Here is a 57,302-nt window from a genome sequence, read left to right as displayed (position 1 = left end):
ACCTGCCATCCATGTGGCTTTTTCGGCAGCGTATAAAATGGCACTGGCTGCATCTTTACGTAAACTACGGCTGTGTTCAGCTTTGTCACATTCTGCGCCAACGGCATAGACCAGTGCTTTACATGCCAACCAAGTCGAATACATATCGGCAATTTTGCCTTGCATAAGCTGGAATTCACCCAATGCCTGACCAAACTGTTTACGCTCATGAATATAAGGAATCACGGTATCCATGCAGGCATCCATAATGCCTAGCGGCCCTGCACTTAAAACTGCACGTTCATAGTCCAGTCCACTCATTAGTACTTTTGTACCATTGCCCACACCGCCCAAGACGTTTTCTTTTGGTACTTCAACATTGTCAAAGAACAATGGATAGGTATTTGAGCCGCGCATCCCGAGTTTGTCTAAATGGCTGCCGTGGCTAAAACCTGACATGGTTTTTTCAATTAAGAAAGCAGTCATACCTTTGGCGCCTGCCTGTAAGTCAGTTTTGGCATACACCACCAAAACATTGGCATCACCGCCATTGGTAATCCACATTTTTGAGCCGTTGAGCAAGTAATGATCGCCTTTATCTTCAGCTTTCAGTTTCATGCTAACCACGTCTGAGCCTGCATTTGGTTCAGACATTGCCAAAGCGCCGACGTAATCGCCTGAAATCAGTTTTGGTAAATAGCGTTGCTTCTGTTCTTCTGTCCCATTTCGCTTAATTTGGTTCACACATAGGTTAGAATGAGCACCGTAAGACAAACCAATGGATGCTGATGCACGAGAAATTTCTTGCATGGCAATGATGTGAGCTAAATAGCCTAAGTTAGTGCCGCCGTATTCTTCACTCACGGTTAAGCCAAGTAAGCCCATATCGCCAAATTTTTTCCAAAGCTGGGCAGGGAATTCGTTATCACGATCAACCTGTTGAGCAATGGGTGCAATTTCCTTTGCACAAAAAGCAGCGATTGAATCGCGCAGGGCGATTAAGGTTTCATCTAAGCCGAAGTCTAAGCTTTGTAAAATCATGTGTTCATCCATCCTGTGGTTATATTTGTTGTCCCTAAAACAAGCATTGTTGTTGTGCTTAGGTTCTAACATACATCGAAAATTTAAAAAAGTGAACTAAAATTCACAAAATGATTTACAATTCATTTTATCTGGTTGAGAATAAGATATGAGTTATAAAAGATCATCATTGATGCAGGAACGTATGGAACAAAATCGCATGGCGATTTTAGATTCTGCTCGTGAACTTATTGCTCATGGGGGCTTTAAAGAAGCGTCTATCCAAGCCATTGCAGAACGCGCAGGCGTATCTACAGGTTTGGTGTATCGCTACTTTGAAAATAAAAGTCAGATTTTGATTGAAGTTTTATCGGATGCGATTCGTCGTGAGGTCGAAATTTTGGACCACATTGCGAAGTCAGATTTAAGTGCAAAACAAAAATTGCAAAAATCTGTCACCACTTTTGTGAAGCGTGCGATGAACAGCCCTCAATTGGCGTATTCGTTAATGTTCGAGCCTGTAGACCCAGAAATGGAACATGAGCGTTTTCGCAGTAAACAACTGATCAAACAGAGCATCAAGGAAATTTTGGCTGAAGGAAAAGTCAATGGTGAGTTTGATTTTGAAGATTTGAACACTGCTGCTTTAGGTGTGGTTGGCTCCATGACCTTTGTAGTGATTGAACCTTTAAACCCGTCTCGCAATGTGATGTTTGATCAAAATTATAAAGATTACTTTGTCAAACAAATTGCCGACTTTTGTGTAAATGCAGTGCGAAAACAGCAGGGAGGGTAGTAAAAACAACGCACAAAACAGGCAAAAAGTAATCGTCGTCATAATGGAAAACAGAATTACAAAGAATCAAGGAGATCGATTCAATGACACAAGTACGGTTAAGTTATGCCTATGGCACCAGTAATCAGCCTTTGTTAGGCATGACCATTGGTGAAAAGTTTGATCAGGCTTGCCAGCAATATGCAGATCAGGATGCTTTGGTAAGCGTGCATCAAAATGTGCGTCTGACCTATAAGCAACTACAGCAACAGGTCAATGCCTTTGCCTGTAGTTTGTTAAAACTCGGTTTTAAAAAAGGTGACCGCCTTGCCATTTGGTCTCCGAATTGTGTGGAATGGACGATCACTCAATTCGCAGCCTTTAAGGCAGGGGTGATTTTGGTGAATTTAAACCCAGCCTATAAAAGCAATGAACTGGAATTTGTGCTCAACAAAGTTTCCTGTAAAGGTTTGGTAATTGCATCGCAGTTTAAAAGTACCAACTATCAGGACATCTTAACGAAAATTGCCCCAGAGCTGTGTCAGGCAGACAATAAAGTCCTCAACGCCAAGCGTTTACCGCATTTAAAGCATGTGATTAAAATTGATGATCAAGCACATACAGGAATGCATCGTTTTCAGGATTTATTGACAGCTCCAACCACACACATGCTGAAAAAACTGCAACACATTGCTAGTGAGTTGCAGTTCGATGAAACCATTAATATTCAATTTACCTCAGGCACGACGGGCAATCCGAAAGGCACTATGCTGACCCACAACAACATTTTAAATAATGGTTACTTTGTAGGAGAAGCAATTCATTTAAGTCCACAAGACCGTGTTTGTATTTCCGTGCCCCTGTTTCACTGCTTTGGTATGGTGATGGGTAATTTAGCTTGTATCACACATGGTTCAACCATGGTCTATCCATCGGCAGTGTTTAACCCGCTCGATACCTTAAAAGCCATTCAGCAAGAAAAATGTACAGCTGCTTACGGCGTACCGACCATGTTTATTGCCATTTTAGAGCATGAACAGTTTGATGAATTTGATTTATCTAGCTTGCGTACAGGCATCATGGCAGGCAGTCCGTGTCCGCAAGAAATTATGCAACGCGTCATCGACCGTATGCACATGGCGCAAATCACCATTTGTTATGGCATGACCGAAACAGCGCCTGTGAGCGCACAAAGTTCGACTGAAGATTCGGTGGAGCGTCGAGTCAGTACGGTGGGGCGTGTACATCCACATCTGGAAGTAAAAATTGTCGATGAAGAAGGCAAAGTCGTGCCGCGCGGACAGTTAGGAGAATTGTGTGTGCGTGGTTATTCAGTCATGCTGGGTTACTGGGATGAACATGACAAAACCCAAGAAGTCATTGATGTTGCACGTTGGATGCACACAGGCGACATTGCAGAAATGGATGATGAAGGCTTTGTAAAAATCAAAGGTCGCATTAAAGATGTGGTGATTCGTGGCGGTGAAAACCTGTTCCCGAAAGAAATTGAAGATTTCTTATATACTCACGATGCGGTCTGCGATGTGCAAGTAATTGGCGTGCCAGATCATCGTTATGGTGAAGAACTATGTGCCTGTATTATTTTGCATGAACACCATGAATGTACCGAAGAGGCAATTCGCCAATACTGTGCAGAACACATTTCACACAATAAAGTCCCACGTTATGTGCGCTTCTTTAGTGAATTTCCAATGACCGCTTCAGGCAAGGCACAGAAATTTAAATTACGTGAATTTATGCGTGAAGAATTAAATTTAAAGGAAATTGCTTAAGGCATTATTTCAGCTATTTACTGCTGCAAGATCGACCTTTTAATTTTGTCAGCACACACCCTTTATTTCTCACGCAGAGATAAAGGGATACTCTATACAGGAATAATCACACTAAAAATATATCGCATGCTCGGCTTAATAAAAGATGGCACAAGTTTAAGCATGATGCGTGATAATCAAGGATGAAAATAATGACCGTACGCAATGATTGGACTCGAGAAGAAATTCAGCAGTTATATGAACAACCTTTTCTGGATTTAGTCTTTGAAGCACAGCGTGTGCATCGCCAACATTTTGCTGCCAATACCGTACAAGTCAGTACCTTATTGTCTATTAAAACAGGCAAATGCCCTGAAGACTGTAAATATTGCTCGCAATCTGCGCATTATGATTCACAGCTTGAAGCTGAAAAACGTATTGCAGTTGATAAAGTCATTCAGGAAGCCAAAGAAGCATTAGCCTCAGGCTCTTCACGTTTTTGTATGGGCGCTGCTTGGCGTAATCCGCATGAACGCGATATGCCCTATGTTCTGGAAATGGTGCGTGAAGTCAAAGCTCTGGGCTTAGAAACTTGCATGACTTTAGGGATGTTAAACCAATCGCAGGCAGAACGCTTAAAAGATGCAGGCTTAGATTATTACAACCATAACCTAGACACATCGCGTGAGTATTATCCTAATGTGATTAGTACCCGCTGTTTTGATGATCGCTTAAACACTTTGGATATTGTGCGTCAAACAGGTATGAAAGTATGTAGTGGCGGTATTGTCGGTTTAGGTGAAGATACCCAAGACCGTATTGGTTTATTACATGAATTAGCGACTTTACCGTTACATCCTGAATCTGTGCCGATCAATATGTTAGTTCCGATTGAAGGTACACCATTGGCTGAAGTAGAAAAACTGGATGTGATTGAGTGGATTCGTACCATTGCAGTTGCACGTATTATCATGCCAAACAGCTATATTCGTTTATCTGCAGGGCGTGAATCATTATCTGATTCAGATCAGGCGTTGGCATTTATGGCAGGTGCGAACTCGTTATTCTCAGGTGAAAAGCTTTTGACCACACCAAACGCAGGCGAAAGCAAAGACAAACAATTGTTCCAAAAATTAGGCTTAGTGCCTGAACGTGCCAAGCCAACCGTTTCGGAATTGTCGGTAGATGCAATGGCTGTGGCTTAAGCAGATCTTGAAAAAGACTCAGATATTTAATGTCAGTAAATTAAAGAAGAATCATGTGATATGGCAAAAGATTTTCACAGTGCAACTGTGGTTGCAGGCTATGACAGTCATATTCGGAAACTCATTCCCGGATATGAATTGGTACATCAACACATCAATGCAATTTTAAGTAGTCATTTGCCCGAAACAGCACAAGTTTTAGTGGTGGGGTGTGGCACAGGCTATGAGTTGCAGTATTTACTGCAGCAACATCCACAGTGGCAATTTACGGCCATCGACCCATCTTTAAGCATGTTACAGCAGGCAGAAAAAAACATTCAGTCTGTGGCAGGGCATGAGCGAGTACGTTTTATACAGGCAGATACCCACCAATTTGCCCAACAAGCGCAGGTTGAAAATTTGCAGTTTGATGCGGCATTGGCGATTTTGGTGGCGCATTTTGTGCCAGTCGCAGAAAAAACATTATTTTTTCAAGATATTTACCAAACATTAAAACCTACAGCGATTTTATTAAGCTATGATCTGATGCAGCAGACTGAAAATATAGAACTGCGCTGGATGCAGAATTTGGCTTTGGATTGTGGTTTAACTACGACTCAAGCGGAAAAAATGCTTGCACGACTGGCCGATGATTTTCATTTAATTATGGCAGATGCGCAGGCAGCATTGCTTACTCAAGTGGGTTTTCGTCAGTGTAAAACATATTGTCAACTTATGAATTATTATGGTTTTTTTGCAGAGAAATAGTTGATAAATAACATTATTTAGTCAGTAATCTTTGTAGTAAAAGTATCCGCACAAGAAAAGTTAGATCAGGGAAAGAGAAAAAATGTCAGCATATTACACTTTACTCAAACGTGAACAACATGCCGATGGTGGCTGTACTGCGCACTATCATTGCAACATTCATGCACAAGGCGCGTGGAATCCGCATGAACAACACATGGCACCTGCAACGGGTATTTTGTGTGCAGAACTTGAGCAATTTATGCCGCGTGATGATATGCGAATTGGTCGGGTCGGTTTAGATATTTTTGGCTTAATTGCCTTTGGTGAATTTAGTATCACCACCCGTATGATTCGACCGGGTAAAACCATTGAGCTGATTGAAGCGGAAATGTGTGCTGAAGGAAAAACCTGTATTGTGGCGCGTGCATGGAAAATGAAAACCTCAGATACACGCGCAATTGCAGGATTGGAAGATTTACCGATAGAAAACCCTGAATATTTGCCCGATTGGGATGGCATGCGTTGTTGGCCGGGCGGCTATATTCAAAGCATTGAAACCCGTGCGCATTTAGATCGTCGTGCAGGTAAGGGCATCGTTTGGTTAAGAAACCAATTGGATATGGTTGAAAATCAAAGCACATCTAGTTTTGTGCGTTTATTGGGGATGGTGGATACCGCCAATGGCGTAGTGCCACGTTTAGACCCGAATGCGGGTTGGGGTTTTCCAAATTTAGATTTGCAAATGCATTTACACCGTTTACCGCAAGGCGAATGGCTAGGCTTGGAAGTAACACAACAATATGGTGAAGATGGTATTGGCTTAACGAGTGCAGTTTTGCATGATACTCAAGGGCCATTTGGACGTAGTGAGCAGATTTTAACTTTGCGTCAATTCTAAATCTATTCGATATCAAACAAAAAACATCAGGACGAATTGCTTCGTCCTTTTTTTATTGGCATGCTGTGTGCAGATTATTTCATCTTATTTTATCTGAAAATATTATGCGAATTAGTTTGATTGGTGCAGGGCGCGTTGCACATCATTTGGCTCATGTTTTAAACGCACAGCATCAAATTGTGCAAATTTATAGCCGTAGTCTGGACAAGGCGCAGCATTTGGCTGCGCAGGTTGGCGCAGAAGCGATTGCTGAAGTAGAAAAACTTCATTCAGATCTAGATTTAGTGATTATTGCAGTGAGTGATCAGGGCATTGCACAGGTGATTCAGGAAGTTCATCGTGATTTAAATCATGTGTTGATTGTGCATACCTCAGGCAGTACTAAATTAGATGTATTGCAACAGCATCATGTACGTTCAGGGGTATTTTATCCCTTGCAAACCTTTAGTTTAGAGCGTGAAATTGATTGGTCAGAAACGCCTTTATTTATAGAAGCTGCATTTGCTGAAGATCAGCAGCTTTTAATGACTTTGGCAAATAGCCTAAGCAAAAGGGTTTATGCCTATACTTCAGCACAGCGTTTGAGTTTGCATTTGGCTGCGGTATTTGCCTGTAATTTTAGTAATTATTGTTATGACATGGCTAAGCAAGTGGTCGATGCTCAGCAAGTAGATTTTAGTTTGCTGTATCCTCTTATTTTGGAAACTGCGCATAAAGCAACCCAAAATGATCCGCGTCAAATGCAAACAGGGCCTGCCATGCGGGGCGATCACAATATTTTAAAAATGCATCAGGACTTATTGGCAGTAGGGCAGCAACATGAACTTGCCGAAGTTTATGCGCTAATGAGCCAACAGATTTTAACGCGGCATCAATCTTAGTCATTTGATACGATAACACGAGTTCAAATAAAAAATGCTTCCTTGTGGAAGCATTTTTTCTAGCAGAAATTAGTTAATTTTCTTGAAGATAAAATCATTAATCTTATGACCTGCTTCAATTCCGCGGCGTTCAAACTTGGTTTGTGGACGCCATTCAGGGCGAGGGTAGCTATTGCCTTTACCCGCCAAGTTTTCTAAACGTGGACGGTTGTCCAATACATCCAGCATCCATTCTGCATACGGTTCCCAGTCGGTTGCTGCATGGAACGTACCGCCTAACACTAATTTTTGCTCTACCAACTCCATGCGTTCATGAGCAACAAAACGGCGTTTGAAGTGACGTTTTTTCTGCCATGGGTCTGGGAAATATAACTGTACCGTATCAATGCTATTGTCTGGCATTTCACGTAGCACTTGAATTGCATCGGCATCTAAGACACGTAAGTTGCTTAAACCTGCTGTACCTGCTTCATAAACGCACTGTGCAATCCCTGGAATATGGACTTCAATCCCGACAAAGTTACGTTCAGGATTGGCCTGCGCCATAAGTACCAAAGAACGCCCCATCCCAAAACCAATTTCTACTGTAAGCGGGTGTTCAGGGTGTTCAAAATGTTGACGTAAATCGCCAACAGGATATTCCAAAATTAAGTCGCCGTATTGTTCCAAGGCGCTACGTTGTGACGTATTCAATGGTGAAGAACGGCGCATGAACGTTACAATTTCACGATGCTCGTTGAGGTTGTCCAGCTCGACAACGTGCTGGTCTAATTGATCGTTCGACATAATTTTGGCAAATCTAATAAATTCGAATGCGGTATTTTAAGTCCTGAGCCATTGAAGTCAAACTTTTTCGCTGTTTTTCGCAGCGCCGTGCAAGATTGCGATACATCTGCATCTTTTGAGCATAAAAAATGCCGAATCATTAAGATTCAGCATTTAACATCATCAACGGTATTTTAATACAATAATTACGAATGGGTACTGTATTGATCAATTAAGGTATGACTGGCCTCATTCAATCCAATAATATGCACTTTAATTTGTTGGGCTTTAAATTTGTTCACCACGCTATTCAGCATATTTACAGAGGTAATATCCCAAATATGCGCATGCGTTAAGTCGATGGTGACATTGCTAATGTCTTCTGAAAAATCAAAAAACTGATAAAACTTTTCCGAACTGCTAAAGAAAATTTGCCCAGAAATCACATATTGGCGAGTATGTTCGCCCAATAAAAACGAACTGACTTTAACTTCACTTTCCAGTTTATTCACCAAAAATAAAGCAGAAAGCAGTACCCCGACAAAAACACCTAAAGCAAGGTTATGGGTAGCTAACACCACAATGACCACGGTTAACATGACAATATTGCTTTGTTTAGGATGCTTTTTAAAATTACGGATGGAATCCCAGTTAAAAGTCGTGAATGACACCATAATCATAATTGCGACCAGTGCTGCCATAGGAATATATACCAACCAATCTTTGAGAAAAACCACCAAGCACAGTAAAAACACGCCTGCAGTAAGTGTAGATAGACGGGTGCGCGCGCCAGAGCTGACGTTGATAACAGATTGCCCAATCATGGCACAGCCTGCCATACCACCCATAAAGCCACTGACAATATTGGCATAGCCTTGACCACGACATTCCTGATGCCGATCTGCTTCTGTGCCTGTAGCTTCATTGACAATCGTAGTGGTCATCATGGTTTCGAGTAAACCGACTGTGGCTAAGGTCATGGCATAAGGAAAAATAATAAATAAAGTTTCAAAATTCAGTGGAATGTCAGGCACTAGAAAAATAGGCAGCGTGTCGGGAAATTGTCCCAAATCGCTTACGGTACGCATATCTGCACCAAGTAATAAAGCAACCACACTCAGCACAATAATGCAGACCAAAGGCGAGGGAATGCTTTTACCAATTTTAGGAATGTATGGAAACAGATAGACTACCGCTAAACCTAATCCTACAAATAAATAGCCTAAGCCATCCATTTTCGATAATTCAGGCAGTTGCGCCACAAAAATTAAAATCGCCAAGGCATTTACAAAGCCATAAACTACCGATTGCGAAACAAAACGCATCAGTTTGGCAACTTTAAAATAGCCTGCTATAACCTGAATCAGCCCTGTGAGTACTGTTGCAGCCAATAAATATTGCAAACCATGTTCTTTGACGAGGGTAATCATCAGTAATGCCATAGCGCCTGTCGCGGCAGAAATCATGGCAGTACGCCCACCAAAAAAAGCAATCGTGACCGCAATACAGAACGATGCATATAAGCCGACTTGCGGATCGACGCCTGCTATAGCCGAAAAGGCAATTGATTCAGGAATTAATGCCAAACCTACCACTAAACCTGCCAAAACATCGGTGCGGATATTGGAAAACCATTCTTCTTTTTTCAGGCTAATCACAATCTCAATTTCATGAAACTTTAAAGGGCTGTATGTTAAAACATCTAGAGATAAAAAAGCAGGCAAAACAGACTTGAAAAAGCCTGTCTTTTGCAGGATAGTCAAAGCGTAAGGGCTTTTTAAGACATTTTCGCTTTTTTGCAATTTATAGGTTCAATCACTTGCAAGTTTGTGACAAGCGATTTACAACAGAGATAGTTATATAACAAGGATCAAATATGAAGCTTTATTATTCACCTGGCGCATGCTCTTTGGCAGCACATATTATTTTAAATGAAGTGAATGTCGATTTTGATATTGAGCGTGTAGATTTAAAAACCCATAAAACAGAAAAGGGTGCCGATTATTATGAAATTAACCCTAAAGGTTATGTACCTGCTTTAGAAATTAACCCAGGTTTAATTTTGACGGAAAACGTAGCGCTATTGCCATTTTTAGCGCAGCAAGACCCTAAACAGGATTTAATTCCGCCATCTGGTTTAGGTCGTGCTAAAGTTTTGGAATGGTTGGGTTATTTAAACTCTGAATTACATGACGCTTACGCAGTATTTTTTGGCGCGCCTTTAGATGCAGAAGCCAAAGAAAAAGCCTATGCAGAAATTGATCGCTTGTTGACTTATATTGATCAAGCGATTGCATCATCAGACCATGAATATTTGGTGGATGATAACTTTGGTCCAGCCGATGCGTATTTGTTTGTTATCACTAATTGGTCAAACTATATTGAGCATGATTTAACTCCGTATAGCCATGTGGTTGAAATCCGTAATAAAGTTGCTGCGCGTCAGTCGGTACAAATTGCTATGCGTGATGAAGGCTTGATTCCTTAATCGGCTTTTACTTGCCAGAATCAGATAATAAAAAAGACGTTGAGTTAACACTTAACGTCTTTTTATTTGAGTTGTCGGACTTGGAAAAGACCCTAATGATTATTTAAAGAAATAACCCGTTTCAGGTGAGCTGGCATTCGCCATACGCTTACGTGGCATACGTCCTGCCAAATAAGCTTCACGTCCTGCTTCTACTGCTTTACGCATCGCAGATGCCATTAGCACTGGGTTTTGTGCTGCTGCAATTGCAGTATTCATCAGCACACCATCGCAACCTAATTCCATTGCAATCGCAGCATCACTGGCAGTACCCACACCTGCATCTACCAATACAGGTACTTTGGCATTTTCTTTAATAATCGAAATGGTATGCGGGTTAAGAATACCTAAGCCTGAACCAATTAAACTACCTAATGGCATAATTGCCACGCAGCCCATACTTTCCAATTCTTGCGCCACAATCGGGTCATCGGAAGTGTAGACCATGATCTCAAAACCATCGTCAATTAGCGTGCGTGCAGCTTTTAAAGTTTCGGTGATATTTGGGTAAAGGGTTTTTTCATCGCCCAAAACTTCCAGTTTGACAAGGTTGTGACCATCTAGCAATTCACGCGCCAGCATGCAGGTGCGCACGGCACTGTTGGCATCAAAACATCCTGCTGTATTTGGCAAAATGGTGTATTTTTCTGGTGGAATTACGGAAAGTAAGTTTGGCTGATCTGGATGTTGCCCAATGTTTACACGACGAATGGCAACCGTGACAATTTCTGCGCCACTGGCTTGAATCGCCAAATCTGTTTCGGTTAAATCTTTATATTTGCCCGTACCCACCAATAAACGTGAATTAAAGGTACGTGAACCAATTTTAAAGGTATCTTGCATGGGTGCTCCGAGTTTAGCCGCCACCAACGGCATGAATAATTTCAATGCGGTCTTGATCGCAAATAGGGGTTTCGGCAAGTTTACTTTTGGCAATAATTTTTTCGTTTTGCTCCACAGCAAAACGTTTGCCTTCTAAATCTAATGCCTGAATCAGTTGTAACAGGGTCGTGTGAGAGGTCTGTTGTGTTTCGCCATTCAGATAAATTTGCATGACCGTGAATCCATCTTCAAAATTACAAAATACAATTGAGCTTTATTTAGCATATTTCATGGCTTGCCATGCTAAGGTCAGCCAGCCCGCAATCATGAGCACACCACCAATTGGGGTAATCATGCCCAAGCCGCGTACAATGTCCAATGCCATGATATAAAGTGAACCGCAGAAAAATAAAATACCCAGTTGGATTAGAATAAAACTGGCTTTAATGGGAAGTTGTGGAATCACTTTAGCTAAGATGCCTAATGCCAAAAGTCCAAGAGCATGATAGAAAAAATAATCTGTTGCAGTTTGCCACCAACCCAATTGAACCTCAGTTGCACGGGCTTTTAAACCATGTGCACCAAATGCACCAAGTAATACCGCAACCGCTAAATTCAAGGCAGAAATTGCAATCCACATACGCAAATTGACCTATTTAATTTTGCGCTTAACCTTAGCACATTTTTAAGCTTGGGAAAATCTGAGAATTGCCTGCCCGTATGTGGGTTGTACAAATCCAAGACAATAAAAAAGGGCAGTTTGCCCAATTTTATTTTTCGATGTGTTTGTATTCATCTTGAGAGTGTCAGTTTAGTTTGATGACATTGCCACTTTAATTTTTTCCATGGCATTTTTTTCGAGCTGACGAATACGTTCTGCTGAAACATTATATTCTGCTGCCAATTCATGCAGGGTCGATTTATCATCATCTAACCAGCGACGCTGCAAAATGTTACGTGAACGATCATCCAACTGCTCCATGGCTTCATGTAGGGCAGAAGTGCTTTGTTCTTCGTAGTCTTCGTTTTCGACCAAACGTGCAGGGTCGTAACGGTTATCTTCCAAATACAATGCAGGTGCAACATAAGTTGAACCTTCATCGTCATCATCGCCCTGTGCTTCAAAAGCTGCGTCATAAGCGGTTAAACGACCTTCCATTTCCAAGACTTGTTCTGCAGTTACATTTAAGTCATTGGCAATAGATTGTGCTTCTTCAAGCGTCAGTTTTTTGCTAGATTTTTTGAGACTACGCAAATTAAAGAACAATTTACGCTGTGCTTTGGTGGTGGCAATTTTAACAATACGCCAGTTACGAATAACATATTCGTGAATTTCAGCTTTAATCCAATGCACGGCAAATGACACCAAACGCACGCCCATATTCGGGTCAAAGCGTTTCACGGCTTTCATTAAGCCCAAGTTGCCTTCCTGAATTAAATCGCCCTGCGGTAAACCATAGCCCGCATAACTTCGTGCAATATGCACCACAAAACGTAAATGCGACATGACCAACATTTTGGCCGCGTCTAAATCTTGATCGTAATAATAACGCTCGGCTAACTCTTTTTCTTGTTCAGCCGTTAAAATAGGAATTTGGTTAACAGTACTAATATAAGCCCCGAGGTTTACCCCTGGTGCAGATAATGACAGGGGCATCAACTGATTGCTGCTGTCACTCATGAGATCTCCTTATAGGATTGGGTAGGTAAAATAACCGATGTCTTTATCTTAATGCCAATATTCTACTTAAATAAGTAAAATTGGTGTAGATATGTAAATCTTTATAGCAATAAGCGGCGAATATTAAGTCATTAAAACAAATGAACAATCAAATAGATGCACTTATTGCGATGATTTTGGCTTGGCAACATCAATCACATAATGAAACTCTGTTGCCGAAATCTGGCTTGCTTCACAGCCGTATTGATGTAACTGACAATAACGCGCCACATCTTGCTGGCTGTGCGGATCAGATGACTTCAATAAAAACCGTGCAGAATCTGAATGTTTAAGGGCACGTTTCAGCATCAATAAAGGCATAGGACAAGGTTGTCCCATAGCATCAATCACTATGATAGGTTGTTCAGCATCACACAGCATTGAAGTAAAATTTCGCCTTAAAAAACAGAATGATCATATTAGCAAATTCGTTCACAAATCCCAAATAAATTTCATCTGAAGCATCGGGGCTATTCATTGCGCGGCTTACTGCGCATAAGGGCAAGAGAATTGGCTTATTTTGTGAGATATTTGCAATAAAATTTATAGATCAAAATTGTGCTAAGTCACTTAACAGAAATAAAAATTTTCCATTTGTTCAAATCGTTTCAAACTGAACAAGATAAATCAAAAAAAATCTATTAATTGTCATAAACCCGTGTTAAGCTCGATGCGTATTTAGGATTTTAGATAGACAATCGTTGTTTGTCGCCCTATTACAAATGGATGTAACCGGGATTTTGTTAATAGTTATACAGAATGATTACAAGCTTAGAAATAAAAATATTTTTAAACTTTGTTTGCTCTGCTGTTTGCAACACCGGGTGGTCCTTCTTTTTAATCAATGAGGATTAACTTATGACAGCTCGTGAACAAGGCGTAGTTAAATGGTTCAACGACACTAAAGGCTTTGGCTTTATCCAACGCAATGGCGGCGACGATGTATTCGTTCACTTCCGTGCGATCCAAGGTGACGGCCACCGTTCACTTCGTGACGGCCAACGTGTTGAATTCAGCGTAGTAAAAGGCCAAAAAGGCTTCCAAGCTGAAGAAGTACAGCCATTAGACTAATCACTCGATTATTCTAAAAAAACGCTCCAATCCTGATTGGGGCGTTTTTTATTTGTATTTCTGTTTATAATAGGTCAGTTTTTTGTCTGTATAAGTTCGAGCACATATTTATGTCATCTGGTTTTGAAACCTTAAATTTACATCCGCAATTGAAACAGGCTATTGATGCTTTGGGTTTCAAGGAAATGACGCCAATTCAGCAAAAGGTTTTAAAATTTACTTTGGCTGGACATGATGCCATTGGTCGTGCGCAAACAGGTACAGGAAAAACTGCTGCCTTTTTAATTAGTGTGATCAACGATTTATTGAATAACCCAATTCAAGGACAGCGTTATCGTGGTGAACCACGTGCATTGGTTTTAGCGCCTACGCGTGAATTGGCTTTGCAAATCGAAAGTGATGCAAAAGACTTAACCAAATTTACCGACTTAAATGTGGTGACTTTGTTGGGTGGTGTAGATTTTGATAAGCAAAAGTCACAACTCAATAAAAACTTTGTCGATATTATTGTTGCGACACCAGGGCGCTTGATTGATTTTGTAGAACAAAAAGAAGTTTGGCTAGATCAGATTGAGTTTTTAGTGATTGATGAAGCAGACCGCTTGCTGGATATGGGCTTTATTCCATCGGTAAAACGTATTGTGCGTTATTCACCGCGTAAGGAACAGCGTCAGACGTTAATGTTCTCGGCAACTTTTAGTTATGATGTGTTGAACTTGGCTCAACAGTGGTTATTTGAACCTGTTACAGTCGAAATTGAACCTGAAAAGAAAACCAATGCCGATGTTGAGCAACGGGTATATATGGTTGCCAAAACCGATAAATACAAATTGCTTGAAGAAATTTTACGTGATGAGCCGATTGAAAAAGTCATGATTTTTGCCAATCGGCGTGATCAGGTGCGTAAGCTTTATGATCATTTAAAGCGTGATGGCTATAAAGTGGTGATGTTGTCAGGTGAAATTGCCCAAGACAAACGCTTAAAAATGCTGGATCAGTTTAAAAATGGCAAACATAACATCATGATTGCAACAGACGTTGCAGGGCGTGGTATTCATGTCGATGGTGTTTCGCATGTGGTGAATTTCACTTTGCCTGAACAGTCAGATGATTATGTCCACCGTATTGGTCGTACAGGTCGTGCAGGTACACGTGGTGTGAGTATTAGCTTCTTGTCGGAAGATGATGCGTTCTATTTACCAGAAATTGAAAAAGCCATTGGTCAAAAATTGCCATTAACACGTTTAGATGGTTATTGCTAATTACTCATTTAAGCTATTTTTTAGTTTAAATCCTGCTGTTCTTAGTTTAAAAGTCGCTCTCAGTGGAGCGACTTTTTTGTATTTGCTTCTTATGTCGTGCTGTAATAATTTACTTTGCCTGACATCTAAAGGTCAGCACAGTTTGATAATCATCATCACGGGCAATATCAGTATTACGTCCCGCAATTGTACCTAAAACAGTTGCTGCCGCCTGAATCATTTGTCCCGTTTGCTCATCGACTACACCTTTGAGTGCGCCGTTATAAGATGTTTTTTCATCAACCAAGACTGGAGCGGCACGAGTACCACAGGTTTTATTGGCAGCTGTAATTGCATTATTTTTGGCAATAATATTACTTTTACCTAAACCTGTGACTTCATATAGGTTGTTTTCTTTTTGAATGGCAAGAGAATTATTTGGCGTGGTGGCACATGCGGTTAAAAGTGCAAAAACGGCAAGGCTAGAAAAGGCGACTATTTTTTTCATATCTACCTCGGGGCTAAAACGCTGTAGCGCGTATTGTTTGTTGATGATATTTCAATTCAAATGTGTAGAGATTGAAAATAACAATTTGATCTAGTTGAACATAATTTGGATGGTTTTAGATGTAGACACTGTATAGGCTGTGTTGATAATTCGTCATTCATTTATACACATCAAACCCAATCCATAATGTATTTTCATGCTCTTAAACTATAGATGAATGCGTCAAAGCATCATTGTTTAGATGTGCTGAGCAGGTTCATCTTAAAAGTGCAGACATATAGACCCTAATCAGAATCTTGCAAATAAGCATACGGAAATAGCGCAATTTTTTGAGTTTATGCTAATCTTAACCGAGCTTTTTGAAATAGTTATATAAGTCAATGACGGATACAGCGGTAGAAATCGTTCATCAAAATATTCATCAACGTCAGTCTACGGGGCAGTTAGTTGAACCTGCACCAAATACTGAGCAGCTAGAAATGGCTTTTCAGGCAGCTTTAACCGCGCCAGATCATCATCGTTTAAAACCTACGCGCTTTGTGGTGATTACTGCCGAGCAACGTGCAGCATTTGGTGAGTTACTTTCTCAAGCCTTGGCAGACATGGGCGAAACCGATGCGGTTCAGTTGGAGCGAGTGAAACAGCATCCATTTCGTGCGCCACTTTTAGTGTTGGCGTTAACGCAATTTCAGGATCATCCAAAAGTGCCACGTTTTGAGCAGACTTTAAGTACAGGCGCTGCGGTACAGAACTTTTTACTGTCTTTGCAGGCGCAGGGCTTTGCCAGTATGTGGCGTAGTGGGGCAGTCGTTGAGTCGAACTTGCTGAAACAAGCTTTAAACTTAAATGCAGATGATTTAATTTCAGGCATTATTTATGTGGGAACAGCGGCTAAAGCCATTCCTGCACGCGCTGAGTTGAATACGCAAGCTTATGTTCGTTATTGGAACGCATAAGTCTTTATTTTTAGGATATAACAATAATGTCAGAGTTAAATTTTGCCGATTTGGTTGAACCTGTTGCAATAGATCGAAAAACTGCGTTACGCATTACAGTGCTAGGTGGTGGCAGTTTTGGTACAGCAATGGCCAATACAGCAGTGCGTAATGGCTGCGACACGATGATTTGGATTCGTGATGAAGCAACTGCCAAAGAAATTAATGAAACGCATATTAATCGACGTTATTTGCCAGATTTTCAGTTGGAGCAGGGTTTAAGAGCCGTTTCAGATTTGGAAACTGCAGTTCGTGACCGTGACATTATTTTAGTGGCTATTCCAAGTCATTCTTTCCGTGATGTGTTGCGTCAAATTAAACCTTTTATTAGTGCGCAAGCAGTGGTGTCTTTAACCAAGGGTATTGAAGCCAAAACCTTTAGTTTTATGAGCGATATTATCCGTGAAGAATTGCCAGAAGTGCCGTATGGTGTATTGTCTGGCCCGAACCTTGCCAAAGAAATTGTGGCGGGGCAGCCTGCAGGTACGGTTATTGCCAGTCATTCTGAATTGGTGCGTTATGCGGTGCAGCAAGCTTTACACAGTGCGTTATTCCGTGTTTTTGCCAGCGATGATGTGAATGGTGTGGAATTAGGCGGTGCGCTGAAAAATATTTATGCTGTGGCGATGGGCATGGCAGCCGCTTATAACGTGGGTGAAAATACCAAGAGTATGATTTTAACCCGTGCATTGGCAGAAATGAGTCGTTTTGCGGTTAAGCTTGGTGCAAATCCATTGACCTTCTTAGGGTTGTCTGGTGTCGGTGACTTGTTTGCAACATGTAGCAGTCCATTGAGTCGTAACTATCAAGTGGGTTATGCACTGGGTAAAGGTAAAACTTTGGAACAAGCCACAGAAGAATTGGGGCAAACAGCCGAAGGGATTAATACCATTGTACAAGTGCGTGCGCGCTCGAATGAATTAGATGTGTATATGCCAATTACTTGTGCGCTTTATGAAGTGATTTTTGAAGGTGCGCCACCCATGAACATTGCGCTGTCTTTAATGAAGAATGGACATCGTAGTGATGTGGAATTTGTCTTGCCGCATCATCAAGTTTAGTTTTACATCCATAAAAACAGCGCCACAGTAGGTAAAAACTTGCATGGAATATGACAGTTTGGTGAACTGAATTGTCATATTCTCAGGTTATACTGAGCGCATAATTTGAGTTAAATTGACACAACTTAATGTGTATCATCCTATAAGGAAATTCTATGCAACTGACTCTTGTTCGTCATGGTGAAGCCGCTCCTGCGATTATGGGCAATGATCATCAGCGTCCTTTGACTGAGCGTGGTCATATACAAGCACAAGAAACGGCAGACTATTTAAAAAATATCATTCAGCCCGATGTGTTTGTGGTTAGTCCTTTATTGCGTGCACAAGAAACCTTGGCACATTTGCAGCAATATTTTAAAGATGTGCCTGTGGTGGTCTGCAATACCATTAAACCTGAAGATGATGCAAAAGTTGCGGTGGAATGGTTGTCACAATTGCCGTATGAGTCAATTGCGGTGGTGTGTCACATGAATGTGGTGGCACACATGGCAGAAATTTTGACTTCAGAATCTTTCCATCCCTATCATTTGGCAGAAGCACGTATTTATGAGCAGGCAGTAATTGCTGCGGGACTTTCAACCCAAATCAAAAGTTTTATTCCAAACGCATAAAATAAATGTATAAAGTTAAATACAATTCAACGGTAGAACGATAATAATGCTGTATTTATGGATGCCAGAAGCCAATGGGGTTTGGCAATGGTCAAATGGGGAACACTGGACACAGGCAGATAATCTTGATGCCTTGATTCAGGCATTGCAATCTTTTCAAGGAAAAGATGCTGTGGTGTTTTTCCCAAGCCGTGATGTGCAAATTATGCAACAAACTTTACCTAAAGCCCAATATAAACAATTGGGTACCGATGGTGTGAAGTATTTATTAGAAGAATATACCGTATTGCCAATTGATGCGATGCAGGTGGCTCATCATTTTCAGCCACCTGAGCAAATAACCGTGTTGGGAGTTGCTAAGCATAGTATTGAAACCTATTTGCATGTATTAAGTTTGTTGCCAGTTAAAATCAGTGCATTGTTACCTGACTTTTTAATCTTGCCGCAACCTGATGTAGGGCAAACGGTGATTGGAAATATTTGCGGATGCTTGTTGGTACGTGAAAGTGAATTTTTAGGTTATTCAGTTGATGATCTGGCGCTTTATCTAGATTATCAAACTGCAGAACGAAACTATAAAATCACCAACTTTAGTGCAGAGCAAATACAAAGTATTGAAGCATTTGCAACACAAGAGCAGTTAGAAAGCTTTCATTATGTAGTACCTGCATTGGCGAAAGCCAAACAGCATCCATTCAACATGCTGCCAAAAGCCAAGCAAGATACGGGTATTTCAGGTTATTGGAAAGCCTGTGCAGCAGTGTTGCTCGGGATTTTAATTGTGCAATTTAGCTATGATGCACTGCGCTGGAGCAAGCTTAAAAAAGTAGCAGATCAAACAGCGGTTCAAGCCATAGAACAATATCAATATTGGTTTGGCGCAAACAGCCGTATTACCGAGCAAAATATTCAAAGCCAGTTTGAAAGTCAGGTACGCATGAGTAAAAATGCAGATACTCAAGCGCTGCAATTGCTCAGTCGTGTTGGCCCTGTGTTGATGCAAAATCAAATTGTGGCTAATCGTGTGAGTTTTGATGCCAATATGTTGAACATGGAATTGAATGCTAATTCGGCAGCGACCTTGCAAGCGCTCACTCAGCAATTGAATCAGCAGGGTTTTAAGGTCGAGCTGGGTAATATTCAGCCGAGCGCGTCAGGTGCAGTAGGATTGGTGAAAATACAATAATGAAAGCCATGGAAAAAATGTCGACTTGGTTCGATCAACGTATTGAACTGGTGCAAGATTATTTAGATCGTTTAAATACACGTGAGCGTGTTTTGGTGGTGTTTACCACAATCTTTGTGATCGTTGCTGCGGTGGGTTCTGCATTGTGGTATATGCATGCCGCAGCCGAAAAACAGCAAAAACGGGTGAATGATCTTAAAGATTTGGTGGTGGTGATGCAAAGTCATGCAGTCACAATGAAACCAGCTAATGATGCTCAACTCAGTGCAGCCGATAAAATTCAGCGTGTGGCTCAGCAACAAGGCTTATCGGTTGCTTCGCAGCAAAGTGGTGACAAGATGCAACTTGTAGCGAGTCATGTCAATTATGCCGTGTTGGCAAATTTTTTAACCCAATTAGCGCAAATGGGTTTAAGTATTGAAAAAATGGAATTAATTTCTGAAGCAGGGCAGATTAAATTAACAGCGACAGTCCAGTAAAGGTTAAAAATAAAGTCCGAAACTCGGAAAATAAACCCATGTCAAGCATAGCGTTTTGACTGGGCTAAGCCTATAATATGGCGACTTAGAAAGCAGTAGACTTTTGCAGATATGTTGTATTCTCTAGCCCGCCCGTTGTTATTTTCTTTAGCACCAGAGCGTGCACATGAGCTGACACTATCACTATTGAAATCGAGCCATAAAATGGGCTTGATGCGTCAAAAGACTGTAGCGAAACCTGTGACGTGTATGGGAATTGAATTCCCTAATCCAGTAGGTTTGGCAGCAGGTCTAGACAAAAATGGTGCGTATATTGATGCCTTGGCTGGTTTAGGCTTTGGGTTTATTGAAATTGGTACCATTACGCCACGTCCTCAAGTGGGCAATCCGCATCCACGTTTATTCCGCATTCCGCAGGCCAAAGCCATTATTAACCGTATGGGTTTTAATAATGATGGGGTCGATCAGCTGATTGAAAACGTCAAAGCGGCAAAATTTAAAGGCATTTTGGGGATTAATATTGGTAAAAATGCCGATACGCCAGTTGAAAATGCAGTAGATGATTATCTGATTTGTTTAGAAAAAGTCTATAACTATGCCTCTTATATCACCGTAAACATTTCATCACCGAATACCAAAAACTTGCGTAGTTTGCAAAGTGGTGATGCGCTGACTGAGTTATTGCAAACCCTCAAACAGCGTCAGTTGGAGTTAGCCGAAGAACATCAACATTATGTGCCGTTGGTATTAAAAGTTGCTCCAGATCTAGACCCTGAAGATATTCAGTTTATTGCCAAACAATTATTGCAATTCAAAATTGATGGTCTGATTGTGACCAATACCACTTTGTCGCGCGAAGGTGTAGAAAACTTGCCGCATGGCGATGAAGCAGGTGGTTTATCGGGTGCGCCTGTGTTTGAAAAAAGTACTGCATGTTTGGCAGCATTTTCAGCAGCACTGAAAGGTGAAATTCCTTTAATTGGTGTAGGTGGCATTTTATCGGGCGAACAAGCGGTTGCCAAAAAAAATGCAGGTGCAAGCTTGGTTCAGGTGTATAGTGGTTTAATCTATGCAGGTCCTGAGCTGGTTCAAGATTGTGTGAACGCCTTATAACTTATGAATACCATTGATATCGTTATTCTGATTCTCTTGCTTATTGGAGGGTTGAACGGTTTGCGACAAGGATTTATTAAAGCCTTTGCGAACTTGGTAGGATGGATTTTTGCCCTAATTGTTGCGGCAAAATATGCAGTTGTCCTAGCACCTTCGATGACAGCACTCAGTAGCGATCCTGTGGTACAAAAAATTGCAGCCTTTGCATTTATTGTCTTGGTGATTGTGGTACTGACCTGGATTGTAACCGCTGTTTTAAATGGTGTTTTAAAGAGCTTGAAACTTGGCCCATTAAATCGTTTGGCAGGCGGTGCATTTGGTACCTTGAAAGGCTTACTCATTGTTCTTATTACCATTCAAGGCATTGGTCCTTGGGTCGAAAGCTCGCCTTATTGGAAACAGTCTAAATTTGTGCAAACTTTATTGCCGTATGCACCGTGGGCAACAGAACTGTCCAAAGACGCTGCCAATGAGGCTTTACAGCACATCAAGTCGAAAGATGCCGCGCCATCTTCCGACATCGCATCTGACGCAAAAGAAAACCGCTCTGGCGCAGATGGCTCAACGAATAATCCTTTTTATTAATCCCTAGCTGGTCTGCGAGGTTGCTATGTGTGGAGTTGTTGGTATAGCTGGTAAATCACCTGTTAACCAAATGTTGTTTGATGCATTAACGATGTTACAACATCGTGGACAGGATGCAGCTGGGATCGTAACTTGCCACAATGGACGTTTGTTCTTGCGTAAAGATAACGGTATGGTGCGTGATGTATTCCATACGCGTCACATGCGTGCGTTGCAAGGTAATTATGGTATTGGGCACGTGCGTTATCCAACTGCAGGTTCATCTAGCAGTGCCGAAGCGCAGCCATTTTATGTGAACTCGCCGTACGGGATTACTTTGGCACACAATGGTAATTTGACCAATGCCGAAGAAATTCACGAAGATCTGTTTAAAACAGATTTACGTCACATGAACACCGATTCTGACTCGGAAGTGTTATTGAACGTATTTGCACATGAGTTGCAAAAACGTGGCAAATTAAATCCAACGCCTGAAGATATTTTTCATGTGATCAGCCGTGTGCATGAGCGTTGCAAGGGTGCTTATGGCGTTGTCGCAATGATTACAGGTCAAGGCTTGGTTGGTTTTCGTGACCCAAATGGTATTCGTCCATTGATTTATGGTTCGCGTGAAACTGAACAGGGCATGGAATATATTATTGCATCAGAATCTGTGGCAATTACTGCACTTGGCTTTAAAGTTGAGCGTGATATTGCACCGGGTGAAGCGATTTTTATTAATGATGCGGGTGAGTTATTTACTCAGCAATGTGCAACTAAACCTGAATATCGCCCATGTATTTTTGAGTATGTATATTTTGCTCGTCCAGATGCGACCATTGATGGTATTTCAGTGTACAAAGCGCGTTTGAAAATGGGCGAGAAACTGGCGCATAAAATTACTCAAGAGTGGGGCGAGCAGCACGATATTGATGTCGTTATTCCAATTCCAGATACATCACGTACTTCAGCTTTAGAATTGGCAAATACTTTAGGGGTCAAATTCCGTGAAGGTTTTATGAAAAACCGTTATATCGGACGTACCTTTATTATGCCGGGTCAGCAATTGCGTAAAAAATCAGTACGCCAAAAACTCAACCCTGTAGAGCTTGAGTTTAAAGGCAAAAATGTACTGTTGGTGGATGACTCGATTGTCCGTGGTACGACCTGTAACGAAATTATCCAAATGGCGCGTGATGCAGGTGCGAAAAAAGTATTCTTTGCTTCTGCAGCGCCAATGGTGAAATATCCAAACGTGTATGGTATTGATATGCCAGCCAAAGATGAATTAATTGCGTCTAACCGTAATGTTGAAGAAATTCGTGAAATTATTGGTGCAGACCGTTTAATTTTCCAAGATTTAGAAGACTTAAAACAAGCGGTTCGTACCCATAAAGTGCCACATTTAACTGAATTTGATTGTTCAGTATTTGATGGTGTGTATGTAGCTGGCGGAATTGACGAAGCTTATCTGAATGATCTTGAGCAAAAGCGCAACGACTTGGCTAAAAAAGGCAAAGATGGTTATATTGATGTCAATATTGATGCTGCGTCAGTAGACTTAACTGGTGTAAAAGAGAGTTAATTCTTTTTCTGATCAGCTCAGTGAGAAAAGCGGGAAATTCCCGCTTTTTTCATTTATGATGGTGGCTCAAATACAATGTAATTCAGGATGTTTACATTGAGGTCTGTGAGTAGTTACTTGATTAAAAACAAAAATATGATTTGGTCTGCAATTTTATGTTTGGTTGCAGTCGCTTTGACCCTGTTTATCTTAAACACAGTTTTGGGTCTGTTGGTCTATTATGTCGATTCAAGCCAATCCATCTATTGGCACAGTCTAAGTCCATACTGGATTACGGTCTTGGTGTTGATTATGACTGTATCCGTTATTTTGGAATTTTACGTTTTTCGCTCAGGCGGTCATTCTTTGGCAAAACAATTGGGTGCGCGTCGTTTAACCCAGTTTGAAAGTACCCCAGAAGAAAGTACAGCGCTCAAACTGACCGAACAATTGGCAGATACCTTTCAAATTCCAGCACCTACCGTGTATGTATTGCCCGATGAAATTGGGGTGAATGCCTTAACTGCAGGCTTTAGTCATAAAGACATTGTGATTATTTTGACTTGGGGCGCTTTGCAAAACTTGGATGAGCAAGAGCTTTATGGATTGCTCAGCCATGAGTTTAACCATATTTTAAGTGGTGAAACCATTGATAATACTAAACTTAAAATCCTCTACAGTAGTCTAACCACGTTTAGTAAGTGGGGCAGTAGCATCGCCAAACTTGGTTTTGGACAACATCGTGATGCGCCGCCACATAAGTTAGCGACTTTTTTTGTGGCTGTAGGTGGTGGTATTTGGTTGTTTGGCAGTTTAGGAGTGTTGATTACCCGCTTAATTAAATATATTAGTCTAAGCGGACGTACCTTTAAAAATGATTTAAAAACCAAACGCCTGATTCGAAACAATGCCAATATTCAAACTTTGCTGCGGATTTATGTGCATCATGCGGGATCGCAAATTCATAGTGAATATTCAGAATCGATTTCCCACATGTGCTTTGCTAACTCGCTCAGTCCGCAAAGCTGGATGAATATTCATCCAAGTATTGAAGCCCGTATTTTTGAGCTTGATCCAACCTTGGTGCAAGACTTACAACTCGAAAATTTGAAGCGTTTACGCAATCAGCCTTTGTTTAGCCTATTTCGCTCGTTAGAAGAAATGAATGCTGAATATTATGCGCCGTGGAGCTCGCCGCAACCTTTGCCTTTGCTGCGCTTGTCGCCGATTAGCTTTGCAATTAATGATGCAATTAAGCCACTCAAGCCTGAAATTCGCAATAACATGCCGCGTCCAGAGCTAATTCAGCGTGCCTTACAAACGGCAACGGGTTCGCGTGAGGTGATTGTCGCTATTTTGATGATTCGCCAATATCGTGAATTTATTCCTGCTGAAGCAGAAGTGAGTCGTGCAATTGTAGATGCTTTATTACATTTGGATGGGCGAGTACATATCTCGATTTTCCATGAAGCGTGTAAAAATATTGGTGGTATGCCGCTGAGTATCGCACGGCAGTTTCTAACCAAATTGGCAAAAATCATTCAGGAAGATGGCGAGATTGGTTTGTTGGATGCCTTGCTGCTTGAACGTATTAAGTTTGAATTGAACTTGCTGCCTTTACATACACCTGCAGCGTTACACGAAGTTAAACCGCAAATTGTACGTTTAATCGATGCTTTATTGCATGTGCAGCAAATTAATAGTGTTAATCAGTTAGATGTACGTGAACGTATTTTAGAACGTGTTTTAACTGCAGATGAATTGATTGATTATGAAGAAATTTCAGATGAACCGATTGATTTATCAGAAATTTTAAATGATATGGCAGGTTTGCTGCTGCGTGATCGACTGATGGTGTTAGGCATTGCTGAAATTTGTTTGTGGAATGACCGTATTATCACCCAAGATGAATTGGATGTTTTGGAGTTGCTCTATTGGCGTTTAGGTTTTAAAACCGAAGAAATCGTCGAGCAAATGCAAAAACAAAACAGTTTGATGATTGTGTGACACTGATTGACTAGGTGTGTTTAAAGCAGATTTTGAAAAAATACGAATAGGTCAGATTGGGTGAAAGAAAGCACAGCATTGTGCAGCCTTTCTAGGTAGAATAGGTGCTATCTTGCATGTTGTTCTGTGATAAATACGTGCAGCGAAAAATTAGATGGGTGATGATAAACATGATGGGGCATCAGCGTGACATTTTAGCCAGTTTGGGAATCGATATTTGGGTTTCCAGAATGGCTGTGTCTCAAACTTTGCCACAATCATCGGTTTGGCGCGACCAAGCTGCACCTGAAATACACAGCGAAATTATTGTTCCTGCTGCAGTACCTCAACAATTAAAACAACAACAGCCGATTATTCACGAAAAGCCTAAGCAAGAACCATCTCCGCAACATACGACAGTTGAAGCGGCCGCGCCAGAAGTTGTTCCTGAAGCGCGTGTCATGCTGCAAATTGAAGCATTTAGTATTGAAGCTTTGCAGTTGCCACATTGTGTCATTTTGGTAGAAAGCACTACCTTGAGTCAGGAACAGCAACAATTGTGGCGTAATATTCAACATGCGCTACAGGCCGAATATCACGTATTGCAATGGCCTTTTGCTTTAGAAGTATTACAAGACGGCATCGGGGTAGAAAATTATGTGCAAGGTTTTGTTGATGTCTTGAGCACAGATAAAAACATGCTGATTTTAGGTCAATTACCACATTTTAAATCTGAACAATGTTTGCATTTAGCCAGCTTGCAAGAGATGTTAGATCAACCGCTGTTGAAAAAAAGTCTGTGGGATGCGATACAAATCACATCGTTACAGCCTAAAGCCTAAGTCAATTCAGATATTTAAAACTCTACATATACAAGCAATTGTAGACACGAAACAGGGATAATCATGCGTAAAAAAGTGGTAGTGTTTAGTCAAATTGATGCAGAAATTTTAAGTAAGCTAGAGCAAGATTATCAGGTGGTGCAGGTCAGCCCGAAGTTGGGTGACGTGAATCAACAGTTGCTTGAGCATGTGCAAGATGCGGATGGCATGATTGGTGCAGGGCGCTTGCTTAATCAAAGCAACTTGCATACTGCGACTAAACTCAAAGTGATTTCGAGTGTAAGTGTCGGTTACGACAACTATGATGTAGATTATTTAACCCAACAAAAGATTAGTCTTTGCCATACACCGCATGTCTTGACTGAAACCACAGCAGATTTAGCCTTTACTTTATTGATGAGTGCAGCACGACAAGTGCCATATTTAGATCGGTGGACTAAACAAGGGCAATGGAAACGTACCGTGGGTGCAGCACAGTTTGGACAGGATATTTATGGTAAAACCATTGGTATTGTAGGTTTGGGGCATATTGGTGCGGCTATCGCACGGCGTGCATTTCATGGTTTTAATATGAATGTGGTGTACCACAATCGTCGTGAAAAAATGGAAGTGGCGAAGGCATTTAATGCAGAATATTTAAGTCTGGATGAATTGCTGCAACAGTCTGATTTTGTGGTACTGGCAGTCGATTTAAATGCAGACTCTAAAGCCTTAATTGGTCAGCGTGAACTTGATTTAATGCCGTCTCATGCAATTTTGGTCAATATTTCGCGTGGTTCGGTCATTGATGAGCAGGCACTTATTCAGACCTTACAAGCAGGCAAAATTTTTGCCGCAGCTTTGGATGTCTATGACAAAGAACCACTGCAAGAATCACCATTATTTGAGTTAGATAATGTCGTGACTTTGCCGCACATTGGTTCAGCAACTGCAGCAACTCGTCGACAAATGGCAAACTTAGCCTATAAAAATTTAGTTGATGCGCTGGAAGGACGTCGCCCGCAATATGTTGTTAATCCTGCTTGTTATACGTCTTAAAGTTAAAGATGATTTGGTAAAAATTGATAACACATCATTGCAAATGCGTTCATTTTTCAATGTTATAGTGAATCATTATGCAAAATATGTATTTGAGATCATCCATTGAAACATCTATTACTGATCTGCGGTTTGAGTTTTGCCAGTATTGCGACAACCCAAAGTGCCAATCTAACCACCACACCACAATTTAATGTGCCTGAAATAGGCAGTGGTGTGGGATTAATTGATCAGCAAAAAGAACGCAGTATTGGTGAAAAAGTCTATCGGGAAGTGCAGCGTAAAATGCCTGTCACGCAAAACCCGTGGCTGGAAGATCAATTAATCAATACGTTTTCGCATCTACTCAGCCAAACTCAATTGGGGCAACCCATTGGGCTACTCATTATCAATGATCCACAAATTAATGCTTTTGCTGTGCCGGGTGGTTTATTTGCGTTAAACACAGGTCTTATTAATTCTGCCCGTAATATGGATGAAGTTGCGGGCGTGATGGCGCATGAAATTGCGCATGTGTCGCAACGTCATTACAGTCGCTCTCAAGAGGCATTTAAAGGACAGGGTTTGTTGGCACTCGCTGGGGTTGTGGTTGGGGCATTGGTTGCCTCACAAGCCGATGGTGATGCAGGCGCAGCGGTGATGATGGGTTCTCAAGCCGCTTTAATGGATCAGCAATTGACTTATAGCCGTAATCAGGAGCGTGAAGCAGACCGCATTGGCATGCAATATATGTATAGCGCGGGCTACAATCCACAAAGTATGGCAGATTTTTTTGAGGTGATGCACCGTACTACGAGTCGAGTGAGCTTCTTACCTGACTTTTGGTTTACCCATCCCTTAACCACAGAGCGGATGAGTGAGGCGCGTTTACGTGCCAATCAATTGCCACCAGTGCCAACCTCGCTGCGTGATGAAGACTTTGAGATTTTAAAGTTATATAGTTTGGTGGTTTCGCAGCAGGCGACAGAACAGCAGCTTAAAGCATTTGCAACCCGTAACCATTTTGCGGCGAATTTGGCTTTGGCTTATTTTTATAGCCAGCAAGGCGATTTTGTTTTGGCGCAACAAAGTATAGATCAGGCCAAAAGTCACAATCGTTTACATAATTTATTGACACTTATTCAAACTGACATTTATTTAGGGCAAAATAAAATTGATTTAGCGCTCAAAACAATTGGTTCACCTGCGCGAATTATGCCTGAAAATCGTGCGCTGAATTATAAATGGGCCGAGGTTTTGATTCGTCAAAATCAAACTACGCAAGCAGAAAGTATTTTGAAGGATTTCTTGCAAAAAAATCCACGTGATTTATCGGCATGGAATTTAATGCAGCAAGCGGCAAATGTAGACCGAAGCTCTGCATTACGCACGGTAAATGTGTTACGGTATCGTGCAGAAGTACAGTATTGGTCAGGTTGGGAAGAAGAGGCAATTAAATCATTACTGCACGCGCAGCGTTTAGCCAAAGACAATCAGGCGATGTCGGCAAATATAAAAAACCGTGTGACTGAAATGCAAAGAGAACGACAGTTAAAAATATAAGTCGGGCGTACATACGGTGGCATAACAATAAAGAAAGGGAGTTTAAGAATGATTGAGGGACAATGTTTATGTGGTGCGGTGTATTACCGTTACCATGCCGAAATTGAAAAAACAATATTATGTTTTTGCCAGCATTGCCGTCGTGCGCAAGGCGGTATTATGGGATGGAATAGTCCAGTGGCACGCGAACATTTTGAAGTGGTGCGTGGCTTAAAATATCTAAAAGAATATTTTCATAGTCCCAATAAAGCACGGGTATTTTGTCAGGAGTGTGGCAGCCCGATTTATTCTTATCGGCTAGATTTACCCGATATTATTCGCTTACGCTTAGGGACAGTGACTCAAGGCAAAGTTCCCGAACCATGTGAGCAAGCATTTGCGCAATACAAACCCAACTTTTTGGCAATTGAGTCGTGTGAATAGTTATTCACCGAATATACAATGCTAAAATAGAACTTGAGTTGAAACGACCCTGACTTGAAAATGAAAAAATATATTTATTTATGCCTTACTTTGGGGATGACCTTGCAAAATGTCTATGCTGCGAGTGCAGAGCAGTATGTGTTGGCTGTTGAAGAAATTAATGCGCAATATAAACAAGATACCCGACAGTTTTTACGAGGCTTAAACCCACAACAGCAGGGTTTTAATCCGCAGCAACAGCAGCAGTTTTGCGGCATTGTTAGTCGTTATGTTGATCGTTTATATCAGGCAGCAGATGAAAACCGTGCCTATTTGGATCGTCGTTATCAGAATATTAATAAACAGGACGTGATTCAGCAGGTCAGCACATCTAAAGAAATGCAATTACTGAAAAAATATCAAGTGAACTGCGATTTAAAGTAAAAAGTTAAAGCAGAAGTGTCTAAGGGTGAATAGATAATCTATCTCATCCTAGGTTTAGCATTTTACTTAATAGCATTAGATAGAAAGATTAAAGCGGGCTTAATCTGACATTTAAATCAGTGTTCGGAGAAGCACAAATTTGGGGTGAGCTAATTAGCTTAATTTGGCTTTAATTTTGGCAGATACTTGAGCAGGATCGGCGCGCCCGGCTATGAGCGGACGCAGAGAGTTCATCACCTTACCCATATCTTTCATGCTAGTAGCTTGTTGCGCTTCAATGGTTTGCGCAATCATGGAATCAAGTTCTTCCTCAGTCATAGCTTCTGGTAGAAACTGAGATAACACCTCAATTTCGGCTTGTTCCTTACTAGCTAAATCTTCTCGGCCAGCGCCTTCAAAGGCTTTAACCGATTCTTTACGTTGTTTAATTTGCTTTTCAATGACCGCAAGAACCTGAGCCTCGTCAAGCTCTTTGCGCTCATCGACTTCGATTTGCTTAATTGCCGCCTGTAGACTACGAATTACCGTTAACTTATCCATTTCTTTGGCGCGCATTGTCGCTTTCAAAACGTCAGTAATTTGGTTTTTTAAAGTCGTCATCATTTAATCCAGACAGGCAATCACAAATTAATTAGTAAAGGCGAGTAGTACGTACTGATTCACGCGCCAATTTCTTTTGGTAGCGTTTAACAGCAGCAGCTTTTTTGCGCTTACGTTCTTGAGTTGGTTTTTCGTAGAATTCACGCTTACGTACGTCAGCTAAAACACCTGCTTTTTCGCAAGAACGTTTGAAACGACGGATAGCTACGTCTACTGGTTCGCCTTCTTTCAATTTAACTTGTGGCATGAAGAATCCTCATTAAGTTATGGATAAGATCTGGGCGAAATTGCCCACGATCACAAGTGAAGGTCAGTATTTTACTCATTTACATCTCATATCACAAGTCTATAATAGGTTTCGCAATAGAATTGATACAGGTTATAGGCAATTTAATGATCGTTTTAGGCTTAGAAACATCTTGTGATGAAACAGGACTTGCACTGTATGACAGCGAGTTAGGTTTGCGCGGGCAAGTACTGTATAGCCAAATTAAATTGCATGCAGAGTATGGTGGTGTGGTACCCGAACTGGCTTCACGTGACCATGTGCGCAAACTTATTCCTTTAATCAATCAATTGCTTGAGCAGAGCCAAGTCAAAAAATCTGAAATTGATGCAGTGGCTTATACCCGTGGGCCGGGGCTAATGGGCGCACTCATGACAGGCGCATTATTTGGACGAACTTTAGCTTTTGCCTTAAATAAACCTGCAATTGGGGTGCATCACATGGAAGGGCACATGCTTGCACCATTATTGTCTGCGACACCGCCAGAATTTCCGTTTGTCGCTTTATTGGTTTCGGGTGGGCATACACAGCTCATGGCAGCTTATGGCATTGGCCAATATGAATTGTTAGGCGAGTCGATTGATGATGCTGCAGGCGAGGCTTTTGACAAAGTTGCCAAAATGATGGGTTTACCGTATCCGGGTGGGCCAAATATCGCCAAACTAGCTGAACAAGGCGATGCCAAAGCTTTTGAATTTCCACGTCCAATGTTGCACCAAGGCTTAGAATTTTCATTTAGCGGTTTAAAAACTGCGGTTTCAGTACAAATGAAAAAGTTAGGTGATGAAAACCGTGATGCCGATATTGCGGCAAGTTTCCAAGAAGCGATTGTTGATACTTTGGTGAAAAAATCGGTAAAAGCTTTAAAACAAACAGGTTTAAAACGCTTGGTGATCGCGGGTGGGGTGAGTGCAAATACTCGGTTACGTGAGCGTTTAGAAGCAGATTTAGCTAAAATTCGTGCAACGGTTTATTATGCAGAACCTGCATTGTGCACCGACAATGGTGCAATGATTGCTTTTGCGGGCTATCAGCGTTTAAAAGCAGGGCAGCAAGATGGTTTATCGGTTACGACTACACCACGTTGGCCGATGACGGAGCTTACCAATCCAACTGCGGGTTAAGTTGTTCGTAGCATAAAATCAATCAGAGGCAATAATCTGCCTCTGACTTTATATGCTAAATTTTTACATTAATATTAGAAACGAATACTTAAGACTTAGCGAACTGCGTCCATTAAACCTTTGGTAAGATCTTTCATCATGCCTTGCATCACAGCATTCCCTGCATTTGTACAGTTTTCTAATTTTTTACCTTCTAGTGATTTACCTTGATTGGCCATTTCTTCGCACTTCTGCAAAACTTTTTTAGCTTCATCTAAGTTCTCGGCATAATACTCTTGCGTTTTCACTTGTGTACATGCTGTAAGCGTTGTAATTAAACTTACTGTAATTAACAAATTTTTAAATTTAAACATTATTTTTTAACCGTTGTTTGTTTTAAAGAGATTGCATCTTAAGCGAATAATGGGTTCATAAAATAATACAATGGACTAAAGTTGATCTTATTAAGTAAAATTAAATAATTGCAATATAAATATTTTTAATTTTTTTGAAGTTTTATAGTCATATTCTATCCCAAACTTTATTTCACGTATTGGTTTCAAATAGAACTGCTTTATTTTTTTTGTGCACTCATCCTACAATTTATAGAAATCCATAAAGTAGCTGACAGCAGTATTTAAATCTGTGAATCCTGTCCAATTGTTGTGTTTGCAACTTTAAACTATGATTTTTGGTAGATATTTAATATAAAACCAATTGAGATAAACATGCGATTTAAAAATACATTTTGCATTATTTGTGTGATGGGGATGATGGTATTGACCGCTTGCGAGGGCGCTGAGTCAATACAGCAAAATATAAATAGTACAGAAAATCAGCCGAGTTCAGTGACAGCCCAACAGGTCGAAGTACCGACTCGTTTGACTACTGCAGCAACTCATCCTTCGGCTATCACACCTGAAGCGACAGCACCGCAAGAAGTATATGTAGGAGAGCCGACTGTGGCAGAAATGCAGGCGCATGGCGAAGAATTTTATAAAGACACATTGGCACGGATTGCTGCAGAACAAGGTCAGTAGTCGCTCAGTCATTTAGCGCGTTTAAATAGAGTGGGTTGCTGACTATCTTCTATATGCAAACAACCCATTAAAATATTTAAAGTGCTTTAAGTTGCTGCGAGCCAATCCAGTGTTTAGAAAATTGATAGGCAGCACGCCCTGAACGCTGTCCACGTGCCTGACACCATCTTAATGCTTCTGCACGTACTTCGGCAGTCATTGGCATTTCGGCTTTGTGTAAATAATGCTCCACAATTTCTAAATATAGATTTTGATCCATTGGATAAAACGACAGCCATAGACCAAAGCGATCAGACAGTGAAATTTTCTCTTCAATTGCTTCTTGAGGATGCAACTCAGTATATTGCGGTACATCTACACGAGTGACAGGTGTATTTTCATGCATAAATTCAGGTAATAGATGACGTCTGTTACTGGTTGCATAAATAATAAAATTACTGGAACCTGATTGTAATGAACCATCTAAAACACTTTTTAAACTACGATAATTTTCATCTTCTGCGTTAAAAGCTAAATCATCACAGTAGACAATAAATTTTTCAGGACGATGCTGAATGATTTTTTGAATTTCTGGCAATTCAGACAAATCATCGCGTTCAATTTCAATTAAACGTAATCCTTGATTGGCATACTCGGTCAATAGGGCACGTACAATAGATGATTTTCCCGTACCGCGTGAGCCTGTAAGTAACACATCATTGGCAGGTAAGCCATTTAAAAACTGCAAGGTGTTTTGAATGACTTTTTCTTTTTGCTTTTCGATGCCTTTTAAATCATCTAAATCAATTTTTCTTGGTTGTTGAATCGCTATCAATTGTCGATCTTGCCATTTGAATGCGATGGCGGAAAAGTCGGTTTCTTGTTTTAAAGCAGGTAAACTTTGCTGTAGTTGTTGGAGTACATGAGAAAGTGATAATAAGATGTTGTCGGGTAAATCTAGGTTTGCCATGATAATTCAGCTTAAAAAATGCAGATCAGATTGCTACACTTTAAGACTAGCGCAATTGACCTAGATTTGACAATCAAAGTGTGAATCGAGTCATTGACGCGTATTACAATTTTTTAGATATTGTTGTGTATAGTAGGCATAGGCAAGCGTAGTGCTGCGAATAAACCAACGGATTGAGGAATGCTATGTTATTTAAAGATTTCACCGAAGATGTTAATCCGCATCAAGCCTATCGCATAAAAAAACTCAAGCGCCAAATTCAAAATGCCGAATCGTATGAAGAATGGAAAAGTATTGCCATTCGTATAGATGAAGAAACTGGTGCGCAAGAATGGAAATATGACAACAGTTCGCCATATTTTGATGCGGAAATTATCTCGCATCGTTTAAATTTATTACGCCGTTATCGCACCACCGAACGCAGTCACGATTTAATTTATATTTTGCGTGAAGGTTTAACTTTTGACATAGCCAATATTGCCCATCCGATGTTGTTTACTGCAACCTATGTGGGTACTAAAAAAATTATTGAAGATTATGTGGATGAAGTCAGTAAAAGTTTGGCTTTTGTCGCTTCAGATGAATGTCAGGCTTTAACCAAAGTAGAAAAAATAGAGTTTTTTCAGCAATGCCAAACTGCATACGGACAACCTGCCTTGATGTTCTCTGGTGGGGCAACGTTAGGTTTGTTTCATACAGGTGTTTGTAAGGCCTTACTTGAACAGGATTTAATGCCTAAAGTGCTGTCGGGTTCGAGCGCGGGTGCAATAATGACTGCAATGCTAGGCATTGCAAAACCTGAAGAAGTACAGCATATTTTGGGTGGTGAGTCATTTTTCCACGAAGCATTTCAGTTTAGACAAATGCGCGAAATTCTTAAAGGCAATGGTGGAATTGCCGATGTGCATTATTTAAAAAAATTCCTGATCAAAAACTTGGGCGATACCACGTTTGAAGAAGCTTTTCAAAAATCAGGTTTGCATATTAATGTGGCGGTTGCGCCTTATGATGCATCGCAAGACTCACGCATTATGAACAGCTTCACTGCGCCAGATTTGTTGGTTTGGAGTGCGGTGTTGGCCTCGTGTGCTGTGCCAATTTTATTTCCACCAGTACGTTTAACCAACAAGCGTTATGATGGCGAACACACTCCATATATGGGTAAAACCCGTTGGGTGGATGGCAGTGTGCGTAGCGATTTCCCACAGGAAAAAATGGCACGTTTGTATAATATTAACTACACCATCGCCAGTCAGGTCAATCCGCATGTAGTGCCTTTTATGCAGGATGATATTAAGCGTTATCGTAAAGATATGCTGAGTTGGCCAGAACGGATTATTCGTCGTCAGGGCAAAGTCATTAGTCGTGGGGTAATGGATTTTGTACGTGAGCGCGCAGGAGCTGTACCGCCAGTGCGTCGTTTGCTAGATCATGGCTATGGCATTGTCGATCAACGCTATTATGGTGATGTGAATATTGTAGGAAGCTATAACCTGCGTCATTACAGCTATATGTTGCAAAACCCGAAACCACATTTATTTAAAATTTTACAGCGTGAAGGCGAGCGTGCGACTTGGCCGAAAATTTCATCAATTGAAACACATGCACGTGTCGGTAAAACTTTGCAACATTGCTTAGAGTTGTTATTAAATGTACCACAAATAGAGGTATCCACCGAAGTCGCAGCAGAAATGCGCACTGGCGCAAGTGTTGTTTAATGTTTTAAATTTGGATGTTCAACAGTTAGATACTGCGCAGTTCGAGCTGCGCAGTAAAGCGCAAAGTTTGCAATATGGTCGGCATATCTATCGTTTTGAACATCAAGGGCAGTTTTATTGGCTGAAAGCCCAACAACAAGGTGTTCATGCGACAGTAGAGCAGGGTTTTGCACAAGAATGGAACTTTTATAAACAGTACGCGCAATCATCATATTTATCTTTTTTATTGCCATGTGAATTGATGGATGCTGCACCCATTCATATTCAGTCGCAGGGTAATTCACATGACATTTCATCGCATTATTCACAGGTCTATTCACGTGCTTTAATTTTACCTGAAGCGCAAGCTGTTTTTGTGATGGGTAATTTACCTGAATATACAGAAGCGATTAAACACATATTTTTGCGTGTCTTTGAAGCAGTGGAAGCATTACATCAATTAGGTTGGATTCATGCTGACTTAAAAGCTGAACATATTGTGCAGTTAGATGGGCAAATCAAACTGTTAGATTTTGAGCAAGCACAGCAAGTTGCAGATATTCAATGTCAGGGGATGACCGCCACACCACGTTATATGGCGCCAGAATTATTTCACGGACAGCCTAAAACTGCACAAAGTGATATTTATGCGTTAGGCATTATTTTTTATGAGTGGTTAACGCAACAACGCTTACAGGCAAAGAGTTACCACGATTGGGCATATTTGCACTGTCAAAGATTGCATATTCAACTTCCCATACATCTACAAGCATTTTTACCACTGCTGAATCACATGTTGGCAAAGTCCTATTCGCAGCGTGCAACGAGTATTGCAGAGTTGAAATTATGGCTTAGTGGCTGAATATGCTTAAGAAAAAATCAAAAAATAGTTTTTTGTTTTTTATTTAAACAGTCATTGTGCTTTTTTATAAAAAAGGCTTGTCATCAGGAAGTGATCTCTATAATATACACAGCCATCGGGGACGTGGCGAAATTGGTAGACGCACTGGATTTAGGTTCCAGCGCCGCGAGGTGTGAGAGTTCGAGTCTCTCCGTCCCCACCACTTAAATATCAAGTCAGCTTGATTTTAAGTTACAGAGGATTGGTGTAATGGTAGCATGACGGTCTCCAAAACCGTTCGTCAAGGTTCGAATCCTTGATCCTCTGCCAAATTAAAATCCAACAACTCAGTTGGTACCCGATGTTGGGGACGTGGCGAAATTGGTAGACGCACTGGATTTAGGTTCCAGCGCCGCGAGGTGTGAGAGTTCGAGTCTCTCCGTCCCCACCATACATTAAAGAGCAAGGCAATGACCTTGCTTTTTTATTGCCTGTTATTTTAGCTTTAAATCATTGCATCTCTTTGACAAGGCTTAGATGTATTTTAAGATTTAAAGTTCAGTATAAAAAAAAGCCCATAAACAGGTTATGGGCAAGATCATCTTTAAGTGTTGATGAAATACGATTTGAATTTTTATTTTTGCATCCTATCAAGTTCAACCGTTATCGCATACTTATCTATATTGTATAAGTACTTATGCTTTTAAATGGTCTTCAAATTCCTCGCCTAATTTCATTGCTAAAGCATTACCAGAAAGCTCGCAAGTGACCAAACCATATTCTTTTTGAAAGCTAAATGTGAAACCGTGACCATCCGCCAAATTTTTGACTGAATAACCTAATTTTTCTAACCAAATACGAAACGCAATTAAATTTTTTGCTTTAACAACTTTTTTCACGAGAGAACTCCTATCCATTTATTTAATTATTAATAGGGATATTTCTTGAATTTTTAAAGGGCAGAAATGTATTTCTTTGACATTTTTTTCACTGATTTTTAGAAATCTAAAGTCCTTTTAAGCAATTAGAATATTTTAAAAGAATTATTTATTTGTAAATTATTGATATTTATTATTTTAACTGAGGTGGCGTAATTAATTTTAAGGTCTTAGATATATTGCCAAAAGATGACTTGGAAATAATTTGTTAATGATTTTTGGTTTTAGACTGTATTTATTTTCAGCATGAACACATGAAGATTTTCCATTGTTTTCATGCAAAGCTTTAATTTAGCGCAATGCATATCAGTGTGGAGCATGTCGGCACCAAATGGACATTAGCTTATACTATGGTTGAGTTTGAAGATTTGGAAAATAAACATGACTGCACAAACAATCCAACAGCAGGCTGAGTACATAGTGAAGCAGATGCAAAATCAAGGGCTAGAGCCTGTTGCCGTGATGCTTGGGCATGAAGATTGGTTACTGTTTTCCTCGCAATCCAAAGTGGCTTATACGCCTTTTGGCAGCGCACGCCGTTATCAGCCTGCATTGTCCAATTTACTTTTGGTGCGGGTCGATGAAATGAATGCTGTGCGTGTGGTGACGCAAACTCAATTAGATGAGTTTGCTGCCAGTAATCAGATTTTATAATCCGAGAGAAATATCAGATGCTTTATGATCAAAGCATCAATTTAAAAGTTGTCTTTGAGTTCACGTAATTTCTGAAATTCTTCGACACTTTCGGCCCTTAAAAATGGATTGGTTTCCAGTTCTAGTTCGATGCTGCTTGGCAAAGTGGGTTGATTAAGCATGCGTAAACTTTCAATTTGTTGATAACGCTCTTGAATGGCAACATTGTCGGGTTCTACATGCAGTGCAAATTGTGCATTCGCCAATGTATATTCATGGGTGCAATATACTTGGGTACGCGGAGGCAGCGCTGCCAAGCGGTTTAAAGATTGATACATTTGCAAATATGTACCTTCAAAAACACGCCCACAGCCCATCGCAAATAAAGTGTCGCCACAGAACAATACATCCAACGCATCTATAAAATACACAATATGCCCCAAGGTATGTCCCGGAACGGCAATAACATCGACCTGTAAATCATGAAAATTGATATGATCTTGGTTTTGTAAAGGATGCGTGATAAACGGAATTTTGCTCAATTCTTCACGTGGCCCATAAACAGGTAAATTACGTTCTGCAATGAGTTCAGGCACACCGCCAATATGGTCTTGATGCCAATGCGTCAACCAAATTTGCGCGATCTCTAAACCATGATTTTGGCAAAAATCTTCAACAGGTTTGGCATCGGTTGGGTCGATCACCACCACTTGTTTGCTAGCACAATGTTCAAGCAACCAAATATAGTTTTGTGATGGTTTTTGCGCATCAATAAGATGGACTTGGTAGTGCATGCTCAATTCCTGAAACTTAATCGCTTGTGGCTATTACAGCATGCTTTTGCGGGCGTGTAAAAGTGTATCCCTAAGTGTCTGAGTATCGCTTTGCTGTGTTACTGCTTGGTGATGAACAATAGGTGAAAGATAAAATAGAAATAAAAATCAAATCCATAAAAAATGCCGTGATCAACACGGCATTTTAAAACAGAGATTCGGTTTGATCTTAGCGGATTTTTGCCAAGAAACGGCCTAAACGTGTCATTGCTTCACGTAATTCATTTTCTGCAGGCAAGAACACGACACGGAAATGATCAGGCGTTGGCCAGTTAAAACCTGTACCTTGAACCAATAAAACTTTTTCTGCTTTGAGTAAATCGAGCATTAACTTTTCGTCATCTTCAATTGGATAGACGTTTGGATCAAGTTTCGGGAAGCAATACATTGCACCCTCAGGTTTGACACAAGACACGCCAGGAATGTCGTTCAGCATTTCCCATGCAATGTTACGTTGTTCGTATAAACGACCACCCGGACGAATCAAGTCATTGATAGACTGATAACCACCCAATGCTGTTTGAATCGCGTACTGCGCCTGATGGTTGGCACACAAGCGCATAGACGCCAACATGTCTAAACCTTCAATGTAGTCTGCAGCGCGTGATTTATCGCCTGTAATCGCCATCCAGCCTGAACGGAAGCCCGCAATGCGATACGATTTAGACAAGCCATTAAATGAGATACAGAGTTGATCACCCGCTAAAGCTGCAACCGCAACATGCTCAATGCCGTCATAAATAATTTTGTCGTAAATCTCATCGGCAAATAAAATTAAGTCATATTTTTTTGCCAATGCTACAATTTGTTCCAACACATGACGTGGATAAACCGCACCCGTTGGGTTATTCGGGTTAATAATGACAATACCGCGCGTATTTGGCGTGATTTTGCTTTCCATATCGGCAATGTCTGGATACCAAAAGTTTTCTTCATCACATTTGTAGTGAATAGCAGTACCGCCCGATAAATTCACTGCCGCAGTCCAAAGCGGGTAGTCAGGCATTGGTACCAGCATTTCATCGCCATCGTCCAACAAGCCTTGCATCGCCATAACAATCAGTTCAGACACGCCGTTGCCTATATACACATCATTGACATGCATATCGAAAATGCCTTTTTGCTGATAGTACTGACAAATCGCTTTACGCGCAGGGAAAATCCCTTTGGAGTCGGTATAACCAATCGCATTAGGCAAATTCAATGCGACATCATTAATAATTTCCTGTGGCGCTTCAAAACCGAATGGGGCAGGGTTGCCAATATTCAGTTTAATAATTTTATGACCGGCCTCTTCCATTTCATTGGCCGCTCGTAACACAGGTCCGCGAATGTCGTAGCATACATGCTCAAGTTTTGATGATTTTTTTATTTCGCGCGGAGTCGTGTTACCTAGTACGGACATAGTTCCATCCAATGATTAGAAGATAAATAAATTATAGATTACTGAAATATCACAATCTATGCTGAAATTTAGCTAGATATTTTGCAAGGTCTAGCGTAAAAATGGAAGTACTGAAGCATGACACTGAATGTCAAAGATTTAAAGGAGTTAGTGATGGGAAAACTCAATAAAACAGACCGAGAATGGCAAAGAGAGTTATCACCAGAGGAATTTCGGATTACACGTCAAAAAGGCACGGAGCCTGCTTTTACGGGGAGATATTGGAATACTAAACAAGAGGGGATTTATACTTGTCGTTGTTGCGGTACAGCGCTATTCTCATCTGAAACAAAATATGACAGCGGTAGCGGTTGGCCAAGTTTCTATCGTCCAATCCAGCCTGGGGTGATTGAAGAACATCAGGATGGTTCGCACGGCATGCAGCGTACTGAGATTGTTTGTCATCATTGTGACGCACATTTAGGGCATGTTTTTGATGATGGTCCACAGCCAACAGGATTGCGCTATTGTGTCAATTCGGCTTCTTTAGAACTCAAAACACAAGAAAAAAATGATGAGGGAAATTATCCATGACCAACATTTATCAGTTTGAAGCTGAGTTGTTAGATGGACAAAATAAAGCCTTTAGCGATTATGAAGGGAAGGTTTTGTTGATTGTAAATACAGCCAGCAAGTGTGGTTTTACGCCTCAATTTGCGGGTTTGGAAAAGTTATACCAACAATATAAAGACCAAGGTCTTGAAGTTTTGGGCTTTCCGTGCAATCAGTTTGGTGGGCAAGATCCAGGTTCCAATGAGCAAATTGGGAGCTTCTGCCAAAAAAACTATGGTGTCAGTTTTCCAATGTTTAGCAAAATTGATGTGAAAGGGCCTGAAGCACATGCGATTTTCCGTTACCTGACCAATAACAGTAAAGGTATTTTGGGCAACGGAATTAAATGGAATTTCACCAAGTTTTTAATTGGCAAAGATGGCAAGGTGTTGAACCGTTTTGCTCCGACCACAAAACCTGAAGATTTGCAGGCGGAAATTGAAAAGGCTTTACGATAAAGGCTTGCGCTTGTGCAAATAATTTAGGGTCTGTTGACACTTCGTCTATATTTGCGACAACGCATATTTTTTAGCTGATATAAGGCATGAGACAGGAAATTTAGTCATTCTAAATAACTGACTCATAACGCAATAGCAGCAAAAAATATGCTTGTCCCCTTGCGCAGCAAACAAAGCAGTGCTTTGTTATTGCTCATGTGGCTAAAACTTTCTCAGATTGCGTCATGAAACTTGGCAATAGTCTCGCTATTACTTGCGTTTCATGCCTGATCTGCTCAGTTTTAGCCTACAGCGCAAGCCATTTATGAAATGTCAACAGACCCTGATTAAGGCGATCAGATGATCGCCTTAAATTTAGTTGAAATCATTAACTTATAAAATCGCTTTAAGACGTTGAATTACTTGTTCACATTGTGCCAAATCTGCAACCAAAGCCAAGCGAACATGGTTTTCACCTGGGTTACCTTGTGCGGTTTCACGAGATAAATATCGCCCTGGTAGCACTTTAATATGGGTTTTTTCCATCAACATTTTGGCAAAGTTTTCATCATGATCGACTTTGAGCCAGTAATAAAAACCTGCATCTGGTTTTTTTAATGGCAGTAAATGCCCAAGTTCCATTTGAAATAATTCAAACTTGGCGCGATATTGTTGACGATTATCTTCAACGTGCTGTTCATCATCCCAAGCTGCAATAGATGCCAATTGATGTTGAACAGGCATTGCCGCACCATGATAGGTACGATATTGCAAATAAGGTTTTAATAAGTTGGCATCGCCCGCAACAAAGCCTGAACGCATGCCGGGTAAGTTTGAGCGTTTAGACAAAGAATGGAATACGATGCAGTTTTTGTAGTCATCGCGTCCAAGTTCGGCACAGACTTCCAGTAAACCTGTAGGAGCTTGGTCAAACCATAATTCCGAATAGCATTCATCAGATGCAATGACAAAATTATATTGATCTGACAAAGCTATTAGCTTTTTAAATTGTTCTTTTGAAAGGACAGCACCCGTTGGATTTCCTGGTGTGCAGACAAATAATAAAGCGGTTTTTTCCCAGACTTCTGCAGGTACGGCATCAAAATCACCCAAGTAATTATTGTCTTCGGTGCAATTGATGAAATAAGGTTGGGCACCTGCCAATAAAGTTGCCCCTTCATAAATTTGATAAAACGGATTGGGCATCACTACATAGGGTGCATCTTCACGTCGAATCAATGCTTGTACGAAGGAAAAAATCGCTTCACGTGTACCTGAAACGGGGAGAACTTGAGTGTCTGGGTTAACTTGTTTTAAATGAAAGCGTTGTGTCAGCCAATGGGCAATGCTGTGACGTAATTCAGGCAGACCTTTGCTGTTCGGATAAGTCGATAAATGCTGAAAATTATCAATAATGGCTTGTTTGACAAATTCAGGTGCAGGATGTTTAGGTTCGCCAATAGACAGTGGAATTAACGGCAAATTTGCAGGTTGTACGTCCTGAAATAGTTTGTTTAGCTTTTCAAAAGGGTAAGGATGTAATAAGGACAAACTTGAGTTCATGGATGTTCCGTAAATTGAAGTTAATGTTGACCACAGACCTGATTAGAGGCCTCATCTAAAGCAGCTTTGAGCTGGATGGCAAAGGTATCTGCTTCAGACTTTGTCATTGGGTTACCATCTTTTTTGGTGACGAAGAAAATATCTTCGGCACGTTCGCCCAGGGTGGCAATTTTGGCGGAGTGAATATCTAAGCCTTGCATCATAAACAAGCCGCCAATTTTGGCGAGTAACCCGGGATGATCTAGTGTGGCAATTTCGACCATGTTTTGATTCAGCGCTGCATTGAAAGTCACTTCTACTGTATTTTCAATGTCAAAATGACGTAATTGACGCGGAATGCGGCGTTGCATCAGACCCGGATATTTATCTGACTGGCTCAAGGCATTCACTAAAGCCTCAATCACCATTTCTTCACGTTCAGGGTCTGTTAAGAGTGTGCCAAAACGGTCTAAGACCACGTAAGTATCCAAACTAAAGGCTTTGGTCGCAGTAATAATTCGTGCATCCTGAACGTCAAGGTTCATGCGGTCTAAAATAGCGACAGTTGTGGCAAATAGGTTGGGTTGGTCTTGCGTGTAAATAAAGATTTGTACTGCGTCTTGTGCTGATTTTCGGTGCGCGCGCATGAGCACTAATGGTGCAGGATTATCGCCATGCTCCAAAATCGCGCGGGTATGCCATGCAATTTCATCGGCAGATTCTTTAATAAAGTATTCATCGCCCAGTTCTTGCCAGACTTTTTCAACAGCACTGAGTTCAAAATCTTTAACCAGTAACTCGCTTGCCGCAAATTTGGTGTCTTCAATCAGCATTTGATAATCGACGGGACGCCCAAGTCCTGAGCGAATGACATCACGCGCTTGCGTATAAAGTTGGCGCATTAAGGATGCACGCCATGAGTTCCAGAGTGTTGGATTAGTCGCATTAATATCAGCAACCGTTAAGGTATAGAGATAATCTAAATGCTCCATATCTCCCATTTTTTCGGCAAATTCCTTGACCACATCGGGGTCAGAAATATCTTTTTTCTGTGCTGTGACTGACATCAACAAGTGATTTTTGACTAACCATGCCACAAGGTTACATTCACGTTCAGTAAATCCGTGTTTACGGCAAAACTCAATCGCATCTACCGCACCAAGTTCACTGTGATCACCACGACGACCTTTAGCAATATCATGGAAAATCGCAGCCAAATAAATAATGTCACGACGGGCTAAACGCTGAAATACCGAACTGACCACAGGAAAATCTTTCGCGAATTCAGGTTCTTTGAAGCGGCTTAAATTGCGGAGTAATAGTAAAATGTGCGCATCGACTGTATAAATATGGAATAAGTCGTATTGCATTAAACCTGTAATTTGACCAAAAGCGGGGATGTAATTGCCCAATACACCTAAGCGTTTCATAGTCACCAAGGTATTATACAAGCGGTGCGGTGAGCGCAAAATTGCCATAAACAGCGCTTGATGCGTTGGATCATCACGGAAACTTTGATCAATACGCTTGGCTGCAAGTGTCAGCAGGCGCAGTGTTCGTGCGCGAATTCCTTCAATTTCAGGACGATTGGCCAATAAATAGAAAATTTCTAAAATTGCGCTTGGTTTTTCTGAGAAAATTTTGTGGTGCTGCACGGCAAGTTTGCCATCGACCAGTTTAAAATTTTCATTAATTTCTTCAATGTTACGTTCATAATTAGGCAAACGCGGGGTAATGACCGACTCATTAAAATAGGCCAGCAACATTTCATTTAAAGTGGAAACTTGCTGTGCAGAGCGATAATAACGCTTCATAAATTGTTCAATCGGGTAATTTTGCGGTTTACCTTCTTCTCGAACATAGCCAAAAGTTGCTGCAATATCTCGTTGATAATCAAACAATAAACGGTTTTCATCACGTTTGGTTAAACGATGGAGATGATGACGGATTTCCCATAAAAAGCTTTCGGCTTCTTCAAGTACACCCAATTCAAATTCTGAAATAAAACCTAAATGCACCAAGTCGTAAATACGATTGACGCGAAAATGGCGTTTGGCAATCCAGCCAATTTGGTTGATGTCACGAATACCGCCCGGAGCATTTTTAATATCAGGTTCTAAATTACTTTCGGTGTCATTGTGCTGCGCGTAACGCTTGCTTTGCTCCTCCATTTTGGCATCAAAAAAGGTTTTATCTGTCCAAGTTTGCGAAACAATACGACGCGGCCATTTGGCAAGCTGCTGATTTCCTGTAATTAAACGCGCTTCAATCAAGGCAGTTGCAACAGTTAAATCACTGGTTGCCTGAATCACACAGTCTTGAATAGTCCGCACGCTGGTGGCAGGTTTGAAGTTGCCAACATCCCATAAAGACGAAATAAAGGTCGAAATAAGTTGTTCTTGTTCTGATGTGATTGCATCTTCCGACAACACCATAATATCGACATCGGAATAGGGCAGCATTTCTTTACGCCCATAGCCGCCCACTGCAAATAGGCTCAAATCGGTTTTGTCTAATTCAGCATGTTGCCATAAGAAAGTGAGCGCTTCATCAATCAGGTTAGAACGCGCCAAAATCACTTCACGAATGGATTGTCCATTTTCAAAACATTGTTGTAGCTGATTTTCGACATCGGTGCGCCATTGGTTAATGGCCTGAATGTCATGGTTGCTTTTTACATAATTCAGCAAGGGTAATGTAATGATCATGGACAATTCCGTTATGCAATGACGAGCTTAATTTTGATTTTCGTTTAAATGTACGCGAACAGTGTCCGCAGTCTGCTGAGCTAGCTCACGCGCTTGCTCTGTGGTTTCTGCTCGTGCAGTGGCAACGCCCATACGACGACGCTCAAAACCTTCAGGTTTGCCAAATAAACGTAAATCTGTATCGGGATGTGCTAATGCAAGATTCAGGCCAGAAAATGAAAGATTCGTTGCATCGACACCTGCATAAATCACCGCACTGGCTGCAACGCTATGGCGTGTGGTATTGACAGGTAAGCCTAAAATCGCGCGGGCATGTAATTCAAATTCACTTTGGAATTGTGAAGCCAATGTCACCAAACCTGTGTCGTGTGGACGTGGAGATACTTCACTGAACCAGACTTTATCGCCTTTCACAAACAGCTCTACACCAAAAATACCGCAACCACCTAAGGCAGTAGTCACTTTGTGTGCAATTCGTTTCGCTTCAGTCAAGGCAGCATCACTCATGGCTTGAGGTTGCCAGCTTTCTACATAGTCGCCTGCATCTTGACGGTGACCAATTGGGTCGCAATATGAAGTTTCGATCGCACCAGTTTCTGGGTTTTTAGCACGTACGGTTAATAAGGTAATTTCAAAATCGAAGTCAATTTGTGATTCAACAATCACAGTGCCTTGATTGACGCGCCCGCCAGTCTGGGCATATTCCCAAGCTGCATCAACTTCATCAAAGCAGGTGACACGCGATTGTCCCTTGCCTGAAGATGACATCACAGGCTTCACAAAGTTTGGATAACCAATGTCATCACATGCAGCGCGGAAAGATTCGAGAGAATTGGCAAAGCGATAAGCGGATGTCGGCAAACCTAATTCTTCTGCAGCCAAACGACGAATGCCTTCACGGTTCATGGTCAAATTTACCGCTTTGGCAGATGGAATCACTGTTGCAATATTTTGCGCTTCAATTTCAAGTAAAACTGATGTCGCAATGGCCTCAATTTCAGGCACAATTAAATTGGGTTGAATTTTTTCAATCAGTTGTTTTAATTCTGTGGCATCTGCCATGTTTAAAGTATAAGCATAATGTGCGACTTGCATGGCTGGCGCATGGTCGTAGCGATCGGCGGCATGTACTTCTACGCCTAAGCGTTGCAGTGAAATTACCACCTCTTTACCGAGTTCCCCTGAACCCAATAGCAAAACTTTAAAAGCAGAAGATTGAAGGGGAGTACCAATGGTCACGCTCATGTGAATCGTCCTTGCTAAAGTGGGCTTTTAGCATAGCAGAACTGTTCCATGAGTTAAGCCCTGTTTGCAACAAAATCATGATTTTGTCATCTACTTATATTGCATTCAGTGCTTTAAAGCAGTTAAGGCTGAATCCTGAAATAGATCATTTGGACGATTCAACCTCTAAATTTCAGCAACATTAGAACGAAAATGGCACATAAGTATAAATTAAACCATAGGTGATGGCTGCGGTAAGCGTTGCAGGTACGATTTTCTTAAACTTAAAATACAAACCTGTCAGCACTAAAAAGCCAATCAACATCGCAAAACTTTTATTGGGTGTTTCAAGCAAAGGTGGCAAGGTTGCAACCACGAGCATAGAGCTAATTGCGGCTATACCAATGCTGCCCAAAGCGATTTTAAGCCATAAAGCACCACGTTGCTGTGAGCCTTGTTGAAACTTTTGAATCACAAAAAATGGCCCAAAACGTGAGGCGAAGTTTGCGATACCGACCATAATACCGACCAAAATAATTTCTAAACTCATGATTTTGCTCCTGTATGTTCAGGGTCGGGTTGTTTTAAAACATAGTGTTTAAATAATCCCGCCAAAATACCTGAAGAAATCCCAATAAAAATTGCAGCAGATAAGTCAATAAAATAACAAGCTACGGCAGATACTAGAATGGTGATTCCCACGACAAAGGTGTGTTTCTTTTCAAATGCTGCCAATAAGAAGCTAAGGAATAAAGCGGGCAGTAAAAAGTCGAGCGCCGCTTGCAAAAACTGTGGCATTTTAGTGACTTGATCGGCAAATAATCCGCCTAACAAAGAGCCTAATGCCCAAGACAACCAACTAAATAAACTCAGTCCAAGCATCCATGATTCAGACCATTCCTGACGGCGCTGTGACAGTTTAATCATGCCTGAGGCAAAAACTTCATCGGTCAGACCCCATGACCAAATTGCAGTTTTTTTTAGGTTTAAACGATCTTGAATCAGGTTTTGTAAGGCCGGGCCGTAAAGTAAATGTCGAATATCCAAGGCGATTACCGTTAATGCGGTCATCCAGATTGAAGTTCCACTGCCCAATAAGGCAACGACTAAAAATTGACTCGCCCCTGCATACATCGAGCAAGATAAAAATAAGGCTTCCCATGCGCTAAAGCCGAATTGAGTTGCAGAAACACCAAAAGCAAAAGAAACAGGCAGATAGGTGAAAATAATCGCCTGACTATCTTTTGCACCTTGCCAAAAACTTGCTGCGGGCGCAGTTTGAATATTGTGTACGGACACGACACACCTTGTGGGAGAAAGTTGAACGATGGGTCAAATGAAGATTGTGTATTATACTTGAATTCATTAGCATGATGCCGAATTGTTTGTATGGGCGAACCGATATGTTGAAATTGAAAACACCTGTAATCCTGCTTGCTTCAATGTTATGCAGTAGCCTGTTATTGCAAGCGTGTAGCAATGACAACAACCCGCAAAAAACAGTAGAAATTAAGCCTGCGCCAAAACTCACCAATGATGCGACTATGTATGCGCAAGCCGCGTGGGAATTAATGAATGAAGTTGAGCCGTACGTGTATCGTAAACAGCGTAACTTAATTGAAGATAAAGTCCGCAAACCTGCCCGTAAATTAAGTACCGACTGGCGTATTAATGTCAAAATGACCGACTCTGTAACGGAAGGGAAATATGCGCTGTGTCGTAAGGCTTTGACCAGTTTGGAAATTTGGGCACGTGCGACGATTGACAGTTCAAGCAGTCTTGCACAAAAACAAGCTGATTATGAACGGGATAAAAAACAATGTGCTGATGCTTTGGCGCATCCTGAATTGGGCAATACTGACCCGAAACAAAAGGGCAATGTGGTGCAGTCTTAATTGAGGTTGTTCTGCATTAATGTGATGCGGAATCGCCCATAAAAAAACCTCGATGTAAGCATCGAGGTTTTTTTATTGAATCAATGCTCGGCTGTAAGCATTGTTCTAAAACTAAACATAAAAACAATTAAACATTAAAACGGAAGTGTAAAACATCACCGTCTTGTACGATATAAGTTTTACCTTCCAAGCGCCATTTACCTGCTTCTTTTGCACCTGCTTCGCCGTTGTATTGTACGAAATCCTCATAAGCAATACATTCTGCGCGGATAAAGCCTTTTTCAAAGTCAGTGTGAATTACGCCTGCTGCTTGTGGTGCAGTTGCACCTACTTTCACTGTCCACGCGCGGACTTCTTGTACGCCTGCAGTAAAGTAAGTTTGCAGACCTAACAGCGCATAACCTGCACGAATCACTACGTTCAGCCCTGGTTCTTCCATACCAAGAGCTTCTAGGAATTCTGCACGGTCTTCATCTTCAAGTAATGAAATTTCGGCTTCAATTTGGTTGCATAAAGGCACCACAATCGCATTTTCTTCTGCAGCAAGTTTTTTGACTGCATCTAAGTGTGGGTTGTTTTCAAAGCCATCTTCTGCCACGTTCGCAATATACATGGTTGGTTTTAAGGTTAATAAACCAAAACCACGAACCAATTTGCGTTCATCGTCATCTAAATTGGCTGCACGTGCAGGCTTGCCATCATCCAGTAAAGGTTGGATTTTTTCTAAAACGGCTTTGGTCGCTACGGCTTCTTTATCGCCACCTTTGGCAGATTTTGCTAAGCGTGTAATGGCTTTACTTACCGTTTCTAAATCGGCCAAAGCAAGTTCGGTATTGATGGTTGCAATGTCATCTAATGGGTCAATTTTACCATTTACGTGAATGACGTTTTCATCTTCAAAGCAACGAACTACATGCGCAATCGCATCGGTTTCACGAATGTTGGCAAGGAATTGGTTACCTAAACCTTCACCTTTAGATGCACCTGCAACCAAACCTGCAATATCCACAAATTCCATCGTGGTTGGTAATACACGTTGCGGATTTACGATTTCCGCCAATTTGTCCAAACGTGAATCTGGCACAGGTACAATGCCTGTATTTGGCTCAATGGTACAGAACGGGAAGTTTTCCGCTGCAATTGCAGCTTTGGTTAAAGCATTAAAAAGCGTAGATTTACCAACGTTTGGCAGGCCCACAATACCACAATTAAAACCCATGAATAACTCACAACGTGTTATTTAAAAATTAGGCACGATTTTACATGAAAGGGCAGATAAAGTCAGGTCATCGGACAGATGTTTCTCCAATCTAGCGTGCTTGATGCTGTACGTTGAATTTCTTTTCGGAATTGATTTTGAATTGCTGACTGTTTCGCCTGAATTTTGAATAAAAAGTACATTGTAATTATAAGAGGCTATGACTAAAGTATGACAAGCACAGTATTGATACTGCTTTGGATATCAAAATTTTAAATATGGAGATTTTATGCGCATCTTATACCAGTTTCCTTTGTCTCATTTTTGTGAGAAAGCTCGCTGGTTATTGGATCATAAAGAGTTAGATTATGATGCGCAAAACTTAATTCCAGGCGTGCATCGCGCTTTTGCCCAATTAAAAACAGGGCAAAATAAATTACCTATTTTACGTGATCAAGACCGCTGGATAGCAGATTCGACTCAAATTGCTTTATATCTAGATGATATTTACCCCGAACATGCCTTGTTACGCAGTGATGCCGAACAATATAAACATGCGTTGGCCATAAATACTTTGGCTGATGAATTGGGGCAGCATGTGCGTCGATGGGGGTTGGCGCATGCATTATCTGAAAGTGAAGAACCTTTGGAAATTTTAATTGGCGAAAAAGGCTATTTGCGTCAATTTTCTAAATATTCCAAGCCAATTATTAAAGCCTTGGTGTCTAAGGGCTATCAGCTCGATCAAGATAAAGTTGCAGAATCCAAACAGCGGATGGATGAATTAATTGTCATTTTAAATCAGCATTTGATTGATAATTACGGGCGTTATTTTGTGGGTGAGCGTTTAGGTTTAGCCGATATTTCAGTGTGTTCGATGCTTGCACCTATTTTGGAAATTTCTGGAACGCCGTGGGAAAAAGAACATGATGAAGTGATTTCTGAAGAATTTAAAGATTATAAAAAATATTTGCTGGATTTACCTTTAGGGCAATATGTTTCTCGTATTTATCAAACTGAGCGTAATGCACGTGTAGATTGGCGCGGTATTTAAATGTTATCGCCTCAGATAAAATACGCGCAATCTGCGCGTATTTTTTGGATACTGATGTATAAAAACCTAAAACCAAGGATTAGAACAAAGAATTTAAGTTATTCAAATCAAAAGTCTGTACCAAATTTGGCAGGGTAGCTAAATCAAATTGAGTGTCTGATGTGCCACCAGTTAAATTGCCAAATGCATCGCCTAATGCAGGGACTAAGCTATCAATATTGATCTCTGAACTGGTTGTAGATGACGCACCTTGCAGTAAGTCGCTGATGTTAAAATCTGAACCAGAAATTAAGTTGTCAAAACCATCACTCAAGCCATCTAAGCTGAAACCACCAGTTGTATCTCCAGTCAGATTATTTAATAAACCACCTAGATCAAAGTCACTTGCAAGCTGACCTTCAGGATTAAGCAACGCAAGAATTGGTTCTAGAGCAGCGATATCTAGACCACCTAAATCACCACCGATGTTACCGCCAATTAAGCCGCTTGCCAGTTGCGCAATTTGTGCAATATCAAGATCGCCATTGCCTTGCATTAAACCGCCTACTAATTCAGCAATGACCGCGATATCCATACCGCCTAAACCGCCACCGATATTGCTGCCAATCAAGCCGCTTGCCAGTTGAGCAATTTGCGCAATATCAAGATCGCCATTGCCTTGGATTAAACCGCCTACAAGTTCAGCAATCACTGCGATATCTAGACCGCCTAAACCTCCACCGATGTTGCCACCAATCAAGCCACTAACCAGTTGAGCAATTTGAGCAATATCAAGATTACCCGTATTACCACCGATTAACCCACTCACTAATTGGGTGAGTTTCGTAATATCTAAATCACCTGCATTGCTGTCAATCATGCCGCTGAGTAAATTGGTGATGGAAGCAATATCGAAGCTACCGCCATTGGATTGTGTCAGTTTGCTAATTAAACTGGTGATATCTAAGTTGGTATTCGAGCTTGAAAATTGGCTGATTAGATTGGTTAGGCTAGAACTATCTAAGCTGCTGCCAGAGAGTAAACTTTTTAATAAAGAATCTAGGGTAGGTGTGGTCGAGGTCGAACTAGTCAGGCTGCCAAGCAAACCAGAAAAGGTATTGCTTAAAGAGCCACCACTTAAGAGTCCATCGAATAAAGAGCTGGTCTGAGTTTCAACGGTAAATACAGAGCTAATTTTATTTTCAGCAAGCTTAGAGATTTAAAAGCCATGACGACTCCTTGTATTTTTATTGGTTTTGTTGTGCTGCATTGTGCTTATTGTCGAGCGCATCTGTTTTAATACATTTCTATACACTTGTAAAAGATAGACGGTCGGGATTGTGAAAATGTATGAGTAGATTCGTTGTTTTGTTGAGTTTTTTAAATTTAAAAATTTGAAAATCAATAAATTAGAAAGCTGTTCCGTTTGTCTGTTAAGTTGTTCAAAACGATAAGCGGTGATCTGTTGAATCATAAACATTTTGCTTTAATAATGGAAAATAATTTTCGATAAAGATGCTTAGTCTGCAAAATAATTTAAGTATAATGGCAGCATGAGTTTAAATTTTATCAGATTAGATTGAGTGCTTGAAAATGGAATTAGATCGCTACGATAAGCATATTTTAGAAATTTTAAGCAATGAAGATGTCAATTTGAATGAACTTTCCGAGCGGGTTAATCTGTCGGTAAGTTCGGTGCATCGCCGTATTAAAAGTCTGATCGATCATAAAATTATTTCAGGTTTAAAGCGTGAAATTAATTATCAAAAACTGGGCTTTAGTTTGCATGTGTTGTTGCAGGTGTCTTTGAGCAAACACGATACCGATATTTTTGCCAAATTTTTGGATGAATTGGAAAGCATTCCTGAAGTGATACGTGCATTTTTGGTGACAGGACAGACTGCAGATTTTATTGTAGAGATTGTGGCACGAGATATGGAAAATTACAGCGAAATTTTATTAAAACGGATTGGTAAAATTGAGCATGTGGCAGGTTTGCATTCTAGCTTTGTGATTAAAGAATATGATGTTTTAAACTGTCATGGTTTATTAAATAAAGTTTAATTTATTAGAATCTTAGAATTATTTTGACTGGATCTATAAAAAAACGCACGAGAACGTGCGTTTTTAGGAATTGCAGTTAGACCGATTATGCGTCTAATTGTGCTAAAACTTCATCAGAGAATTCAACGTTGGTATATACGTTTTGAACATCATCTAAATCTTCAAGCATATCAATCATTTTCATAATTTTTTTCGCTTGATCGATGTCTGTAATTTCTGCTTTGGTCGATGGACTCATAACCACTTCAGCATTGTCAGATTTCAAACCTGCTGCTGTTAGCGCATCTTGAACTATACCAAAAGCTTCTGGCGTAGTAATAACCAAAATGCCATCTTCAGACACTTCAATATCTTCTGCGCCAGCTTCTAAAGCCACTTCCATCACTTGATCTTCTAAAGATGAATCTTCAAATGAAATTTCACCACGTTTGGTGAATAGGAATGCTACAGAACCATTGGTGCCTAAGTTACCGTCAGTTTTAGAGAAACAGTGACGTACATCTGGCACGGTGCGGTTTAAGTTGTCTGTCATGGTTTCTACAATAACCGCAACACCACCTACACCATAACCTTCATAGGTTACTTCTTTAAGATCGTCGTTATCTTCACCGCCTGCACCACGCTGGATGGCACGGTTAATGACGTCACGTGTCATGTTAACTGAAAGTGCTTTTTCCACAACAGCACGTAAACGAGGGTTACTTGCCGCATCTGGACCGCCGAGCTTTGCAGCAGTTGTTAATTCACGAATAAATTTGGTAAACAACTTACCACGACTAGCATCTTGTTTGGCTTTACGATGCTTAATGTTGGCCCACTTGGAATGACCCGCCATGCGAACTATGCTCCTTACAGATTGGCAGTATGCCTATCAAAATTGCGCCCATTCTAACATAAGCCCTTTTTTTAGATAAAGGGCAGAGTTTTAGGTTTTTTAAGTGTTGCTTTGAGTTGTTTTAGGCTCAGGAATGACAATATCTAAGCCCACATGTTCTTTATATAATTGTTGGATAAGTGCCATATCGTGATCTAAATCTGTCGGATAGATTTTGCCAAAAATCCCACCTTGTTTGGTTTGTGAGTTGGCATACATTAAAACGATAGGCACATTGGCTGCTTTGGCAATATGCCAAAAACCTGTACGAATTGGCTTGCGGGCTTCACCTGTTTTTGCGCGAGTTGCTTCGGGTGCGATGACCAAATTGAAATGTTCATTTTGATCAAAAAGTTCGACCATTTGCGACACAATATCTTTGTTAGATTTACGGTCTACTGGAATACCGCCGACTTTTTCTAAAATAGGTTTAAGTGGCCCTTTAAAAAGCTCTTTTTTGATTAAAGTATGAATTTTAATATCATAAATTTGGAACAGAGCAAGCGAGAGGATTGCATCCATCATTGAGGTGTGTTCAAAACCGACGATCACTTGTTTATTTTCGAGGATGTTGGGTTCTACCTGATATTGCCATCCTGCAAGTTTGAATGCGGACTCGCCTATAAATTTTTTCAACATAGATTTAACAGCTGATGAATCTGGAAATGCATAATTTCTGCTTGTTTTATATAAGAGTCAACAGAAAATTGTTTGAAATATAGCAATCTCAAGTGATGCAGTTGATATAGCGTTATATCTTTTATTGGTTTTAACTCTAAATACTTTGTTTTTAATATTAAAAATATATGAATTGAGAGAAATTAAGTCTTAAATTGAGCAAAAATGCACTATTCAAATGATTTGTAAATCATTAGACTTTGGTCGTAATTAGCTATGATTCTATTCATCATTTCACTATTCCACGCATCATGGAAGGATACTAAAGTGGCTTATTTGACGACTTTTCTTGTGGCATTGACTGTGTTGTTATTGGTCTTGGTATGGTCAATGTTTGAGTTGTTTTTAGAAGTGCGTAAAGAGAAGCGTTTAAAGTTGCATCGGGCAATGTTTCGGAAAGTGAAGGTGTAGTTTTTATATTTCAATAATAATCAAATTCGTCTGCTGACTATCTATACAGCAATTTCTGAAAATGGCTTGTGTTTTTAAAAAATCTTCGCTAGTATTCTTTGCGCTTGAACTTGTTGAAATATAACAAATTCAATTATAGGGCCTATAGCTCAGTCGGTTAGAGCAGCGGACTCATAATCCGTTGGTCGACAGTTCAAGTCTGTCTGGGCCCACCATATAAAACAACCACTTACGTGTACTAATCGTAAGTGGTTTTTTTGTTTTTAGATTCTGGTAAGCAAATGGTAAGCGGCTTAAATCAACATTATTCTGTAAGCATTCGCTAAACCCCATAGCTATTTTTTAATTTGAGTTGGGTTTCCATCGGTGTGGAAGTAATTCTTCAATCTGGGTCACTTTATGTATCGGCAACCTTTTCGGCACATCACTTAATTGGGCATGCGGATCCAGTCCATTCAGCTTTGCTGACTAAATCAGGTGTATGATATTAGCTGCTCGCTGACAACTGCTCATCGAGCCAGCAAATAACTAGTTATTACGTCCCAAGGCCCTGGAACACATCTGATTTTAGATCCCTTATGAAGCAATGCTTCTTATGTTGATTGGTAAGTTACCATCAACCAGATAGCGGCCAGAGTGCTTGCCAGTTTTTTAGGCTGTAGTTGATCCTCAGAGCGGTTAGGGAATCCGATAGCAGCGTCAGATGGTGTTAGTTGAGCCATTAATATAGTCTTGATTTGAGGTATTCATTAAAGCGTTCAACTTTACCTTTGGTCTGTACATAGTAGGGCTTACATATGCGGGGGCAAAAACCATATTTTTTTAACACAGTTGAGCTGTTAGGGTTCAAGTTTGGTGACTGATTATATTGTTGCAAGATATTCCCTTAAGATTCTGACCGTTTCTAGATATTCAAACTCTAAAACTTCTTGGTAGAACACAACGGCAGGAATCCATTCAGGATAAACAGCATTTATGCGTTCGAGAAAATAAAGTTTATATAAGTCAAGAATACATATTCTAGGTTATAAGCCGATACTGTAGTGTGAACTTGAGCTGTAAATATTTACGCATTGTATTTTTAGATACTACAAGTTTTTGATTTATTAAATTAAAATAATAAACGGCGAATTCAAACATGAGGTGCGACAGTTTCAAAAGCCTTATGATAATCAACAAGCTGAGCAAATTTCTCTAATGGTGTAAGCCAATCTAACGCTTTTCTAGGGCTAGTATTCAGTGACATGGCAACTTGATTTAAATAATGCTGATCTGCCTGGTTTAAATCAATCCCTTTAGGTAAATACTGCCTAATTAAACCATTCATATTTTCGCATGTGCCTTTCTGCCATGGCGAATGTGGGTCACAGAAATATACATCTATGCCTAAATCTTCTTCGAGAATTTTATGTTCTGACATCTCACGTCCACGGTCATAGGTCAATGTTTTACGCAGTTCTGCGGGTAAATATTTCAGAGCTTCAGTTAAAGCCTTGCGCACTGATTCTGCCTTTGCATCAGGTAATGTTGCCAAGATACAGAGCCGTGTATTTCGTTCAATAAGTGTTGCTATCGAACTTTTATTGTCTTTACCTTTAATTAAATCGGCTTCCCAATGACCCGGTATTTTTCTTTCTTGAACTTCGGCTGGGCGCTCATGAATAGTTTTAATATCCTGTAATATAGAATCTTTTTTAGGTTCACCGTTAGCTTTTCGCTTTTTATTTTCATGACGCAGACAGGATAGTAAGTCTTTTTTCAGCTCACCCTTTGGTAATGCTCGTATAGTTGAATAAATCGTTGTATGGCTTACATTCATTGTTTGATCCAAATCAGGAAATCTCTTTAAACGCTTTGCTATTTGCTGAGGAGACCATAAACAACGGATCGCTTCAACAATAAATTTCCAGAGGATTGAATCGATTTTGAGTTTTCTATGACCACGTCTACGTCTAGCGAAGGTGTTATCAGAAGCATATTGAGCTTGATAAACGTCATTGATGCTATTTCTTTTAAGTTCACGATAGATCGTACTAGGATGTCTTTTAATAAGTTCAGCAAATTTTCTGGGTGAAAAGCCTTCTTTTCTTGACTCAAGCATTAATGCAGTACGATCTTCAAAGTTAAGATGATGGTATGACAATTTTATATACTCCATAAACCCTTTAAATTAATTAGGTGGTTTATGTCGCACTTCAAGTTTTACTCTGCCAACCTTGTTTATACGGTGTGTGGACTGTTACTTCTTGTGCTAAAGATAAAATTTTTGAGTATTTTAAAATGACGTTATATTAACTATTGGGTTACTTTTAATACTGCTATAGGAATATTTTACACTGCTGATAAAATATAAAAATTAAACCCAATTGATATATAAACTTAACCTGTTATTGTGTTATTGTAATGAAGTAGGTCAACTGTATGATAAATTTTTAATTGTAATCTTATTCTTTAGTAAGCTGTCATTAAAAAGTAAACATGTATTCTTTTCCGAATTGGTTTGATACTCTCTCCACCCATTGCTCTATTTTATCAGCTGTCATGACTTGAAAATCTCGCCAATAATATTTCATCTGCTTCCA

General features: G+C 40.5%; 60 protein-coding genes, 4 tRNA genes and 2 pseudogenes (1 of these 66 running past the window's edge). 38 read left to right on the top strand and 28 right to left on the bottom strand.

The window, feature by feature from the left end:
• Window positions 1-1,020, bottom strand: partial view of an isovaleryl-CoA dehydrogenase gene (locus tag FTU92_RS09625; protein ID WP_180096158.1) — the 5' portion only. The gene continues 153 nt to the left of window position 1, outside the view; 1,020 of the gene's 1,173 nt are visible here — the first part of the coding sequence; its start codon is at window positions 1,018-1,020; its stop codon lies off the left edge, out of view.
• Window positions 1,021-1,168: 148 nt separating this feature from the next.
• On the opposite strand from FTU92_RS09625, the gene FTU92_RS09620 reads away from it, so the two are divergent.
• From FTU92_RS09620 to FTU92_RS09595, 6 genes are all read left to right on the top strand, one after another.
• The gene (locus tag FTU92_RS09620) at window positions 1,169-1,795 is read left to right on the top strand and encodes a TetR/AcrR family transcriptional regulator (protein ID WP_004971526.1); all 627 of its coding nucleotides are present in this window, start codon (window positions 1,169-1,171) and stop codon (window positions 1,793-1,795) included.
• An 83-nt stretch (window positions 1,796-1,878) separates the two neighbouring features.
• Entirely contained in the window at window positions 1,879-3,567 is a 1,689-nt protein-coding gene (locus tag FTU92_RS09615) for an AMP-binding protein (protein WP_096901051.1), read from the top strand.
• 191 nt (window positions 3,568-3,758) lie between these two features.
• On the top strand, window positions 3,759-4,751 hold the full coding sequence (gene bioB, locus FTU92_RS09610; protein ID WP_180096156.1) for a biotin synthase BioB: 993 nt from the start codon (window positions 3,759-3,761) through the stop codon (window positions 4,749-4,751).
• Window positions 4,752-4,811: 60 nt separating this feature from the next.
• Window positions 4,812-5,498 (top strand): class I SAM-dependent methyltransferase, encoded by a 687-nt coding sequence (locus FTU92_RS09605; protein ID WP_004971520.1) that lies wholly within the window; start codon window positions 4,812-4,814, stop codon window positions 5,496-5,498.
• An 82-nt stretch (window positions 5,499-5,580) separates the two neighbouring features.
• Complete coding sequence (locus tag FTU92_RS09600; protein ID WP_180072277.1) at window positions 5,581-6,378, top strand: thioesterase family protein; 798 nt, start codon at window positions 5,581-5,583, stop codon at window positions 6,376-6,378.
• A gap of 104 nt (window positions 6,379-6,482) precedes the next feature.
• On the top strand, window positions 6,483-7,259 hold the full coding sequence (locus FTU92_RS09595) for a Rossmann-like and DUF2520 domain-containing protein (RefSeq protein ID WP_180096154.1): 777 nt from the start codon (window positions 6,483-6,485) through the stop codon (window positions 7,257-7,259).
• Between the two features lie 69 nt (window positions 7,260-7,328).
• Here the strand turns inward: FTU92_RS09595 and trmB are convergent, their stop codons facing one another.
• On the bottom strand, window positions 7,329-8,045 hold the full coding sequence (gene trmB, locus FTU92_RS09590) for a tRNA (guanosine(46)-N7)-methyltransferase TrmB (RefSeq protein WP_179989759.1): 717 nt from the start codon (window positions 8,043-8,045) through the stop codon (window positions 7,329-7,331).
• A gap of 185 nt (window positions 8,046-8,230) precedes the next feature.
• Window positions 8,231-9,682, bottom strand: a complete 1,452-nt coding sequence (locus FTU92_RS09585) for a SulP family inorganic anion transporter (RefSeq protein ID WP_180096152.1) — start codon at window positions 9,680-9,682, stop codon at window positions 8,231-8,233.
• Window positions 9,683-9,900: 218 nt separating this feature from the next.
• Between FTU92_RS09585 and FTU92_RS09580 the strand changes: the two genes are divergently transcribed.
• Entirely contained in the window at window positions 9,901-10,512 is a 612-nt protein-coding gene (locus tag FTU92_RS09580) for a glutathione binding-like protein (protein WP_096902535.1), read from the top strand.
• Window positions 10,513-10,611: 99 nt separating this feature from the next.
• Here FTU92_RS09580 and FTU92_RS09575 read toward each other — a convergent pair whose 3' ends face one another.
• The 5 genes from FTU92_RS09575 to FTU92_RS09555 form a co-directional block, all read right to left on the bottom strand.
• Window positions 10,612-11,394 (bottom strand): thiazole synthase, encoded by a 783-nt coding sequence (locus FTU92_RS09575; protein ID WP_004971502.1) that lies wholly within the window; start codon window positions 11,392-11,394, stop codon window positions 10,612-10,614.
• A 13-nt stretch (window positions 11,395-11,407) separates the two neighbouring features.
• On the bottom strand, window positions 11,408-11,605 hold the full coding sequence (gene thiS, locus FTU92_RS09570; RefSeq protein WP_104851805.1) for a sulfur carrier protein ThiS: 198 nt from the start codon (window positions 11,603-11,605) through the stop codon (window positions 11,408-11,410).
• Between the two features lie 42 nt (window positions 11,606-11,647).
• Window positions 11,648-12,013 carry a DUF423 domain-containing protein gene (locus FTU92_RS09565; RefSeq protein ID WP_179988422.1) on the bottom strand — a complete coding sequence of 122 codons (366 nt, stop codon included), beginning with the start codon at window positions 12,011-12,013 and terminating at the stop codon, window positions 11,648-11,650.
• A 171-nt stretch (window positions 12,014-12,184) separates the two neighbouring features.
• Window positions 12,185-13,054 (bottom strand): RNA polymerase sigma factor RpoH, encoded by an 870-nt coding sequence (gene rpoH / locus FTU92_RS09560; RefSeq protein WP_004971496.1) that lies wholly within the window; start codon window positions 13,052-13,054, stop codon window positions 12,185-12,187.
• Between the two features lie 162 nt (window positions 13,055-13,216).
• Complete coding sequence (locus FTU92_RS09555; protein ID WP_004971495.1) at window positions 13,217-13,474, bottom strand: sulfurtransferase TusA family protein; 258 nt, start codon at window positions 13,472-13,474, stop codon at window positions 13,217-13,219.
• Window positions 13,475-13,951: 477 nt separating this feature from the next.
• On the opposite strand from FTU92_RS09555, the gene FTU92_RS09550 reads away from it, so the two are divergent.
• Both FTU92_RS09550 and rhlB read left to right on the top strand, forming a co-directional pair.
• Entirely contained in the window at window positions 13,952-14,164 is a 213-nt protein-coding gene (locus FTU92_RS09550; RefSeq protein ID WP_004648643.1) for a cold-shock protein, read from the top strand.
• Window positions 14,165-14,274: 110 nt separating this feature from the next.
• Complete coding sequence (rhlB, locus tag FTU92_RS09545) at window positions 14,275-15,426, top strand: ATP-dependent RNA helicase RhlB (protein ID WP_004971493.1); 1,152 nt, start codon at window positions 14,275-14,277, stop codon at window positions 15,424-15,426.
• A gap of 109 nt (window positions 15,427-15,535) precedes the next feature.
• Here rhlB and FTU92_RS09540 read toward each other — a convergent pair whose 3' ends face one another.
• The gene (locus FTU92_RS09540) at window positions 15,536-15,913 is read right to left on the bottom strand and encodes a hypothetical protein (protein ID WP_004971490.1); all 378 of its coding nucleotides are present in this window, start codon (window positions 15,911-15,913) and stop codon (window positions 15,536-15,538) included.
• Between the two features lie 380 nt (window positions 15,914-16,293).
• Between FTU92_RS09540 and FTU92_RS09535 the strand changes: the two genes are divergently transcribed.
• The 14 genes from FTU92_RS09535 to FTU92_RS09470 all read left to right on the top strand — a co-directional run bounded on the left by FTU92_RS09535 (window position 16,294) and on the right by FTU92_RS09470 (window position 29,740).
• Window positions 16,294-16,869 carry a nitroreductase gene (locus FTU92_RS09535; RefSeq protein ID WP_131261340.1) on the top strand — a complete coding sequence of 192 codons (576 nt, stop codon included), beginning with the start codon at window positions 16,294-16,296 and terminating at the stop codon, window positions 16,867-16,869.
• A gap of 26 nt (window positions 16,870-16,895) precedes the next feature.
• A complete protein-coding gene (locus FTU92_RS09530; RefSeq protein ID WP_004971486.1) occupies window positions 16,896-17,969 on the top strand; it encodes an NAD(P)H-dependent glycerol-3-phosphate dehydrogenase in 1,074 nt (357 codons plus the stop codon).
• A gap of 155 nt (window positions 17,970-18,124) precedes the next feature.
• Window positions 18,125-18,580, top strand: a complete 456-nt coding sequence (locus FTU92_RS09525) for a histidine phosphatase family protein (RefSeq protein ID WP_004971483.1) — start codon at window positions 18,125-18,127, stop codon at window positions 18,578-18,580.
• A 46-nt stretch (window positions 18,581-18,626) separates the two neighbouring features.
• The gene (gspL, locus tag FTU92_RS09520; RefSeq protein WP_180096150.1) at window positions 18,627-19,766 is read left to right on the top strand and encodes a type II secretion system protein GspL; all 1,140 of its coding nucleotides are present in this window, start codon (window positions 18,627-18,629) and stop codon (window positions 19,764-19,766) included.
• The gene (gene gspM / locus FTU92_RS09515) at window positions 19,766-20,245 is read left to right on the top strand and encodes a type II secretion system protein GspM (RefSeq protein ID WP_179988424.1); all 480 of its coding nucleotides are present in this window, start codon (window positions 19,766-19,768) and stop codon (window positions 20,243-20,245) included. Before gspL ends, gspM begins: the two co-directional genes overlap by 1 nt.
• Before the next feature lie 111 nt (window positions 20,246-20,356).
• Entirely contained in the window at window positions 20,357-21,358 is a 1,002-nt protein-coding gene (locus FTU92_RS09510; protein WP_179989335.1) for a quinone-dependent dihydroorotate dehydrogenase, read from the top strand.
• Window positions 21,359-21,361: 3 nt separating this feature from the next.
• Window positions 21,362-21,943: a CvpA family protein gene (locus FTU92_RS09505; protein ID WP_004971476.1), complete on the top strand. Its 582-nt coding sequence runs from the start codon at window positions 21,362-21,364 to the stop codon at window positions 21,941-21,943.
• A gap of 25 nt (window positions 21,944-21,968) precedes the next feature.
• On the top strand, window positions 21,969-23,507 hold the full coding sequence (gene purF, locus FTU92_RS09500; protein WP_179988425.1) for an amidophosphoribosyltransferase: 1,539 nt from the start codon (window positions 21,969-21,971) through the stop codon (window positions 23,505-23,507).
• 96 nt (window positions 23,508-23,603) lie between these two features.
• Entirely contained in the window at window positions 23,604-25,493 is a 1,890-nt protein-coding gene (locus FTU92_RS09495; RefSeq protein WP_096902540.1) for a M48 family metalloprotease, read from the top strand.
• 170 nt (window positions 25,494-25,663) lie between these two features.
• A complete protein-coding gene (locus FTU92_RS09490; RefSeq protein ID WP_004971470.1) occupies window positions 25,664-26,314 on the top strand; it encodes a hypothetical protein in 651 nt (216 codons plus the stop codon).
• A 63-nt stretch (window positions 26,315-26,377) separates the two neighbouring features.
• Window positions 26,378-27,352 (top strand): D-glycerate dehydrogenase, encoded by a 975-nt coding sequence (locus FTU92_RS09485; protein ID WP_104851813.1) that lies wholly within the window; start codon window positions 26,378-26,380, stop codon window positions 27,350-27,352.
• A gap of 105 nt (window positions 27,353-27,457) precedes the next feature.
• Window positions 27,458-28,894 (top strand): M48 family metalloprotease, encoded by a 1,437-nt coding sequence (locus FTU92_RS09480; RefSeq protein ID WP_178318511.1) that lies wholly within the window; start codon window positions 27,458-27,460, stop codon window positions 28,892-28,894.
• 48 nt (window positions 28,895-28,942) lie between these two features.
• Window positions 28,943-29,317, top strand: coding sequence for a GFA family protein (locus FTU92_RS09475; protein ID WP_096902524.1), 375 nt, complete (start codon window positions 28,943-28,945; stop codon window positions 29,315-29,317).
• A 60-nt stretch (window positions 29,318-29,377) separates the two neighbouring features.
• Window positions 29,378-29,740, top strand: a complete 363-nt coding sequence (locus FTU92_RS09470) for a hypothetical protein (protein WP_004971462.1) — start codon at window positions 29,378-29,380, stop codon at window positions 29,738-29,740.
• Between the two features lie 153 nt (window positions 29,741-29,893).
• Here FTU92_RS09470 and FTU92_RS09465 read toward each other — a convergent pair whose 3' ends face one another.
• Both FTU92_RS09465 and rpsU read right to left on the bottom strand, forming a co-directional pair.
• On the bottom strand, window positions 29,894-30,340 hold the full coding sequence (locus FTU92_RS09465) for a GatB/YqeY domain-containing protein (RefSeq protein WP_179995367.1): 447 nt from the start codon (window positions 30,338-30,340) through the stop codon (window positions 29,894-29,896).
• A 31-nt stretch (window positions 30,341-30,371) separates the two neighbouring features.
• Entirely contained in the window at window positions 30,372-30,587 is a 216-nt protein-coding gene (rpsU, locus tag FTU92_RS09460; protein ID WP_001136722.1) for a 30S ribosomal protein S21, read from the bottom strand.
• Between the two features lie 146 nt (window positions 30,588-30,733).
• Between rpsU and tsaD the strand changes: the two genes are divergently transcribed.
• A complete protein-coding gene (gene tsaD, locus FTU92_RS09455; protein ID WP_004971458.1) occupies window positions 30,734-31,750 on the top strand; it encodes a tRNA (adenosine(37)-N6)-threonylcarbamoyltransferase complex transferase subunit TsaD in 1,017 nt (338 codons plus the stop codon).
• Window positions 31,751-31,845: 95 nt separating this feature from the next.
• Here tsaD and FTU92_RS09450 read toward each other — a convergent pair whose 3' ends face one another.
• Window positions 31,846-32,103 carry an EexN family lipoprotein gene (locus FTU92_RS09450; protein WP_004971457.1) on the bottom strand — a complete coding sequence of 86 codons (258 nt, stop codon included), beginning with the start codon at window positions 32,101-32,103 and terminating at the stop codon, window positions 31,846-31,848.
• 354 nt (window positions 32,104-32,457) lie between these two features.
• Between FTU92_RS09450 and FTU92_RS09445 the strand changes: the two genes are divergently transcribed.
• Entirely contained in the window at window positions 32,458-32,769 is a 312-nt protein-coding gene (locus FTU92_RS09445; RefSeq protein WP_004971456.1) for a hypothetical protein, read from the top strand.
• Window positions 32,770-32,845: 76 nt separating this feature from the next.
• Here the strand turns inward: FTU92_RS09445 and FTU92_RS09440 are convergent, their stop codons facing one another.
• Entirely contained in the window at window positions 32,846-33,718 is an 873-nt protein-coding gene (locus FTU92_RS09440; RefSeq protein ID WP_096902520.1) for an ATP-binding protein, read from the bottom strand.
• Between the two features lie 185 nt (window positions 33,719-33,903).
• Here FTU92_RS09440 and FTU92_RS09435 point away from each other — a divergent pair, with 185 nt between their 5' ends.
• From FTU92_RS09435 to FTU92_RS09415, 5 genes are all read left to right on the top strand, one after another.
• Window positions 33,904-35,436, top strand: a complete 1,533-nt coding sequence (locus FTU92_RS09435) for a DUF3336 domain-containing protein (protein WP_180096148.1) — start codon at window positions 33,904-33,906, stop codon at window positions 35,434-35,436.
• Entirely contained in the window at window positions 35,426-36,277 is an 852-nt protein-coding gene (locus FTU92_RS09430) for a protein kinase (RefSeq protein WP_179991187.1), read from the top strand. The genes FTU92_RS09435 and FTU92_RS09430 overlap by 11 nt, the downstream gene beginning before the upstream one ends.
• A 117-nt stretch (window positions 36,278-36,394) precedes the next feature.
• A tRNA-Leu gene (locus tag FTU92_RS09425) sits at window positions 36,395-36,479 on the top strand.
• 33 nt (window positions 36,480-36,512) lie between these two features.
• A tRNA-Trp gene (locus tag FTU92_RS09420) sits at window positions 36,513-36,586 on the top strand.
• A 36-nt stretch (window positions 36,587-36,622) separates the two neighbouring features.
• Window positions 36,623-36,707: transfer RNA gene (locus FTU92_RS09415), tRNA-Leu, on the top strand.
• A gap of 244 nt (window positions 36,708-36,951) precedes the next feature.
• Here FTU92_RS09415 and FTU92_RS09410 read toward each other — a convergent pair.
• Window positions 36,952-37,155 (bottom strand): hypothetical protein, encoded by a 204-nt coding sequence (locus tag FTU92_RS09410; RefSeq protein WP_004971452.1) that lies wholly within the window; start codon window positions 37,153-37,155, stop codon window positions 36,952-36,954.
• Between the two features lie 420 nt (window positions 37,156-37,575).
• Here FTU92_RS09410 and FTU92_RS09405 point away from each other — a divergent pair, with 420 nt between their 5' ends.
• Window positions 37,576-37,848 carry a hypothetical protein gene (locus tag FTU92_RS09405; RefSeq protein WP_180096146.1) on the top strand — a complete coding sequence of 91 codons (273 nt, stop codon included), beginning with the start codon at window positions 37,576-37,578 and terminating at the stop codon, window positions 37,846-37,848.
• 41 nt (window positions 37,849-37,889) lie between these two features.
• Here FTU92_RS09405 and gloB read toward each other — a convergent pair whose 3' ends face one another.
• Together gloB and FTU92_RS09395 are read right to left on the bottom strand one after the other, a co-directional pair.
• Complete coding sequence (gloB, locus tag FTU92_RS09400) at window positions 37,890-38,621, bottom strand: hydroxyacylglutathione hydrolase (RefSeq protein WP_178865518.1); 732 nt, start codon at window positions 38,619-38,621, stop codon at window positions 37,890-37,892.
• Window positions 38,622-38,829: 208 nt separating this feature from the next.
• Window positions 38,830-40,065, bottom strand: coding sequence for a pyridoxal phosphate-dependent aminotransferase (locus tag FTU92_RS09395; protein WP_004971448.1), 1,236 nt, complete (start codon window positions 40,063-40,065; stop codon window positions 38,830-38,832).
• A 153-nt stretch (window positions 40,066-40,218) separates the two neighbouring features.
• On the opposite strand from FTU92_RS09395, the gene msrB reads away from it, so the two are divergent.
• Both msrB and FTU92_RS09385 read left to right on the top strand, forming a co-directional pair.
• Window positions 40,219-40,638 (top strand): peptide-methionine (R)-S-oxide reductase MsrB, encoded by a 420-nt coding sequence (msrB, locus tag FTU92_RS09390; protein ID WP_096902313.1) that lies wholly within the window; start codon window positions 40,219-40,221, stop codon window positions 40,636-40,638.
• A complete protein-coding gene (locus tag FTU92_RS09385; protein WP_096902294.1) occupies window positions 40,635-41,114 on the top strand; it encodes a glutathione peroxidase in 480 nt (159 codons plus the stop codon). Before msrB ends, FTU92_RS09385 begins: the two co-directional genes overlap by 4 nt.
• A 372-nt stretch (window positions 41,115-41,486) precedes the next feature.
• On the opposite strand, the gene dapC is transcribed toward FTU92_RS09385, so the two are convergent.
• From dapC to FTU92_RS09360, 5 genes are all read right to left on the bottom strand, one after another.
• Window positions 41,487-42,656, bottom strand: coding sequence for a succinyldiaminopimelate transaminase (gene dapC, locus FTU92_RS09380; protein ID WP_096902293.1), 1,170 nt, complete (start codon window positions 42,654-42,656; stop codon window positions 41,487-41,489).
• Window positions 42,657-42,676: 20 nt separating this feature from the next.
• Window positions 42,677-45,343 carry a [protein-PII] uridylyltransferase gene (glnD, locus tag FTU92_RS09375; protein WP_004971443.1) on the bottom strand — a complete coding sequence of 889 codons (2,667 nt, stop codon included), beginning with the start codon at window positions 45,341-45,343 and terminating at the stop codon, window positions 42,677-42,679.
• Window positions 45,344-45,370: 27 nt separating this feature from the next.
• Window positions 45,371-46,588, bottom strand: coding sequence for a formate-dependent phosphoribosylglycinamide formyltransferase (gene purT / locus FTU92_RS09370; protein WP_179988445.1), 1,218 nt, complete (start codon window positions 46,586-46,588; stop codon window positions 45,371-45,373).
• A gap of 181 nt (window positions 46,589-46,769) precedes the next feature.
• A complete protein-coding gene (ygaH, locus tag FTU92_RS09365; protein WP_004971441.1) occupies window positions 46,770-47,117 on the bottom strand; it encodes an L-valine transporter subunit YgaH in 348 nt (115 codons plus the stop codon).
• Window positions 47,114-47,851, bottom strand: a complete 738-nt coding sequence (locus tag FTU92_RS09360) for an AzlC family ABC transporter permease (protein WP_171062558.1) — start codon at window positions 47,849-47,851, stop codon at window positions 47,114-47,116. Before FTU92_RS09360 ends, ygaH begins: the two co-directional genes overlap by 4 nt.
• Window positions 47,852-47,970: 119 nt before the next feature.
• Between FTU92_RS09360 and FTU92_RS09355 the strand changes: the two genes are divergently transcribed.
• Window positions 47,971-48,462, top strand: a complete 492-nt coding sequence (locus FTU92_RS09355) for a hypothetical protein (protein WP_180096144.1) — start codon at window positions 47,971-47,973, stop codon at window positions 48,460-48,462.
• 127 nt (window positions 48,463-48,589) lie between these two features.
• Here FTU92_RS09355 and ychF read toward each other — a convergent pair whose 3' ends face one another.
• Window positions 48,590-49,681, bottom strand: a complete 1,092-nt coding sequence (ychF, locus tag FTU92_RS09350) for a redox-regulated ATPase YchF (protein WP_004971435.1) — start codon at window positions 49,679-49,681, stop codon at window positions 48,590-48,592.
• Window positions 49,682-49,949: 268 nt separating this feature from the next.
• On the opposite strand from ychF, the gene FTU92_RS09345 reads away from it, so the two are divergent.
• The gene (locus FTU92_RS09345) at window positions 49,950-50,714 is read left to right on the top strand and encodes a glutathione S-transferase family protein (protein ID WP_096902290.1); all 765 of its coding nucleotides are present in this window, start codon (window positions 49,950-49,952) and stop codon (window positions 50,712-50,714) included.
• A gap of 79 nt (window positions 50,715-50,793) precedes the next feature.
• On the opposite strand, the gene FTU92_RS09340 is transcribed toward FTU92_RS09345, so the two are convergent.
• The gene (locus FTU92_RS09340) at window positions 50,794-51,798 is read right to left on the bottom strand and encodes a hypothetical protein (RefSeq protein ID WP_218944555.1); all 1,005 of its coding nucleotides are present in this window, start codon (window positions 51,796-51,798) and stop codon (window positions 50,794-50,796) included.
• 488 nt (window positions 51,799-52,286) lie between these two features.
• Here FTU92_RS09340 and FTU92_RS09335 point away from each other — a divergent pair, with 488 nt between their 5' ends.
• Window positions 52,287-52,757 (top strand): Lrp/AsnC family transcriptional regulator, encoded by a 471-nt coding sequence (locus tag FTU92_RS09335; RefSeq protein ID WP_180096142.1) that lies wholly within the window; start codon window positions 52,287-52,289, stop codon window positions 52,755-52,757.
• 85 nt (window positions 52,758-52,842) lie between these two features.
• On the opposite strand, the gene FTU92_RS09330 is transcribed toward FTU92_RS09335, so the two are convergent.
• Window positions 52,843-53,592: a YebC/PmpR family DNA-binding transcriptional regulator gene (locus FTU92_RS09330; protein ID WP_070155957.1), complete on the bottom strand. Its 750-nt coding sequence runs from the start codon at window positions 53,590-53,592 to the stop codon at window positions 52,843-52,845.
• Window positions 53,593-53,691: 99 nt separating this feature from the next.
• Window positions 53,692-54,270 (bottom strand): 1-acyl-sn-glycerol-3-phosphate acyltransferase, encoded by a 579-nt coding sequence (locus FTU92_RS09325; RefSeq protein ID WP_004971428.1) that lies wholly within the window; start codon window positions 54,268-54,270, stop codon window positions 53,692-53,694.
• Between the two features lie 306 nt (window positions 54,271-54,576).
• On the opposite strand from FTU92_RS09325, the gene FTU92_RS09320 reads away from it, so the two are divergent.
• Both FTU92_RS09320 and FTU92_RS09315 read left to right on the top strand, forming a co-directional pair.
• Entirely contained in the window at window positions 54,577-54,720 is a 144-nt protein-coding gene (locus FTU92_RS09320) for a hypothetical protein (RefSeq protein WP_154320842.1), read from the top strand.
• A gap of 138 nt (window positions 54,721-54,858) precedes the next feature.
• A tRNA-Ile gene (locus tag FTU92_RS09315) sits at window positions 54,859-54,935 on the top strand.
• A 127-nt stretch (window positions 54,936-55,062) separates the two neighbouring features.
• Here FTU92_RS09315 and FTU92_RS09310 read toward each other — a convergent pair.
• From FTU92_RS09310 to FTU92_RS09300, 3 genes and pseudogenes are all read right to left on the bottom strand, one after another.
• Window positions 55,063-55,429: pseudogene (locus FTU92_RS09310) on the bottom strand (transposase domain-containing protein); the annotation flags it as partial.
• Between the two features lie 423 nt (window positions 55,430-55,852).
• Window positions 55,853-56,821 carry an IS30 family transposase gene (locus FTU92_RS09305; protein ID WP_257218809.1) on the bottom strand — a complete coding sequence of 323 codons (969 nt, stop codon included), beginning with the start codon at window positions 56,819-56,821 and terminating at the stop codon, window positions 55,853-55,855.
• A gap of 364 nt (window positions 56,822-57,185) precedes the next feature.
• Window positions 57,186-57,302: pseudogene (locus FTU92_RS09300) on the bottom strand (transposase); the annotation flags it as partial.

This window comes from Acinetobacter sp. YH12205 (assembly GCF_013418125.1).
In the GTDB taxonomy this organism is placed as follows: domain Bacteria; phylum Pseudomonadota; class Gammaproteobacteria; order Pseudomonadales; family Moraxellaceae; genus Acinetobacter; species Acinetobacter towneri.
The sequence above is the reverse complement of the archived record's forward strand: the minus strand, read 5'-3'. Positions and strand labels throughout refer to the sequence as shown.

Coding starts and splice junctions, on each gene's coding strand:
- FTU92_RS09620 (WP_004971526.1), top strand. CDS start 1,169: ATGAGTTATAAAAGATCATCATTGATGCAGGAACGTATGGAACAAAAT.
- FTU92_RS09615 (WP_096901051.1), top strand. CDS start 1,879: ATGACACAAGTACGGTTAAGTTATGCCTATGGCACCAGTAATCAGCCT.
- bioB (WP_180096156.1), top strand. CDS start 3,759: ATGACCGTACGCAATGATTGGACTCGAGAAGAAATTCAGCAGTTATAT.
- FTU92_RS09605 (WP_004971520.1), top strand. CDS start 4,812: ATGGCAAAAGATTTTCACAGTGCAACTGTGGTTGCAGGCTATGACAGT.
- FTU92_RS09600 (WP_180072277.1), top strand. CDS start 5,581: ATGTCAGCATATTACACTTTACTCAAACGTGAACAACATGCCGATGGT.
- FTU92_RS09595 (WP_180096154.1), top strand. CDS start 6,483: ATGCGAATTAGTTTGATTGGTGCAGGGCGCGTTGCACATCATTTGGCT.
- trmB (WP_179989759.1), bottom strand. CDS start 8,045: ATGTCGAACGATCAATTAGACCAGCACGTTGTCGAGCTGGACAACCTC.
- FTU92_RS09580 (WP_096902535.1), top strand. CDS start 9,901: ATGAAGCTTTATTATTCACCTGGCGCATGCTCTTTGGCAGCACATATT.
- FTU92_RS09575 (WP_004971502.1), bottom strand. CDS start 11,394: ATGCAAGATACCTTTAAAATTGGTTCACGTACCTTTAATTCACGTTTA.
- thiS (WP_104851805.1), bottom strand. CDS start 11,605: ATGCAAATTTATCTGAATGGCGAAACACAACAGACCTCTCACACGACC.
- FTU92_RS09565 (WP_179988422.1), bottom strand. CDS start 12,013: ATGTGGATTGCAATTTCTGCCTTGAATTTAGCGGTTGCGGTATTACTT.
- rpoH (WP_004971496.1), bottom strand. CDS start 13,054: ATGAGTGACAGCAGCAATCAGTTGATGCCCCTGTCATTATCTGCACCA.
- FTU92_RS09555 (WP_004971495.1), bottom strand. CDS start 13,474: ATGCTGTGTGATGCTGAACAACCTATCATAGTGATTGATGCTATGGGA.
- FTU92_RS09550 (WP_004648643.1), top strand. CDS start 13,952: ATGACAGCTCGTGAACAAGGCGTAGTTAAATGGTTCAACGACACTAAA.
- rhlB (WP_004971493.1), top strand. CDS start 14,275: ATGTCATCTGGTTTTGAAACCTTAAATTTACATCCGCAATTGAAACAG.
- FTU92_RS09540 (WP_004971490.1), bottom strand. CDS start 15,913: ATGAAAAAAATAGTCGCCTTTTCTAGCCTTGCCGTTTTTGCACTTTTA.
- FTU92_RS09535 (WP_131261340.1), top strand. CDS start 16,294: ATGACGGATACAGCGGTAGAAATCGTTCATCAAAATATTCATCAACGT.
- FTU92_RS09530 (WP_004971486.1), top strand. CDS start 16,896: ATGTCAGAGTTAAATTTTGCCGATTTGGTTGAACCTGTTGCAATAGAT.
- FTU92_RS09525 (WP_004971483.1), top strand. CDS start 18,125: ATGCAACTGACTCTTGTTCGTCATGGTGAAGCCGCTCCTGCGATTATG.
- gspL (WP_180096150.1), top strand. CDS start 18,627: ATGCTGTATTTATGGATGCCAGAAGCCAATGGGGTTTGGCAATGGTCA.
- gspM (WP_179988424.1), top strand. CDS start 19,766: ATGAAAGCCATGGAAAAAATGTCGACTTGGTTCGATCAACGTATTGAA.
- FTU92_RS09510 (WP_179989335.1), top strand. CDS start 20,357: ATGTTGTATTCTCTAGCCCGCCCGTTGTTATTTTCTTTAGCACCAGAG.
- FTU92_RS09505 (WP_004971476.1), top strand. CDS start 21,362: ATGAATACCATTGATATCGTTATTCTGATTCTCTTGCTTATTGGAGGG.
- purF (WP_179988425.1), top strand. CDS start 21,969: ATGTGTGGAGTTGTTGGTATAGCTGGTAAATCACCTGTTAACCAAATG.
- FTU92_RS09490 (WP_004971470.1), top strand. CDS start 25,664: ATGATGGGGCATCAGCGTGACATTTTAGCCAGTTTGGGAATCGATATT.
- FTU92_RS09485 (WP_104851813.1), top strand. CDS start 26,378: ATGCGTAAAAAAGTGGTAGTGTTTAGTCAAATTGATGCAGAAATTTTA.
- FTU92_RS09475 (WP_096902524.1), top strand. CDS start 28,943: ATGATTGAGGGACAATGTTTATGTGGTGCGGTGTATTACCGTTACCAT.
- FTU92_RS09470 (WP_004971462.1), top strand. CDS start 29,378: ATGAAAAAATATATTTATTTATGCCTTACTTTGGGGATGACCTTGCAA.
- FTU92_RS09465 (WP_179995367.1), bottom strand. CDS start 30,340: ATGACGACTTTAAAAAACCAAATTACTGACGTTTTGAAAGCGACAATG.
- rpsU (WP_001136722.1), bottom strand. CDS start 30,587: ATGCCACAAGTTAAATTGAAAGAAGGCGAACCAGTAGACGTAGCTATC.
- tsaD (WP_004971458.1), top strand. CDS start 30,734: ATGATCGTTTTAGGCTTAGAAACATCTTGTGATGAAACAGGACTTGCA.
- FTU92_RS09450 (WP_004971457.1), bottom strand. CDS start 32,103: ATGTTTAAATTTAAAAATTTGTTAATTACAGTAAGTTTAATTACAACG.
- FTU92_RS09445 (WP_004971456.1), top strand. CDS start 32,458: ATGCGATTTAAAAATACATTTTGCATTATTTGTGTGATGGGGATGATG.
- FTU92_RS09440 (WP_096902520.1), bottom strand. CDS start 33,718: ATGGCAAACCTAGATTTACCCGACAACATCTTATTATCACTTTCTCAT.
- FTU92_RS09435 (WP_180096148.1), top strand. CDS start 33,904: ATGTTATTTAAAGATTTCACCGAAGATGTTAATCCGCATCAAGCCTAT.
- FTU92_RS09405 (WP_180096146.1), top strand. CDS start 37,576: ATGACTGCACAAACAATCCAACAGCAGGCTGAGTACATAGTGAAGCAG.
- gloB (WP_178865518.1), bottom strand. CDS start 38,621: ATGCACTACCAAGTCCATCTTATTGATGCGCAAAAACCATCACAAAAC.
- FTU92_RS09395 (WP_004971448.1), bottom strand. CDS start 40,065: ATGTCCGTACTAGGTAACACGACTCCGCGCGAAATAAAAAAATCATCA.
- msrB (WP_096902313.1), top strand. CDS start 40,219: ATGGGAAAACTCAATAAAACAGACCGAGAATGGCAAAGAGAGTTATCA.
- FTU92_RS09385 (WP_096902294.1), top strand. CDS start 40,635: ATGACCAACATTTATCAGTTTGAAGCTGAGTTGTTAGATGGACAAAAT.
- dapC (WP_096902293.1), bottom strand. CDS start 42,656: ATGAACTCAAGTTTGTCCTTATTACATCCTTACCCTTTTGAAAAGCTA.
- glnD (WP_004971443.1), bottom strand. CDS start 45,343: ATGATCATTACATTACCCTTGCTGAATTATGTAAAAAGCAACCATGAC.
- purT (WP_179988445.1), bottom strand. CDS start 46,588: ATGAGCGTGACCATTGGTACTCCCCTTCAATCTTCTGCTTTTAAAGTT.
- ygaH (WP_004971441.1), bottom strand. CDS start 47,117: ATGAGTTTAGAAATTATTTTGGTCGGTATTATGGTCGGTATCGCAAAC.
- FTU92_RS09355 (WP_180096144.1), top strand. CDS start 47,971: ATGTTGAAATTGAAAACACCTGTAATCCTGCTTGCTTCAATGTTATGC.
- ychF (WP_004971435.1), bottom strand. CDS start 49,681: ATGGGTTTTAATTGTGGTATTGTGGGCCTGCCAAACGTTGGTAAATCT.
- FTU92_RS09345 (WP_096902290.1), top strand. CDS start 49,950: ATGCGCATCTTATACCAGTTTCCTTTGTCTCATTTTTGTGAGAAAGCT.
- FTU92_RS09335 (WP_180096142.1), top strand. CDS start 52,287: ATGGAATTAGATCGCTACGATAAGCATATTTTAGAAATTTTAAGCAAT.
- FTU92_RS09330 (WP_070155957.1), bottom strand. CDS start 53,592: ATGGCGGGTCATTCCAAGTGGGCCAACATTAAGCATCGTAAAGCCAAA.
- FTU92_RS09325 (WP_004971428.1), bottom strand. CDS start 54,270: ATGTTGAAAAAATTTATAGGCGAGTCCGCATTCAAACTTGCAGGATGG.
- FTU92_RS09305 (WP_257218809.1), bottom strand. CDS start 56,821: ATGCTTGAGTCAAGAAAAGAAGGCTTTTCACCCAGAAAATTTGCTGAA.